Source organism: Agrobacterium sp. 719_389 (genome assembly GCF_900188475.1).
In the GTDB taxonomy this organism is placed as follows: domain Bacteria; phylum Pseudomonadota; class Alphaproteobacteria; order Rhizobiales; family Rhizobiaceae; genus Agrobacterium; species Agrobacterium radiobacter.
Genome location: NZ_FYEM01000008.1, coordinates 212813 through 266509, shown reverse-complemented (window position 1 = coordinate 266509; position 53697 = coordinate 212813). Strand labels below are relative to the sequence as shown.

Sequence of the window (53697 nt, the reverse complement as noted above, 5' to 3'; positions counted from 1 at the left end):
CCGGCCCGCGTGAAAGGCTGAGCGCCATCGTGCATGTCTCCTTCCAGAGCGACCAGTTCACGCCCGAAACGGTGGCGGCATGGCTCGCCTTTTATGTCGAGGCGCAGCGTTCGGAAGAAACCCGCCGCCTGCTGGTGCTTTATTCCCGCCGCCTGCGCTCAAACCTCATGGCGAGCCTCAACCGGCTTTGCCCGCCGGACGATGCCGCGCGTATCGCGGAAGCGGCGGCGGCTCTGATCGACGGGCTTTATATCAGGCACAGCCTGCGTTTCGCCCCGCTTGGCCTCGCCTCCGCGCCGGCGCTGGTCGAGGATTATTTCGACATGCAGCTTAAATCTTTTCCCGATGGACAGCGCCCGAAGCCGTCTATCCGCGTTCTCAAGGAGACTTCGACATGACCATCGCCACGCCGCTCAAGGCGCAGCCGAAAGCCTCGCATTTCATCGACGGGGACTATGTCGAGGATAATACCGGCACACCGTTCGAGAGCATCTTCCCGGCCACCGGCGAAGTGATCGCAAGGCTGCATGCGGCGACACCTGCCATCGTTGAGCGCGCCATCGCCTCGGCCAAACGCGCGCAGAAGGAATGGGCGGCGATGAGCCCCATGGCGCGCGGCCGCATCCTCAAACGCGCTGCCGATATCATGCGCGAGCGCAACGATGCGCTTTCCACGCTGGAGACACTGGATACGGGCAAGCCCATTCAGGAAACCATCGTCGCCGATCCAACCTCCGGTGCCGATGCTTTCGAATTTTTCGGCGGTATCGCGCCGTCCGCATTGAACGGTGATTACATCCCGCTCGGCGGTGATTTCGCCTATACCAAGCGTGTGCCCCTCGGCGTCTGCGTCGGCATCGGCGCCTGGAATTATCCGCAGCAGATCGCCTGCTGGAAGGCTGCGCCCGCGCTGGTCGCCGGCAACGCCATGGTCTTCAAGCCCTCGGAAAACACGCCGCTCGGCGCGTTGAAGATCGCCGAAATCCTCATCGAGGCCGGCCTGCCGAAGGGCCTGTTCAACGTCATTCAGGGCGATCGCGATACCGGGCCGTTGCTGGTCAACCACCCGGATGTCGCCAAGGTCTCGCTCACCGGCTCGGTTCCGACCGGCCGCAAGGTTGCCGCCGCCGCCGCCGGTCATCTGAAACACGTCACGATGGAACTCGGCGGCAAGTCGCCGCTGATCGTCTTCGACGATGCCGATATCGAAAGTGCTGTCGGCGGGGCGATGCTCGGCAATTTTTATTCCTCGGGTCAGGTCTGCTCCAATGGCACCCGCGTCTTCGTACAGAAAAAGGCGAAGGAGCGTTTCCTTGACAACCTGAAAAGCCGTACCGAGGCGATGATCCTCGGTGATCCCCTCGATTACGCCACCCATCTCGGCCCGCTGGTCTCCAAGGCCCAGCAGGAGAAGGTTCTTTCCTATATCGAGAAGGGCAAGGCGGAGGGTGCGACGCTCGTCACCGGCGGCGGCATTCCCAACAATGTCTCGGGGGAGGGCGCTTATGTGCAGCCGACCGTCTTTGCCGATGTGACTGACGGCATGACCATCGCCCGCGAGGAAATCTTCGGGCCGGTCATGTGCGTGCTGGATTTCGACGATGAGGACGAGGTTATCGCCCGCGCCAACGCCACCGAGTTCGGGCTGGCCGGCGGCGTCTTCACCGCCGATCTCGCCCGCGCCCATCGTGTGGTCGACCAACTGGAGGCGGGCACGCTGTGGATCAACACCTACAATCTCTGCCCGGTGGAAATGCCCTTCGGCGGCTCGAAACAATCCGGCTTCGGGCGGGAGAATTCGGCGGCGGCGCTGGAGCATTATAGCGAGCTGAAGACGGTTTATGTGAGCACGGGGAAGGTGGAAGCGCCTTATTGATGGGCGGTGCGTGGGGCTTCACCCCCTCTGTCCTGCCGGACATCTCCCCCTCAAGGGGGGAGATCGAGATGCGGCGAGGTCGCGCCGATCTCAACGTTTGCGAATGAAGCGGTGGTAGCGCCGCTTGCCGATCTCCCCCCTTGAGGGGGAGATGCCCGGCAGGGCAGAGGGGGGTAAACCTCACCCGCCACAGTCAATCGGAACCAACGCTCATTGGAGAGCACAATCATGCAGGCAGATTACATCATCGTCGGTTCCGGTTCCGCAGGTTCCGCCATCGCCTATCGCCTGTCGGAAGACGGCCGTTATTCGGTGATCGTCATCGAGGCGGGCGGTTCGGACTTCGGTCCGTTCATCCAGATGCCGGCGGCGCTCGCCTGGCCGATGAGCATGAAGCGCTACAATTGGGGTTATCTCTCCGAACCGGAACCCAACCTCGACAATCGCCGCATCACCGCGCCACGCGGAAAAGTCATCGGCGGCTCGTCCTCCATCAACGGCCTCGTTTACGTGCGCGGCCATGCGGAGGATTTCAATCGCTGGGAGGAGCTTGGCGCGCATGGCTGGGCCTATGCGGATGTGCTGCCTTATTTCAAGCGCATGGAGCACAGCCATGGCGGCGAGGAAGGCTGGCGCGGCACGGATGGGCCGCTGCATGTGCAGCGCGGCCCGGTCAGCAATCCGCTGTTCCACGCCTTCATTCAGGCGGGTGCGCAGGCTGGCTTTGAACTGACGGACGATTATAACGGCTCCAAGCAGGAAGGTTTCGGCCTGATGGAGCAGACCATCCATGATGGCCGCCGCTGGTCCGCCGCCAATGCCTATCTGAAGCCGGCGCTGAAGCGCGGCAATGTCACGCTGGTCAAGGGTTTCGCCCGCAAGATCGTCATCGAGAACGGCCGGGCCGTGGGTGTCGAGATCGAACGCAAGGGCGCGGTGGAAACCATCACGGCCAATCGCGAGGTCATCCTGTCTGCCTCCTCGTTCAACTCGCCGAAACTGCTGATGCTTTCGGGTATCGGCCCTGCTGCGCATCTGAAAGACATGGGCATTGAGGTGAAGGCGGATCGTCCGGGCGTTGGCGCAAATCTCCAGGACCATATGGAGTTTTATTTCCAGCAGGTCTCCACCAAGCCGGTCTCGCTTTATTCCTGGCTTCCATGGTTCTGGCAGGGGGTGGCGGGTGCGCAGTGGCTGCTGTCGAAAGGCGGGCTTGGCGCCTCCAACCAGTTCGAGGCCTGCGCCTTCCTGCGCTCCGCGCCCGGCCTGAAACAGCCTGATATCCAGTATCATTTCCTGCCCGTGGCCATTTCCTATGACGGCAAGGCCGCGGCAAAAAGCCATGGCTTTCAGGTGCATGTGGGCTACAACCTGTCGAAATCACGCGGCAATGTCACGCTTCGCTCGGCCGATCCGCATGACGACCCGGTTATCCGCTTCAACTATATGAGCCACCCGGAAGACTGGGAGAAGTTCCGCCATTGCGTGCGCCTGACGCGCGAGATTTTCAGCCAGAAAGCCTTCGACGATTTTCGCGGGCCGGAAATCCAGCCCGGCGAAAATGTGGAGACGGATGAAGAGGTCGACGCCTTTTTGCGCGAGCATCTGGAAAGCGCTTACCACCCCTGCGGCACCTGCCGCATGGGCGACAGGGACGACCCAATGGCCGTCGTCGATCCCGAGTGCCGCGTGATCGGGGTGGAGGGCTTGAGAGTGGCGGACAGCTCGATCTTCCCGCATGTGACCTATGGCAACCTCAACGGCCCGTCGATAATGACCGGCGAAAAGGCGGCGGATCACATTCTCGGCAAAACCCCGCTGCCACGCTCCAATCAGGAACCGTGGGTAAACCCGCGCGCGGCCGTCAGCGACCGGTGAGGATCAATGGTAGTCGTCCTCGCGCTGGTGGCGGGCGGCGGCAATGGTGACGGTTTTCGGGCCATCAATGCGGAACAGCACGATACAGCCGGAGGAACCGAAGGGCAGGAGGAGCTCGCGTATGAGGCTGTTTTCGGCAGATGCCTTGCGGCAACTGAAGGGAAAATCGCCGAGAATTTCCAGTCCTGCTCTTATGGCGCGGATTGCTTTCTCAGCCACATCGATGTCGTAGGCGATCAGAAAATCATAGATGCGATCAAAATCGGCCAAGGCTTCTTCGGTATAGCGAAGCTCATACGTCATTTCCGCTTCGCGGATTTCGCAGCATCAAGTTTCTTTTGCATCATCGAAAGAACATCGTCGGTGCTATAATAAATGCCGGTGCGCTCCGCTTCTTCGAGTGACGCCAGCCCGCGCGCAATGAATTCCGCCTGCGATTTACGGATTTGCACCTGCCTGCGCACGGACTCTTCAACGAAGGAAGAAAGCGTCTCGCCTTCCTTCAGCACGCTTTCAGCAGCCTCGCGAAAATCCGCCGTCACCCGCAGCGAAGGGATCGTTGCCGTTTTCATGTCTACGTCTCCGTGCGTTGCAATTGCGACGCAAAGAATGTGCCGATGGGGGCGACCTGTCAAATGCAAAACCTTGCAATCACGTCCGGGGAGGCAGATAAACGGGCATCCCGCCCGAGAAACAATACCGAAATCACAGATCTGGACCGCCATGCCCGTCGACTACAAAAAGCTGAAGATGCTCCGCCGTTCCCGTGTCGTCTGGGGTTCCTGGCGGGTGTGGAGGCCGAGGGCGGTTTTCTGGATTGGCGCGATTGCGGTCGGCCTTATCAGCGTCGGCTTTGCATGGCTTGCGGATCGGGCCCAGCACCTTTTCTTCGCGGCGACATCATCGGGTGAATGGGCGTTTCTGCTGCCGCTCATCATCACGCCGCTCGGCTTCACCCTGTGCGCATGGCTTGCGATCACGGTTTTTCCCAATGCCGGCGGTAGCGGCATTCCCCAGGCCATCGCCGCCCGGCACCTGCGGGATGATGCGGACCGTTCGCGGCTTCTGTCGCTGAAACTCGCTTTCGGTAAGGTGGTACTGACGGTTGCCGGCCTACTCTCCGGCGCTTCCATCGGCCGAGAGGGGCCGACGGCGCAGGTCGGGGCTTCGATCATGCTACAGGCGGCGCGCTGGGGCGGCATGGCGCAGGCAAAGGGTCTCATCCTCGCGGGATCGGCGGCGGGCATCGCGGCGGCGTTCAACACGCCGCTGGCCGGCATCGTCTTTGCCATCGAGGAAATGAGCAAGACCTATGAATCCCGCGCCAACGGCCTTGTGCTGACCGCCGTCATCCTGTCGGGCCTCGCCTCGCTGGCGCTGGTCGGCAGCTACACCTATTTCGGCACCAGCTCCGTCATGGCGAAAACGACGATGGACTGGCTGCTGGTGTTGATCTGCGGTGTCGGCGGCGGCGCATTTGGTGCGCTGTTCAGCGCTGCGGCCCTGCGACTGTCCGCCCGTATCAGGCGTTTTGCCCAGACCATGCCGTTGAAGCGGATGCTGGCAGTGGCGGCAGCCTGCGGCCTTGCCTCTGCGGCAATCGGAATAGCGTCTGGAGGCGCGACATTCGGAACCGGCTACGAACAGGCGCGCGCCACAATCGAGGGTGAGGCGGCACCGGCATTCTTCTTCATCGAAAAACTGGCGGCGACTTTTCTGGCAATGATGTCAGGCATCCCGGGCGGCATCTTTGCGCCCTCGCTGTCGGTGGGCGCGGGTTTCGGCAGCACCATGGCGACCTTGCTCGGCACCAGCATCGGCCTTGGCGCGATCGTCGGCATGGCGGGTTATTTTGCCGGCGTGGTGCAGGCGCCGATGACGGCCTTTGTCATCATCCTTGAAATGACCGGTAATCATGAAGGCGTCATGCCCATCATGGCTGCATCGATGCTGGGATATCTGACATCGCGGCTTTTCTCCCGCGAGCCGCTTTATCATGGCCTGTCGCGGGTCTTCATCGCCCAGAGCATCCGCGCCAGACGCGCCGCTCAGGCCAGCGAAACGTAACCGTTTAGGCGCGGATGCCCGCCACGCCGAAATAACCGAGCCCCGGTATCTTCACGCCGGGGCGGCCAAAATCGATGCCGGCGACAAGACCAAGAAAATTGACCTCAAAACCGCTGCGGGCGCCTGCCGAAATGCCTAACAATCCGCCCAGCGAAACGCTCGCATCCTTCCAGTCGTCGGCTATGTGGTAAAACGCGCCGTCCGGCAGATAATCGCGGCCGACCGCATCCGGCGGCAGCACGACGCCCAGTTCCGGCACGCTGCGCAATACATGGGCGACGAAGGTGTTGGAGTTGGGGCCGGGATAGATGCGATAGCCGCCCGGCCGGCCATAGGGGTAATCGGCAATCGCCTTTTCGATCTTCGGGATCAGCTTTTCCGCCTCCGCGCCGTGAATGGCCACCACCTGGCGCGGCATGTTGGAATACCAGTAGGCGTCCGCCGCATAACCATTGTGGCGGATCGGCGTACCCCAGCCCACCTTGTCGTAACGGTCATAGCTCGCAGCACCGGGCTTTTTCAGAACGACCCAGGCATGGCTGGCGACGGAGCCCTTGAAACCGCCGGTCATGGCGGAAAAGACGTAGACGGCGGCTTCTCTGTCGCTGGATGCCGCCGGCAGCATGCCGGAGGACGACCATCTTGCGGCGTTCCAGCCGCGCGGATGGTCCTTCATGGCCCACAGCCCTGCCGATGCCAGCGCCGGCAGCAGATAGATAGTGGCAATCGCCAGCAGCAGACGTTTTGCAAATTTCACTGATAGCCCCGTGCATCGAAAAATCAATTGCGGTATCAACGACATAAAATCAGAATTTTTTGAGGCTGAGAGAATGAACAATTCCGTTACCGTCGAAGTCACCAGGGGCAATCTCGTCGAAAGCCGCCATCAGGGTCTTGTCGTGGTGGTGGATGGCGATGGCGGCGTGCTGTTTTCGGCTGGTGATATCGAGCGCGGCATCTTCCCGCGTTCCGCCTGCAAGGCCATGCAGGCGCTGCCGCTGGTGGAAAGCGGTGCTGCGGATGCCTATGGTTTCGGTAACCGCGAACTCGCACTTGCCTGTTCGTCCCATTCCGGTGAGGACGCGCATGTGGAACTCGCCGCTTCGATGCTGGAAAAGGCGGGCAGGGATGTGGATACGCTGGAATGCGGCGCGCACTGGTCTTCGGACCAGAAAACCATCATCCATCAGGCTCGTACGCTGGAAAAGCCGACGGCGCTGCATAATAATTGCTCCGGCAAACATTCCGGTTTCATCTGCGCCTGCTGCCACACCGGCACCGATCCCAAGGGCTATGTCGGTTACGACCACCCGCTGCAGCGGGAAATCCGCGCCACGATGGCAAGCCTGACGGGTGCTGCTCTTGGCCATGACAATTGCGGCGTGGATGGCTGCTCCATCCCCACCTATGCCGTGCCGCTCAAGGGGCTGGTGCATGGTTTCGCGAAAATGGCGACGGGCAGGGGGCTGGAAGCGGGGCGTGCGACAGCGTCGCGTCGTCTCATTGAGGCCTGCATGGCGGAACCCTTTTATGTGGCGGGCACCGGCCGAGCCTGCACGAAATTGATGCAGATTGCGCCCGGCAAAATCTTTGCCAAGACCGGCGCTGAAGGCGTTTTCGTTGCCGCCCTGCCGGAAAAGGGTATCGCCATGGCGGTGAAATGCGAAGACGGTACGACACGCGCCGCCGAAGCCATGGTATCGGCATTGCTCGCCCGCTATTTCGATGAAGGCAGCGCCGAGCAGCAGGCGCTGAGCGGCATGGCGAACCGGCAGATGCGCAACTGGAACGGCATCCATGTCGGCGATGTCAGAGTCGTCGGGCTCTAAATAACCTTTGACGCGGCCGGTTGCCGGCACGATGATGACGTGCCCTTTATGTGACGGCCATCCCATGGCCGCCGCGGGTCGGCGTCCGCATGAGGAAGAAACGGGCGCTTCATTGCTTTGGAGGTTGCATATCCATGTTCACATTGTTCTTCTCCCCCGGTTCCTGTTCCCGCGCCAGCCATATCGTGCTTGAGGAATCCGGCCTGCCTTACAAGGCCCATCGCGTCAATTTCGCGGAGGGCGAGCAACGCTCCGAGGCATTTTTAAAGATCAATCCCAAGGGCCGCGTGCCGGCGCTGGCCACCGCAAGCGGCGTGCTCACGGAGACGCCCGCCATTCTCGCCTTCATCGCCCAGATGGCGCCGGAAAAGAAGCTCGCGCCGCTCGACGATCCGTTCGAATTCGCGCTGATGCAGTCCTTCAACGCCTTCATTTCTTCCACCGTGCATGTCGCCCATGCGCATGGCCGGCGCGGCAGCCGCTGGGCGAATGAGGATAGTTCGCTGGCCGATATGAAGGCGAAGGTGCCGCAGACCATGGGCGAGTGCTTCGAACTGATCGAGCACGGCATGCTGCACGGCCCATGGGTTCTTGGCACGGCCTATTCCGTTGCCGATCCCTATCTTTTTGTGATGTCCGGCTGGCTGGAAAGCGATGGCGTGGATATTGCCCGCTTCCCTAGGGTGCATGACCACTTCCGCCGCATGAACGACCGCCCGGCGGTGCAGCGGGCGCTGGCGGGTGAGAGGGGCTGAGAGGCCCCAACTCGCTCTGGTGTTGCTCCGTCATCCCCGTGACAAGCACAGGAGTGAGGGCAGAGAGACGCGCTGGCGGAGTAACCTGCCGCTCAGGCCGCCTCGGCCGCGCGGGTATCCCACATCGTCTTGAACGCCGTGCGGGTCTGGCAGCGGTCCAGCCAGGCTTTCAGCGCCGGATGGGCATCGAACAGCGGCTTGTGGCCCTGCGCGTAACGAACGATTTCCGCCGCGTTGAGATCGGCCACGGTGAAACGGCCGCCCACCAGGTATTCGTGGCTGGAAAGGTGCTGCTCCAGTACCCGGAAGGGGCGCTTCAGCAGGCGGGCGGCGACATCGATCACCGCCTTGCCGCTATCGCTTTCCGACAGGCCTTCGGCGATGGCGGAGGAAATCTTCAGCGAATTGGTCTCGATTTCGGTCGCGGCAAAGAAGGACCATTGCAGCATCGCCGCATCTTCCTTCAAATCGACGGGCGCAAGCGGTCCGCCATATTTGCGGGCGAGGTATAGATTGATGGCCATGGATTCGTAAAGCACCATGCCGTCATCCTCGATGCAGGGAATGGTGCCCATCGGGTTGACCGCCAGGAAATCCGGCGAAAGCGTGTTGAGCGGCGCATCCGCAGCCAGCGGATCGGCAAGACGGCGGGCCTGTATCACAGGCACATGCTTGAATTCTATGCCGAGTTCCCCTGCCAGCCACAATGTGCGCGTGGCGCGGGAACGGTAGACACCGTAAATCGTCAACATCGAAATTACCCCTTTAACCTGTCAGATGGCGGCACGTTACGGTCTAGCCATTTTAAAGTGAAGCTGCGGATCGCAGGGTCAACTATGATTTTTTCTGATCCGTCAGGAGGTCCGTATCCGGCGAGAGCCGGCATTCGAAGCGGTCGATGAACCGTTCGAACAGGCGGGCGAAAGTCTCCACATCCTCCGCCGGCCATCCGTCCATGACGTCCTCGATGACGCTCATCTTGGTCCGGCGCATTTCCTGCAAAAGGCTGGTGCCGAGCGGGGTGATCTCGACAATGCTGCGGCGGCCGTCTTCCTGGGAAACGCCGCGTTTCAGCAGGCCGCGCCCCACCATATCCGCCACGACCCTGCTGCCACGCGAGGGATCGATGCGCATGCCCTCGGCAATCGCGCCCACGGTAACGTCGCCTTCCGCCCGGCGCAGAATGTCAAGCACGTCGATATGCGAAAGTTCCAGACCCGGAGCGAGCTTGGCAAGCGCCATGCGGCCGATGATGCGGCGGCCGATCATGATGCGCATGCGCGTCATCGTATTGCCGATCCGCTTGATGTCCTCAGGCAGATCCTCGCTCCAGTTTTCCTCAGTCTTCACGCTTCATCGTCCCTTTCGATGCAGTTTCCCGATCACATTTAGCGGCATTAGCATAGATGTCAAAAACTTGCCATTGACATATATGTGCTGATAGCACACAAATTGCCGCAGTAAAACCGCCGAAAGCCAACGAGATTTTTCATGGATATGTCCACCGCCCCCGTGGCGCCGCTTGTGTCGGATCATCGGCGCAGGCTCATCGTCTTTCTATTCCTGATGCTGGCCATGTTCATGGCGACCCTCGATAACCAGATCGTATCGACAGCACTGCCCACCATCGTCGGTGAATTCGGCGCGCTGGAGCGTTTCGGCTGGATCGGCTCGGCCTATCTTCTGGCGACCAGCGCGGTCATGCCTGTCTACGGCAAGCTCGGCGATCTCTTCGGCCGCAAATATGTGATGATCGCTGCGGTCGTCATTTTCACGCTCGGCTCGCTTGCCTGCGGGCTGGCCTGGTCGATGGATTCGCTGATTGCGGCCCGCGTGCTGCAGGGGCTTGGCGGCGGCGGCATCATGGTGTCGATCTTTTCCGTCAATGCGGATCTGTTCGAACCGCGCGAGCGCGCCCGCTACCAGAGCTATTCCAGCCTCACCATCATGGCGTCAGGCAGTGTCGGCCCGATCCTCGGCGGCACGATGAGCGACCTGTTCGGCTGGCGGTCGATCTTCCTCATCAACCTGCCGCTCGGCATTATCGTCATTGCAGGTCTGGCGCTGATGCTGCCCTATCGCCGTCCGGCCCGCCAGCCGAAGATCGATTATCTCGGCGCGGTCCTCTTGGCGGCCACCATTGCCAGCGTGGTCTTCTGGGCAGACAGCAGCGAATTGTTCGGCTCGCTGATCGCAGGCCCCAGCCTTGGCATCATCGCTTTCGCCGTCATCGCCGCTTTCCTCTGGGTGCAGGTTGAACGCGGCGCGCCGGAGCCCGTCGTGCCGCTCAGGCTCTTCAAGGACAGCACCTTTCCGCTCTTGATGATCGTTTCGCTGACCAGCGGCGGCATCGGCATCGGCATGGTCAATTATTACGCCCTGTTCCTGCAGACCACGACCGGGCTTTCGCCTTCCCATGCCGGCCTGTTTTTCATCGCCGTCACCGGCGGCATCGTCATGGGTTCGCTTTCGGCCGGGCGGCTGATTTCGATCACCGGCGTCTACAAGCCCTTCTCGGTGGCGGGTCTCACCATCAACCTCATCGCCATGCTGCTCTTCACGCAGATGCACGCCGGAACGCCGCTTTGGGTGATTGCGGTCCTCATGTTGGCACAAGGCTTTGCTGTCGGCCTCGGCCAGCAGGCGCCGATCATCGGTGTGCAGAATTCCGCACCCAAGGCGGATATCGGGGCTGCGAGCGGCGCGGTGACGCTGACCCGCATGGGCGGCGCGGCGATCGCGATCTCGGTCTATGGCGCCATCGTATCATCGAGCCTCAGGGGCGTGGCCGTCGATATTCCCGGTGTCGGCAAGATCGAGGAGCTGACGCCGAAAATCCTCTCCGAACTTCCCGCCGCCTCACAGGCCGCCGTCGCCTCGCTTTATTCGGATGCCTTCACGCCGCTATTCTTCGCCGCAGCCGCAACCGCCGCCATCGGCCTTGCGGCGGCGCTGATGCTGAAGCCGGTGCGGCTGCCGGCAGCGATGCAGGCAAAGCCGGCGGAAGAGGCGGCGGAGTAGCATAGCGAGGTTAACCGACAGGTCGTGAACGCCGCCTCACGCGGCGTTTAATGACTTTTCAACGGCCAGCCGAAAGCCCAGCGCATGCAGGACCTTCTGCACGGTTTCATAGCGGAGCTTCGAACCGGGCCTAAGCGCTTTATAAAGGCTTTCGCGGCCGAGACCCGAAGCATCCGCAACGTGCGACATTCCGCGAGCCTTGGCCACCGCGCCAAGGGCGGCAATGAAGACGTCGGGGTTCTCGTCTTCCATGGCGATTGCCAGAAATTCGATCATGGCTTCGTCGCTATCCAGGTAGTCTGACACATCGAATTTGCTAAATTCCGTCACGGCCATCCCTTCCTATTGTCTGTGCTATCTCGATTGCGCGCTTTATGTCCCGCCTCTGGAAGACTTATCGCCGCCGACCAGAAGGAAATAAACCCTCTTGCCAACGCGAGTGAAATAGACCCGATAACCGGGACCGAAGTGGATGCGCATTTCTGAAACGCCTTCACCCACCGGCGCGCAATCGCCGAAGTTCCCATGCTCGGCTGCCGTGAGACGATGAAGAATCCGCACTTTTCCGGCACGATCTTTCAACACCTTCAGCCATTCGTCGAACTCTGCCGATTTCTGGAAACTGTTCATGACAGCATGTATCCGATTGGATACATTTCTGCAAGTGTAAATCCCATGGCTACCGTGTAAGCCGGTTATGCGCTGGCATTGCGCCTGCGAACTTCGTACCAAAACTCCATACGGCCGCGGCTCAAAGCCGAAATGACGGGGCTAAACAAAAACACCGCCACTGGAAATTTAATGCCCGTTCCGCGTTATTCTCGCAGCACTTTACATTCGCGCGGGCGGCCCTATCTCAATGAATATGAAGCCGGAACAGCTGTTGAATTCCACGCCCAAGGGCCTCTATTGCCCGGCGGGCGATTTTTATATCGATCCCGTCCGCCCGGTGGCGCGGGCGCTCATCACTCATGGCCATTCCGATCACGCCCGCGCCGGCCATGGCGCGGTGCTGGCCACGCGCCAGACGCTCGATATCATGCGCATCCGCTACGGCGAGGATTTCTGCGGCAGCGAGCAGGCGGTCGCTTTCGGTGAGAGGGTGGATGTCAATGGCGTGACGGTGGGTTTCCATCCGGCGGGCCATGTTCTCGGCTCCGCCCAGATCTCCGTGGAAATGAACGGCATGCGCATCGTTGCCTCGGGCGATTACAAGCGCGGCGTCGACCCCACCTGCGCACCCTTCGAGACGGTACCCTGCGACGTCTTCATCACAGAGGCCACCTTCGGCCTGCCGGTGTTCCACCATCCCCTGCCGCGTGTGGAAATCGGCAAGCTGCTCACCTCCATCAAACAATTTCCAGAACGCACCCATCTGGTCGGGGCCTATTCGCTGGGCAAGGCGCAGCGCGTCATCCGGCTTTTGCGGGATAATGGCTATGCCGATCCCATCTATATTCACGGCGCGCTGGCGCGGCTTTGCGATTATTATGTCTCTGAGGGTATCGATCTCGGCGATCTGCGCCCCGCGACGCTCGAAAAAAGCGATCCTTCCGCCTTCAAGGGCGCGATTGTCGTCGGTCCGCCCTCGGCGTTTCAGGAGCGCTGGGCGCGCCGTTTCAACGAGCCGCTGATTGCCTTTGCGTCCGGCTGGATGATGGTGCGGCAAAGGGCAAAGCAGGGCGGTGTGGAGCTGCCGCTGGTCATATCAGACCATTGCGACTGGCCGGAACTTCTGGAGACGATCAAGGAAATTTCTCCGCAGGCCGTCTGGGTCACCCATGGCCGTGAAGAGGCGCTGGTGCGCTGGTGCGAATTGCAGGGCATTGCCGCCAAGCCGCTGCATCTTGTCGGTTACGAGGATGAGGGGGATTGAGATGAAAGCCTTCGCCACCCTTCTCGATCGCCTCGTTCTCACCCCCTCGCGCAACGGCAAGCTGAAGCTGCTGACCGATTATTTCCGCGATACGCCCGATCCCGACCGGGGTTACGGGCTGGCGGCGATTGCCGGCACGCTGGACCTCAAAAGCGTCAAGCCGGCCCTGCTGCGCGAGCTGGTGCTGGAACGGATGGATGAAGTGCTGTTCCGCTATTCCTATGATTATGTCGGCGATCTGGCCGAGACCATATCGCTGGTCTGGGGCAATATCGGCGGCGCGGATGACGCTGAGGCTCAGGACCCGCGTCTCGGCGAAGTCGTCACACTGATGAATTCACTCGGCCGCACGGAGGTGCGCGGCGCGGTGCGCGATCTGCTCGACCGGCTCGATACGTCCTCGCGCTTCGCTTTCCTCAAACTTGCAACCGGCAGCCTGCGCATCGGCGTTTCGGCGCGGCTGGCGCGTCAGGCGCTGGCGGATTTTGCCGGGAAAGACATCACCGAGATCGAGACCCTCTGGCACGGGCTGACGCCGCCCTATACGCCGCTTTTCGCGTGGCTTGAGGGCAGGTCGGACCGGCCGGTGCTGGCGACACCAGCCATCTTCCACTCGGTGATGCTGGCGACGCCGGTGGCCGATGGCGATCTCGATGGGCTAGACCCGTCCGACTATGCCGCCGAATGGAAATGGGACGGCATTCGCGTGCAGCTGTCCCGCGCCGGTGGGACACGAAAACTCTATTCCCGTTCCGGCGACGATATTTCCGGCGCCTTTCCAGACGTTCTGGAGGCGATCGATTTCGAAGGCGTGATGGATGGCGAGTTGCTGATTGGCGGGACAGTGCGGTCCAACAATCTCACCCGCACCTTTTCCGACCTGCAGCAGCGGCTGAACCGCAAGACGGTGACGGCAAAGATGCTGGACGACTATCCCGCCTTCATCCGCGCCTATGACCTGCTGTTCGATGGCGAGAGCGATATCCGCGCGCAGACCTATCTGGAGCGCCGTGGCAGGCTGTCCGATATCATCGAACATGCCCCGCATGACCGTTTCGACCTGTCGCCGCTGATCGGCTTTTCCAGCTGGACGGAGCTCGACACGCTGCGTGCCGCGCCGCCCGATCCTGTCATCGAGGGCGTGATGATCAAGCGCCGCGACAGCACCTATCAGGCCGGCCGCGCCAAGGGGCCATGGTTCAAGTGGAAAAGAGATCCCTATAATATCGACGCTGTCATGATGTATGCCCAGCGCGGCCACGGCAAAAGATCGAGCTATTATTCCGATTTCACCTTCGGCGTCTGGGCGGAAGGCGAGGGTGGCGAACAGCTCGTACCCGTCGGCAAGGCCTATTTCGGCTTCACCGATGCGGAGCTGGAGGTGCTGGACAAGTTCGTTCGCGACAACACCGTCGAGCGCTTCGGCCCGGTGCGGGCGGTGCGCGCCACGCCGGATTTCGGTTTCGTGCTTGAAGTGGCCTTCGAAGGCATCAACCGCTCTACCCGCCACAAATCCGGCGTCGCCATGCGCTTCCCCCGCATTGCCCGGCTGCGCGCCGACAAGCTGCCGGCGGAAGCAGACAGGCTTTCGACGCTGGTCGCGATGATCGATGGCGCGGAGGGGTAGGGGGCTGCGCCGCTTCCCTCATTACCGTGACTAGTGCAGGAGCAAGGAAAGTGTTTTGTCCAGAAATTGCCATGATGGCTGCGAATACATTGTTGTCATTCGCGAATCCGTGATTGGACAGCCTCCCGCCGCAGTGTTGAACTGCTGATACAACCATCCTCGTCAGGTGAACATATGGCAGACAAACGCTTTCTTTCCTCACCCTTCGGACAGGAAGAGAGCTGCTTGATCTCGCCGGGCATGACGCGGCGCAGAGTGCTGGCAGGCGCCATGGGACTGTCAGCGGCAGTTATCCTGCCGCCCGCCGTGAAAGCGGGCATTCCCACACCCGAAGTTTTGCCGCTGGAAAGGCAGGATTATGCGGAGGCCCGCCGACGTTTCCATACCCATCTGCTGCGCAAGATGGCCGCGCCAGAAAAATCCTCGGCGCTTGGCACGCCGCCAGGGGCGGAGCGTGTCACCTATTCCGGCGGGCCGGATGGCTCGATCGAACTTGTCGCCTGGCTCTCCCACTATCAGCCGTCAAAAACGCTGAAACCCGCCGTACTTTTTCTCCACGGCGGCAACGCCACCGGTGACGGCCACTGGGCGCTGATGAAGCCCTATTGGGAGGCGGGCTTCGTCGTGATGCTTCCATCCTTTCGCGGCGAAAACGGCCAGAATGGCAATTATTCCGGCTTTTACGACGAAACGGCGGATGCGCTGGCGGCGGCGACCTATCTGGAAAACCTTCCCGGCATCGACAGGAAGCGGTTCTTCATCGCCGGCCATTCCAATGGCGGCACGCTGACGCTTCTGGCCGCCATGAGCCGCAAATTCCGCGCCGCCGCGCCCATATCGGCAGGGGTCAATTCCTGGCGTTATTTCAACCGCTATAGTGACGAGATCTGTTTCGACGAAACCGACGAGCGCGAGTTCATCATGCGCTCTTCCGTCTGTTTCGGCCCCAGCCTCAAATGCCCGGCGCTGCTTTTACGCGGCACGGAGGAGCGGCCCTTCGATGCCGATCACCAGCTTTTTGTGGACCGCGCCCTGACATCCGGCTTCAAGGTCGATAAAAAACTGCTGCCCGGCAGCCATAATGGCGTGGTTCCGGGCGCGGTGGAAGAAAGCATCCGCTTTTTCAATGGTTTCGTCTAAACGCGATATTGCGCGGCTGCTTGCCGGCGCATGGCGTCCTAGTTTTTGACGATGGACGTCTTGGCCTGCTCGGCCCACCATGCGCCGTCTTTTTTGTCGGCATATTGCGCGCGTTTGTTGGTGAATTGCCCCTGCGTGCACATTTCGCGGTAATTGCGAACCGGCAGCCCGAGTTCCTTGACGACGGCATGCACCACCGTCGGACCCGTCATGTCATAGACGCTGACGAGCGTTCCCTCTTCGATATTCTGGGCAATACGATCGGCCATCAGCCTCAGCGCCGGGTGACCGGGTTTCGATGCCATGAAGTAATTTGTGATTTCGCCATTTTTCATGGCGATGAAAACGGCGTCTTCATCCGCGCCGATCACATCTTCCGGGCGGGCCGCAAAGTTGGAATCGATATCCAGATAGATGCCGCCTTCCTGCAGAAGAACCAGAATACGCCAGAAATCCGCCTTGGCGGCGCCGACCTGCAATCGACGGAAGGCATCGGCATAACGTCCGGGAAAATGCCGGTCGATATAGGCCTGGCACGCCTCGTCATCATGGTAGCGATATTCGAATTCCGGCGTCAGCCAGCGGTTGAACAGGAAATTCGCATAGATCGGCGTCGTTACCCGGTTGGAGTAATTCGTCTGCCAGATGATGCGCGGAATGGCTTTTTCCGATTTCGGGCTGCGTCTGGCAGGCTGATACTCCGGAAGCGTCTTTCTTCTGCCGGGGCGGATGAAGAGATCGATGGAGAAAACAACCTTGACGATGTTGCCGCCGATCTTGATCGCGCGGTACGCAATGCGGTTATAGCCAGTTTTAACCAAGTTCAGCGCTCCTGCGCGTGGAATCGTTTGTCACGCGCGTGGAAAACGGCGGCACGCGGTATTTATTGGACGCAATTAGTTTGTCAATACGCTGAAAATGAGACCGGCCGAGCCCGGATTAACGAGGCTCGGCCGGTTTGGGAGGGGCTGCAATCAGGCTTTGTTGCGGTTGAAATATCCAAGCAGCCGCATGGCGTTTGCGGTGACCAGAACCGTAGCGCCCGTATCGGCGAAAACGGCGAGCCACAGGCCGGAAAGGCCGGTGACGGTCGTCACCAGAAACACTGCCTTCAGGCCGAGCGCGATCGTCACGTTCTGGCGGATATTGCTCATGGTGGCGCGTGACAGGCCGATGAGGCGGGCGGCATCGCCGACATTGTTGCGCATCAGCGCCGCATCCGCCGCTTCCATCGCCACGTCAGTGCCCGAGCCGATGGCGACGCCGACGCTGGCCGCCGCAAGGGCCGGCGCATCATTGATGCCGTCACCCACCATCACCACGGTCTTCTTTTCGGCAAGCTTGCGGATTTCCTCGACCTTGTTCTGCGGCAGGAGTTCGCCGCGCGCCTCAAGGCCCAGCTTGTTGCCGATGGCCTTTGCCGTGCGGGCATTGTCACCCGACAGCATCAGCGAGGAAATGCCCATCTCCTTCAGCGCTTTCACACCTTCGGCGGCATCCTTGCGCGGCTCGTCACGCATGGCGAAGAGGCCGCTTGCCGCCCCGCCGACTATCACGACGGCCACCGTCTTGCCTTCGCTCTCCAGCGTGGAGATGCGGTCGGCCAGTTCCTTGGAGACGGTGCCGACTTCGGTTGCAAAGCGCGGCGCGCCGATGAACAGGTCTTTTCCGCCGACATTGCCCTGCATGCCGCGACCGGAAATCGCCTTGATGTTGGAGCCGGGCAGGGGCTTCACGCCGAGCTTTTCGGCATGATTGACGATGGCGCGGGCGAGCGGATGGCTCGATTCATGCTCGATGGTCGCGGCCGCCGCGATCAGGCCGGCCTCGTTGCCGTCAAGCGCCACAACGTCAGTCACGACGGGTTCGCCAAGCGTCAGCGTGCCGGTCTTGTCGAAAGCGACGGTTTCGGTGCGCGCCAGCATTTCGATGACCGCGCCGCCCTTCACCAGCATGCCGTGGCGTGCCGCAGCCGAAAGGCTGGAGGCTATGGCCGCGGGAACCGAAATGACCAGCGCGCAGGGGCAACCGATCAGCAGCAGGGCGAGACCGCGATAAATCCACGTATCCCAGTCACCGAGGCCGGCGAGCGGCGGCACGATGATGGTGAGCACGGAGATCGCCACGATCAGCGGCATGTAATAACGCGAGAAGCTCTGGATGAAGCGCTCGGTCGGGGCACGCGCATCCTGCGCTTCTTCGACAAGCGTGATGATGCGGGCAATGGTGTTGTCTTCCGGCGCGCGGTCGACGCGGATGCGCAGCGAGCCGTCATGGTTGATCGAGCCGGCAAAGACGCGTGCGCCCTTTTCCTTGGCGACGGGAATGCTCTCTCCGGTCATCGGCGATTCGTCGACGCTGGACTGGCCTTCCATGACAACGCCATCGGCGGCGATACGGTCGCCAGGACGCGCCACGACCACCTGACCGATGCGCACCTGATCGGCGGCAACCTGCCGAAGCGCACCGTTTTCTTCCACCAGCGCCGTCTTCGGCAAGAGCGAACCGAGCGCCTTGATGCCGGAACGTGCGCGGGCGGCGGCAAAGCCTTCCAGCAATTCACCGACGGAGAAGAGCAGCACGACAATAGCCGCCTCTTCCGCCTCGCCGATGATGATCGCGCCAATGGCGGCAATGGTCATCAGCATCTCGATGGTGAAGACCGCGCCGAAACGGGCGGCATTGAAGGCATTCTTCGCGATCGGGAAAAGCGTAACCAGCGTGGCGATGATGAAGGCATAACCGCCCCATGCGGGGAAGGTCAGTTCCGCCGCATAGGCAATGGCGACCAGAATGGTGCCGGTGAAGGTGTTGCGCGCCTTTGCGGTGCGCCACCAGACGCCTTTTTCATCCGCGCCATGGGCATGCCCCACTTCCGCGGCCTGCGCTGCAGACACCGGAGCGGAACCATGCGAATGGCCTGCATGGTCGTGGCCGGAATGATCGTGACCAGAATGGTCATGTTTGGAGTGGTCATGATCATGCCCGCTGCAGGACGCGTGATCGTGCCCGGAATGGTCCTGATCTGAATGGTCATGATCCGAATGGTCGTGGTCGTGGTGATGCCCGCCGCACGACCCATGGTCATGGTCGTGATCCGCCACTTTTTCGCGCGCGGTCTTTTCCTGCGGCAGCAGGGCCGGTTTAAATCCGAGCTTGCGCAGCGTGTCTTCGATTTTTTCGACCGGGGTTTTGTTCTCGGCCAGCGAGAGGTTCAGCCGTTCGCGGGCAACCGAGACCTTGACGTCGCCAACGCCGGGCAGGCGGGAAAGCGCGGTTTCGATCTTCGCGGCGCAGCTGCCGCAATCCATGCCGCCGACCGAAAAGGTCAGCGCATTGTTCTTGTCAGCGGCCGTTTCTGCCTCGTCATGGTGGTGACCGCCGCAGGAGGAATGGTCGTGATGATCGGCCTCGACCTTTGCCTGGGGAGCCTTTTCGCGCGGCAGCAAAGCGGGTTTGAAGCCAAGCTTGCGCAGCGTGTCCTCGATTTTTTCGACCGAGGTTTTCTGTTCGGCCACCGAGAGGTTCAGCCTTTCACGGGCAACCGACACCTTGACGTCGGCAACGCCGGGCAGGCGTGAGAGCGCGGTTTCGATCTTCGCCGCACAGCTGCCGCAATCCATGCCGCCGACCGTAAAGGTCAGTTCCTCCGATTCCCTGTTCAAACTGCCGCGTGTCGAAATATTCATGGTTTCGCTCCTGAATTCCAGTCGACAGTCAATCTGGCACCTCTAGCAACTAGAGCTTCAAGAGGAAAAATGCGGGGTTTCGATTTTTTTTGAAAAACCGACGCCAGCTTCGCGCCAGCCGCACGGTTCATCATGTCGGTAGATTGGATTCCATGAAGCGGTTCAGATGATAGCACTCCTTTTGAAAAATGGTCGCCGGGCGGCCTCTCTGGTCGGGCTTGCGCTGCTGCCTCTCATGAGCGGCTGCCTTTTCGTGACGGATACGACCCGGATGGACCCTGACGTCTTCGTCAGGGAAACGGCGCCGGTGTTCAATTTCAACTCCGTCAGTTCCAATCGCCAGCCGGAACTGCCGCCGCAGCCGGGCCAGCTTTCGACGCGCCCGCCGGATCTGTTCAGAACCCGCTTCCATCAGGAATACGGCCCGCCGGTGCGCGGGCAGGGGCTCAATGCGCCGCAGGTGCAGGGTTTTAACGCGCAGCAGCCGCAGGGCCAGACGATGGCCTATGGCCTGCCCGTCTCCAACCCGCTGCATCGGGTCATGTATGGCCCTATCCGCGACGAGGACCGCTCGCTGCCCGCCATTCCCTATGGGCGCATCGATCCGCGTTATCTCCGGCAGGAAGTCAGTTACCAGACGGCGGAAGCGCCGGGCACCATCGTCGTCGATACAAGGCAGCATTTCCTTTATCTCGTGCAGTCCGGCGGCAAGGCGATCCGTTACGGCGTTGGGCTGGGGCGTGACGGTTATGCCTGGTCGGGCCGCGGCAAGATCCAGTGGAAGGCGAAATGGCCGCGCTGGACGCCGCCCGATGAAATGGTCAAGCGCCAGCCGGAACTCGCCTCCATCTCCGCCGCCAATGGCGGCATGACGCCCGGCCTCAACAACCCGCTCGGCGCACGCGCGCTTTATATTTTCAAGGACGGCAAGGACACGCTTTACCGCGTGCATGGCACACCGGACTGGCAGTCCGTCGGCAAGGCAACGTCCTCCGGCTGCGTACGCATGCTCAATCAGGATGTGATCGATCTTTACGAACGCGTGCCGCAAGGGGCGCAGATTGTGGTTATCTGAACACGTTCTAAAAGAAAGAGATATGGGACCCATTCCGCCAGCACCTTGTGACTGGCTTTTAGCGGTCGGTTAACTATTTTCGCAATACGCATGACACGGAACAAATGACGTACAACAGCGATATAGCCGTTCGAAATGTGGGACAAACCGGCCTTATGACAAGCACCGACACAGATCTTTCCAGACGCACCTTCCTTTCCCTTCTTGGCCTCTCCTCCGCTTCGCTTCTCGCAGGCTGCGCCTCATCGGGCACGGGAGACGCCATCCGCCAGCAGGCGAGCGCCATCGGCACCGATTTCCGGCAGATGTTTTCGCCGGGCGTCAGCGATGCGGAACTGGCCGTCATGTACGGCTCGGTTGAGGATGGCGGTTACGTCATTCCCGCCGTACCCTATCAGAAAATCGACCGGCGTTATTACCGCCAGCGGGTTGTCGATCCGACTGGCGAGCGCCCGGGCACCGTTGTCGTCGATACACGCTCGCGCTTCCTTTATGTCGTGGAGCAGGGCGGCAGCGCCATGCGTTACGGCGTCGGCATCGGCCGCGATGGTTTCGCCTGGTCGGGCGAGGGCGTCATCCAGTGGCGTCAGAAATGGCCGAAATGGACCCCGCCGGATGAGATGGTCGCCCGCCAGCCGGAACTGGTCAAATATTCCTCCAAGAATGGCGGCATGCCGCCGGGCCTGAAGAACCCGCTTGGCGCGCGCGCCCTTTATATCTTCCAGAACGGCAAGGACACGCTTTACCGTCTCCACGGCTCGCCGGAATGGAATTCCATCGGCAAGGCAGTCTCTTCCGGCTGCGTGCGCCTGATGAACCAGGACGTCATCGACCTCTATGACCGCGTGCCGCAGAAGGCCCGTGTGGTGGTCTGGCAATAAGCCGAAAACGTTTCGAATAAAAAGGCGGCCCTGGGCCGCCTTTAATTTAAGGAAAACCTGTCCCATACTCGACGTCATCCTCGGGCTCGTCCCGAGGATCCAATTACGTCGCACTAAATCAATACGTTGCAGATGCTCGGGACAGGCCCGAGCATGACGGCAGAGAGATTATCAGCCCTTGCGACTTGCCGGAGGGTTACGGACGGCTGAGACTGTCCTTAAGCGCATTCACCCGGTCGCGAATCTGCACCAGTTCCTCCAGCCCGCAGCCGGTGGCGCTGCCGATCGCCGCCATGATCTTCACGCCCTCTTTTTTGAGGTTCGCGCCCTTGGGCGTCAGGGCCACCAGCACCTGCCGCTCATCCACGGTGCCGCGCTTGCGGGTGATCAGCCCCGCATGTTCCAGCCTTTTCAGCAATGGCGACAGCGTGCCGGAATCAAGGCCCAGCATTTCGCCAAGCGCCTTGACGGTGGACGTCTCCTTTTCCCACAGCGCCATCATGACCAGATATTGCGGATAGGTCAGCCCGATCGGGTCGAGCAGCGGTTTATAGGCGCGTGTGAAGGCGTGTGCCGCGCCATAAAGGGCAAAACATATCTGCTGGTCCAGCCTCAACAGGCTTTCCATCTTCTTCTCGTCGCCCTCTGCGTCCATTTTCGTGCTCCAAAATCAACCGGGGAGGGAACAATCAGCCCCCGCTTTCGGTTCCTGCCGCATGGATGCGCGGCGAAATTTCGTGAAAATTATCGCAAAAAACGATTTCGTATTCAACGTGCAAAATTATATTGCGCACAATTAAATTGTTCGCTATAAGAACTCAACACCAACCCGAAGGAGTAAATGTCATGCCCATTCTTTACACGACCAAAGCATCCGCCACCGGTGGCCGCGCCGGCAACGCCAAGTCGGAAGACGGCGTTCTCGACGTTACGCTGACCGTTCCGAAGGAACTGGGCGGCGATGGCGCCCGTGGCACCAATCCGGAACAGCTTTTCGCAGCCGGTTATTCCGCCTGCTTCCTGGGCGCGCTGAAATTTGTCGCCGGCAAGGAAAAGGTAAAGATTCCTGAAGACACCACTGTGACGGCAACCGTCGGTATCGGCCCGCGCGAAGATGGCGGCGGTTTCGGCATCGAAGTGTCGCTGAAGGCAAATATTCCGGGCGTCGAGCGCGAAGTCGCCGAAAAGCTGGTTGCTGCCGCTCACATCGTTTGCCCTTACAGCCACGCCATGCGCACCTCCACGGAAGTGCCGGTCTCGGTGGCCTGATCCAATCCGCGTGAGCAATTCCATGTGAGCAATGAGGCCGGGTTTATCCCGGCCTTCTTGTTTGTGGAAAGAAATATGCTATATTCTTTCCAAGGAAAGGATGTGCGCCATGAATATTCACGCCAAGACCGCCATGGATCCTGCTTCGCAGGGCAGGGTCGTCACCAAGGCCGTTATGACCGCTGCCGAGCGGCTGGGCCTTAATGCCGCCCGTACGGCGGATATTCTCGGTGTTTCCGCCCCTACGGTGTCGCGCATGAAGCGGCTCGATTTCCTGCTGGAGCCGGGCGCCAAGTCTTTCGAGCTTGCGGTGCTGCTGATCCGGGTTTTCCGTTCGCTGGATGCAATCGCCGGCGGCGACGAGGCGGTAGCCAAAAACTGGCTGCGCAATCACAATACGGCGCTTGATGCCGTGCCTGCCGAGAGGCTCACCACCATTACCGGATTGATCGATGTCCTCTCCTATCTGGACGCCCGACGCGCTCCTGTCTGAAAAACGCGCCGCATCGGGAAAATACTGGCGGCTGGTGGAAGCGCAGCATCAGGTATCCACCATGAAGCTGGTGGATACGGTGGAGGAGCAATCGCTGCTGGAAGATATTCTGGAGGCGAGCAAGAGGCCGTTTCCGCCGGAATGCGCCGGTTTCGACTATCTTCTCGCCACGCCCTTCCGTTATGGCGCTGCCTATCCGCATGGCTCGCGGTTCCGCCGGGCCGGGTTCACCGAGGGCGTTTATTACGCCGCCGCGAAGGTGGAAACGGCGCTTGCCGAAATGGCCTTCTACCGGCTGCTGTTTTATGCGGAATCCCCCGGCACGCCGCTACCCGCCAATCCCGCCGATTATTCCGCCTTCGCCGCCCGTATCGCCACCGATGCGGCGCTGGATTTGACGGAACCGGAACTGAACCGCGACGAGGAGCTGTGGACCGATCTGCAAAATTACGAGCCATGCCAGGCGCTGGCCGAGCAGGCACGTCTGGCGAAGATCGAGACGATCCTTTACCGCTCGGTGCGCGATCCCGCTGGCGGCCTCAATATTGCGGTCCTGTCGCCAAAGGCCTTTGCCGAAAAAATGCCGGTGGAGCGGATGAGCTGGCGCATCCGCCTGTCGAAAACCGGGGTGCAGGCGCTGTGCGAATTTCCGATGCGCAGGACGGGGTTTGCGGTCTCGGATTTCGCCGGTGATCCACGCCTCGCCAGCCTGTTGGGCTGACGGGCGTTTTGCTTGTTTTACCTCGGCCCTTTGAGGACAATCAAGCCGAGGCGAAAAACGCTTCGGGATCGTCGACTTCCACCAGCCTGCGCTTGTTGATCAGCCAGAAACGGGTTCCGACCGCCCGCACGAAACTTCTATCGTGCGAGACGAACACGCAGCTGGCCTCACGGCTGATGATTTCCGCCTCCAGTGTTTCCTGCCCGTCTATATCAAGATGGTTGGTGGGCTCGTCCAGCAGGTAGAAATTCGGCTCCGCCAGCCGCAGCGCCAGCATGGCAAGCCGCGCCTTCTGGCCGCCGGAAAGCGTGGCGATGCGGCGTTTCTGCATCTCCATGTCGATCCCGGCACCCGCGAGCAGGCCATGAATGCGCTGATCGCCAATATCGAAGCGACGGGTCATGAACGCCGCCGGCGTGCTGTCGTCGTCGATTTCGGCAAGCGACTGATCGACATATCCGGCCACCAGCGAGGGCGTGGCCTTGACGCCCTCCTGTATCTGGCCCGCGCCCGAGACCGCCGCCTGCAGAAGCGACATCAGCCGCGTCTTGCCGACGCCGTTGCGGCCGAGAATGACAATGCGGTCACCCTGGCGGACAAATTGCCGGCCGGTGCGAAACAGCAATGTTCCGTCCGGCGTCGAAACGGGGACATCTTCCAGCGTCACCAGAACCTTGGCATGGGTGCCGCGATTGGCGAGCTGGATCTTGCCGACGGAGCGCTCGGCATGGGCGGGCCGCGCCTTCTCCTCCAGCTTTTCGGCGCGCTGGCGCAATTGTTTGGTCTTGACGGTCAGAAGATCGCTGCCGGAGTTGATGCCGATATTGTTAAGCTTGGCGGCCTGCCGGCGCAATTGCTGCGCGGTTTTCATGTCGCGCTGGAAACGCCGCTCATCGGCGGCATCCTCCTCTTCCAGTGCTAACCGCGCATGGCCGTAGGGCAACCGGAACAGCGCCGAATTTTCCGGCCGCAGGAACAGCGTGGTCTTCGTGACATTGTCGAGAAAGGCGCGATCATGGCTGACGATGATAACTGCGGTATCGCGCGGCAATTCAGCGAGCCAGTTTTCCAGCACGTTGATTTTTTCGAGATCGAGATGGTTGGTCGGCTCATCGAGCAGCAGGACGTCAGGCTCGGTGATCCATGCCCGCGCCAGCATGGCCAGCCTCTGCCAGCCGCCGCTCAGCTCTTTCAGGCGGCGCTCGCGGAACGGCTCCGGCACCAGCATCGCGTCGAAAATAATGTCGGCGCGCCAGCTTTCACTGTCGATCGTGTCCGCTGGGAGTGCGGAAAGCACGGCGTCCCGCATCGTCTTTTCCATCAGCGGGGAGGGCAGATGCTGGTGGACGATGGACTGCGTCAGCCCGCGCAGCCGGGTGATATCGCCGCTGGTGGCGTCCAGCTCACCGGCAAGGCAATTGAGCAGGGTGGATTTGCCGCAGCCATTGGCGGCGACGATGCCGATGCGATCCCCTGCATTCACGGTGAGGCTGAGATTGGAAAAAAGCGGCTTGCCCAGAATGATTCCGAGGTTTCGAAGCGTGATGATGGTCATAATTTGTCTCTGGCGAAACGGACCCGCGACGAACCGTGGTCTGCGGCAATGCAGTACGGGGTTTCGGTTCGGGATGATCCGTCGTGAAAACATGCGCAACGGCAGACAAGCTGCATTCTGCGCGGCCTTTTGGGCAAACCAGAGTTTTGGTGTTCCGGTCAGCCCTGCAAACGCGTCTGCAGGGCAAAAAGGTGGCAGAGCTGACGATTGCGCCAGAAGCAGGAAATATCCATGCGAAGCCTCCTTTCTTGAAACGGATTGAACCGCTCCACCATTAACAGCGGTGGTTGTTCGAGGCAATGGCTTTTGAAGCGGGGTGCCGTGCGGGAGAATGCGGCAGGCCCGCACTCTCATGTTTCAATCAGCTCTCGACCTTGAGCGGCTTTATTGCTTCGCGACACGCGCGCGCAGCTCTTCAACATGGGCGGCGATTTCAGGCGTTACGACATCGCCGAAATCCTCCATTTCGAACATCGGGCGGATTTCGATCTCGCTGCGCTCCAGCATCGGGTTCGGGCAGCGTTTCACCCATTCCACGGCCTCGTCCATGTCCTTCACCGTCCAGATCCAGAAACCGGCAACCAGCTCGTTGGTATGCGGGAAGGGGCCGTCAACGACAGTGCGGCTGTCGCCGTCGAAAATGACCCTCTTGCCCTTGGAGGAGGGGTGCAGGCCGTCACCGGATTGCATGATGCCGGCATTGACCAGTTCCTCGTTGAATTTCCCCATTGCCTCCATCAGCTCGGTCGTGGGCATGACGCCATCTTCGCTGCTCTTGGTGGCTTTTACAAAAACGATTGCACGCATGATCTTTCCTCCTTGATCGCGTTGTCCTTGTAGTTTCGCTCCCCGGCACGACGGCCGGATGACATTCTTGCGCACAAAAATGGCGTTATGCCGTCATCCCGTCAGCCGAGATCGATAAGGTCGCGGCGCAGCCGGTCAGGATCGCCGCTGCCGATGCGGGCCTCGATTTCGGCATGGGTCTGTTCCCAGATGGGGAAGGCGGCGGCGAGCACGGCCATGCCATCAGCCGTCAGCCGCAGCCGCTTGCCGCGCTTGTCTTTCGGGTCCTGCTCGATGCTGACCAGCCCGCGCCGTTCCAAAGGCTTCAGCGCCGCCGTCAGCGTCGTGCGGTCCATGGCCAGAAGATTGGCGACCGGTCCCATCGGCGGCGGCTCCGGCCGGTTGAGCGACATCAGCAGCGAAAATTGCCCATTGGTGATCCCGACCGGCTTCAGCGCATTGTCGAACAGCCGCGCCAAGGCCCGCGCCGCACGCTGCGCATGCAGGCACAGACAGGCGTCCCGCACGAAAAGAGTTGTCGAAAAAGGAATCACGCTGGCGTTTGACATGGGATAAATATGTTGATATCAACCTAATTAGTCAAGCGGAACTTGATGTCTCGCGGACTGTTAATTGCCTTTCAACACAGAAATAGGCGGCGCCCTGCGTTAAAGCGGAGCGGCGCCGTGGTGAAAGACGGATCCAAGGAGGAAAGATCATGTCTCATCCCGTCGTTTCGAAAGAGGAGTGGCTTGCGGCCCGCCGCGATCTGCTGGTGAAGGAAAAGGAACTGACCCGCGCCCGTGACAAGCTGAACGAGGCCCGGCGCGCGTTGCCCTGGGAGGAGGTGACGAAGGAGTATATTTTCGACGCGCCTTCCGGCCCCAAATCGCTACAGGAACTGTTCGGCAACTGCAGCCAGCTGATCGTCTACCACTTCATGCTGGCGCCGGACTGGGAGGAGGGCTGTGTCGGCTGCTCCTTCTTTGCCGATCATGTCGATGGCGCGCTGATCCACCTCAAGCATGGCGATGCGGGTTTCGTCGCGGTGTCGCGCGCGCCGCTTGAAAAGATCGAAAGCTACAAAAACCGCATGGGCTGGAAATTCCCGTGGGTTTCCGCCGAAGGCAGCGATTTCAACTATGATTATCAGGCCTCGTTCCGCGACGAGGATATGACCAAAGGCGAAATCACCTATAATTACCGTGACATGGCGCCCTATGGCGACCTGAAGGACCTGCACGGCATCAGCGTTTTCGCCAAGGGCGATGACGGCAAGATCTACCACACCTATTCCACTTACGCCCGCGGCGCGGAGCAGACGCTCGGCACGCTGATGCTTCTCGATCTGGTGCCAAAAGGCCGTAATGAAGAGGAGGTAATGGATTGGGTGCGCCGTCACGACCAGTATGAGGACGCACCGAAGGCCGCTTCCTGCTGCCACTGAAAACTGACGGACGAGGAGGAAACGAAAATGGAAATGGAAATCGCCAAGCCGCAGAAGGAACATGAATTCCTGAAGAGGATCGTCGGAGACTGGGTCATGACCTCCAGTTCCGGTCATGAGGACTACAATGCCGACGACCCGTCGCAGCAATTCACCGAGACCGTCCGCTCCATCGGCGGTTTGTGGATCATCGGCAACGGCACCGGCAAGATGCCTGACGGCACGGATATGACAGCCGTGATCACGGTCGGTTTTGATCCGGCCAAGGGCAATTTCGTCGGCACCTGGGTAGGGTCGATGATGACCAATCTCTGGGTCTACAAGGGCTGGCTGGAAGAGGACGGCAAGACCCTGACGCTGGAAGCGGAAGGTCCCGCCTTCGATGGTTCCGGCGGCACCGCTACCTATCACGACGTGCTGGTGCTGCATGATGATAATCACCGCAGCTTTTCCGGCAGCGTCAAGCAGCCGGACGGCACATTCAAGACCTTCATGACATCGGAGTTCCGGCGCAAGGCCTGAAGCCCGCCGGAATTTCACCTGAGCACCAGCGCCGCCGCGTCCCGCGGCGGGCAATGGCCGAAACACACCCGCCAAACCCTCCATAGGAGACGACAATGTCCGATACACATGGAAAATTCATCTGGGTCGAATTGATGACGCCCGACATGGAAGCGGCAGCCCGCTTTTATGGTCACGTCGTCGGCTGGCAGACCAAGGATTTCGGCTCGCCGGAAATGCCCTATCTGGTGCTGGAGGCCGATGGCAAAGGCATGGGCGGCGTCATGGAACTGACCGACGAGCACAAGGGCCAGGGCATTCCCCCGAACTGGACCGCCTATGTCGATGTCGACGATGTGGACGCTACGGCGAAACAATTCGCCGAAAAGGGCGGCGCGATCAGACGTCCCCCGCAGGATATTCCCGAAATCGGCCGCTTTGCCGTGGTTGCCGATCCCTTTGGTGCGGTGCTCTGTATCATGACGCCGCTGCCGATGGAAACCGGCGGTTTCCCCGAGGATATGCAGGAAAAGCAGGGCCATGTCGGCTGGCATGAACTCTTCACCGATAATGTTGATGAGGCCATGGCCTTTTACGGCGACGTGTTCGGCTGGACCAAGGATCATGATTTCGACATGGGCGACATGGGCCCGTACCGCATCTTCGCCTACAAGGGCAAAGCCGTCGGCGGCATAATGAAACGCATGCCGCAGGTCCCCGTCTGCCATTGGGGTTATTACTTCAATGTGGATGGTATCGATGAAGCCATTACCCGCGTCAGCACCGGCGGCGGCAAGGTCGTCAACGGCCCGATGGAGGTTCCCGGCGGAAGCTGGATCGTCAATTGCGTCGATCCGCAGGGCGCCTATTTCTCGCTGGTTTCGCAGAAGAAATAATCCTGTTTTCTGACGATCTGCCGGAGCCCGCTCCGGCAGATCACCGCTCTCTCGACAGGCGGACGTGATCGATAAAGGCTCGCAGTTTCGGCGCAAGGTTACGACGGCTGGGGTAATAGAGATAAAATCCTGCAAAGGTCGGGGAATGGTCCTCCAGCATGGAAACGAGCTGCCCGCTCTCCAGATAGGGGCGGAACGTTTCTTCCATGCCGAATGTGATACCCGCACCGGCGCAGGCCAGCTTGATCATCAGCTGCATGTCGTTGGTGGTGAAATCAGGCTCCACCGCTACCGCGAATTCGCGGTCGTTTTCGGCAAATTCCCACCTGTATGGCGCGACACCCGGACGGGCTCGCCAGCCGATACACCTGTGCTCTATCAACTCGCGGGGCTGCGTTGGCAGACCGAAGCGGTCCCGATAGCCAGGGGAGCAGACGGCGAGCTGCCGCTGCGGAGCGGAAACCGGAACGGCGATCATGTCCTGCGCGATCAGTTCTCCAAGGCGCACGCCAGCATCGTAATGTTCGGCGACGATGTCGAACTCCTCATCCGTCACGACGATATCAAGCTGCACCTCGGGATGCATGTCCGCAAAGCTTGCAAGCAATGGGCCGGATAAAAATCGCTCGGCTATCGAGGAAACCGCAAGGCGCAGCTGCCCGCGCACGGCGCCGCTCAGGGAAGATGCAGCATTGGCTGCCTGGACGAGATTGCCGATGGATGGCGAGACGTCCGCATAAAGCTGCTGCCCCGCTTCCGTCAGGCTGACGCTGCGCGTCGTTCGCTGCACAAGCGCTATTCCCATTGTCTCTTCAAGCTTGCGGATGGTCTGGCTGACGGCGGACCGGGTTATGCCGAGCCTGTCCGCGACGGCCCGGAAGTTGCGCTCCTCGGCAACCATGCAGAATGTCGAAAGGGCGTTGAGATCAATGTTCATTGTTTAGAAAAACTATCCATTGAGGTAATTATTGAGGCGGTTATCACGACAATGCCCAAGCTTTATCTTGTCCGCAACGGTCGCTTCCAGAAAAAGCGGGCCGTAACACCAAGGAGAAAGCCATGACATTGAACAAAGTCGTTCTCATCACAGGTGCATCGAGCGGGATCGGTGAGGGTATTGCAAGGGAACTGGCCGCTGCGGGAGCAAAGCTGGTGCTCGGTGCGCGCCGCATGGACCGCTTGCAGTCGCTTGCCGGAGAATTGCGCGGGAAGGGCGTCGAGGTCACCATCCATCCGCTTGATGTTACTGACAGACAGAGTGTCGAGGCCTTTGCGGAGGCAGGGCGCAAGGCTTTCGGGCAGGTCGACGTCATCGTCAACAATGCCGGCATCATGCCGCTATCGCTGATGTCGTCGCTCAAGGTCGATGAATGGGACCGCATGATCGACGTCAACATCAAGGGTGTGCTTTATGGCGTCGCCGCCGTTCTACCCGAGATGACCGCCCGTTCTTCCGGCCATATCATCAACATCGCCTCCATCGGTGCGCTCGCCGTTTCGCCCACGGCTGCCGTTTATTGCGCGACGAAATTTGCGGTGCGGGCGATTTCGGACGGGCTGCGGCAGGAAAACCACGACCTGCGGGTTACCTGCATTCACCCCGGCGTGGTGGAAAGCGAACTTGCCCACACCATCACCGATCCGGCCGCTGCGGAGCTGATGCAGACCTATCGGGCCATCGCCTTGAAACCCGACGCCATCGGCCGCGCGGTGCGTTACGCCATCGAGCAGCCCGATGATGTCGACGTCAATGAAATCGTCATCCGACCCACCGCTGCCTGAGGAGGCCGACATGAAAGCGATTTTTCCAACCGTGCTTGCGATTGCCACGCTTGCGGGAAGTGCCGCCGCCATCGCCAATCCGCAGCAACTGGATGACAGGCTGAGGCGTGGCGATGACGTCGTCCGCAACCTCAACAATGGCCGGCCCCAGGCCAATCTGGAACGTTTGCGCCAGGAGTTTCCTTTCCTCGCCGAAGCGACCGAAGGTTACGCGCTGGGGGAGGTGTGGTCGCGGCCGGGATTGGACAACCGGACCCGCCAGCTGGCCGCCGTTGCGGTCATGGCGGCCCTTGGCGAGCGTGATCTGATGAAGGTCCATGCCGGTTATGCACTCAATGTCGGCGCAACCGACGAGGAACTGAAGGAAATGATCTATCTGATCACGGTTCCCGCAGGTTTTCCCAAAGCCATCGCCGCATCCCGGACGCTGGCTGAGCTGTTCGAGGAACGCCGCGACAACGCTGCATCGGGAGGGCAAAGGCAATGAATATTGTTTCGACATCGGTTGCGCTTCTGCTCGCAACGGCTTCCGCCGATACGGGCTCCCGCAAAGCGAATAACGCCATGGACATGAACATGACCGAAACGGCTCAAATCCAGAACCACCCTTACATCGGCATGTGGGTCACCGGCGATGGCCATGTTCGTCAGGAGCTTTTGCCCAATGGTCGTTATGACGAGGCGCGGGGCAACCGCAAAAGCGCTTATCAGGGGCGATATGAGGTGAAGGGAAACCATATCGACTACTGGGACGATACCGGTTTTACGGCCGACGGCGAATTCGTCGACGACATCCTCTATCACGGCGGCATGATCTTCTATCGCCAGAAGTAGTAGCTGTGCCAATCAAGCGCCGCCCGCCCCATCGGGAGCGGGCGGCGTGCCTGTTTCTATCGCTTCAAACTACCCAAAATCCCGCGCACGATGGCGCGGCCGACGGATGTGGCGACCGAACGGGCCGCACTTTTCATCGCCGCCTCGATCACCGTTTCGCGCTGGTAACCCGTGCGGCGGGCGCCGCCATTGCGGGAACCGGTGGTGGAAGCCTGCGTGGGTTCGTCGCCGAAGCCCGGCAGACGCCAGCGGCCGGAAGCAGTTTCGGACTGGTTTGCGGCATTTTCCTCTTCCGCACGTTTGGCGGCTTCCGCGTCCGCCGCCTTCTGGGCGCGGGCGGCGAGGATTTCGAAGGCCGATTCCCGGTCGATATCCTTGTCGTATTGGCCCGCGACAGGGCTCACATCGATCAGCGACCTGCGCTCCGCATCCGTCAGCGGTCCGACACGGCCGGAAGGCGGGCGCACGAGGGTGCGCTCGACGATGGAGGGTGCGCCCTTGTCATGCAGGGTCGAGATCAGCGCCTCACCGGTGCCGAGCGTGGTGATGGTGTCGGCAGTGTTGAAGGCCGGGTTCTGGCGGAAGGTGTCGGCCGCCGTGCGCACCGCTTTCTGCTCGCGCGGCGTATAGGCGCGAAGCGCATGCTGTACGCGGTTGCCGAGCTGGGCAAGAACGGTTTCCGGCACGTCGAGCGGGTTCTGCGTCACGAAATAGACGCCCACGCCCTTGGAGCGGATAAGGCGCACGACCTGTTCCACGCGTTCCACCAGCACCCGTGGCGCATCGTTGAAGAGCAGATGCGCCTCATCGAAGAAGAACACGAGACGCGGCTTTTCCGGGTCGCCCACCTCAGGCAGTTCTTCGAAGAGTTCCGAGAGCATCCAGAGGAGGAAGGTGGCGTAAAGGCGCGGGTTCATCATCAGCCGGTCGGCGGCAAGAACCGAAATGGTGCCGTGCCCGTCCGTGCCGACGCGCATGATGTCGGCGATCTTCAGCGCCGGTTCGCCAAAGAAATTGGCCGCGCCCTGCTGTTCGAGAACCAGCAGCCCGCGCTGCAGCGATCCGACCGAGGACTTGGAAATCAGGCCGAACTGGTTGGAAAGCTCCGTTGCGTTTTCGCCCATATAATTCAGGAGCGATTGCAGGTCTTTGAGATCGAGCAGCGGCAGCCCGCCCTGATCGGCGATCTTGAAGGCGATGTTGAGCACGCCTTCCTGCGCTTCCGAGGCATCCATCAGCCGGGCGAGCAGCAGGGGGCCCATTTCGGCGATGGTGGCGCGCACGCGATGGCCTTTTTCGCCGTAGAGATCCCAGAAGATGACGGAGGATTTACCGTAGGAAAAATCGGTGAAGCCGATCTGCTCGACGCGTTTCTGCACCCAGTCCTTGGCTTCGCCTTCCGCCGCGATGCCGGAAAGGTCGCCCTTGATATCGGCGCAGAAAACCGGCACGCCGGCCTTGGAGAAACCTTCAGCAAGAACCTGCAACGTCACGGTCTTGCCCGTTCCCGTCGCGCCGGTGATCAGGCCGTGGCGGTTGCCGAATTTCAGTTCCAGATATTCGCCCTTGTTCAGGCTGTCGTCCGGATTGCGGCTGGTCCCGATATAGAGCTGTCCGTCCTGCAACATCGACCATTTTCTCCTGCGGCTGATGCATGACCCTTAAAATCGCGCCGGATTTTGCAAAAGTCATGTCCGAATTAAAAGCGTAGCTGGCATGCGATGACCGTTCCTCGCGAAAGCGGCCTTTTCATAGTTTGGTTGTGATGATCTTATAAGGACAGTTTCAAGGCGCAACAACTGCTTGATGCCGATGAGGAAAAACCGCTTGATGAAAGTTGCCGCACCTGTTCGTGGCCGCTTGAATGCAGCATGAGATTGTTTTACGTTGACGTTAACGTCAGTTATTCGATGTTGGCGTCGTTTTTCAACAGGAGGCAAGAATGAACGAAGTCGTGGATCAGATCGCCGTAAAGGCGGGGATCGACCCTGAACTGGCTGAAAAGGCCATTGGCATGATTCTCGGTTTTCTCCAGCGCGAGGCCGCAGACGGCCCGATCGCGCGGATGATCGAAGCCATTCCCGGCGCCAGCGATCTGGTGGCGCAGTATAATGGCGAGGGTGCCGGCGGCGGCGGCGGTCTGCTCGGCGGCCTGATGAGCGCCATCGGCGGCGGCGGCATCATGGGTCTCGGCCAGCAGCTGATGAGCCAGGGCCTCGGCATGAGCGAGATTTCCACGCTCGCCAAGGAAACCATCTCCGTTGCTCGCCAGCATGCGGGCGATGAGGTTGTCGACCAGGTGATCGCGTCGGTTCCGGGCCTCAGCCAGTTCGCCTGAGGCGAAACTACTCCATAGCGGGGCGCGGCGGCTGTTCATTGAACAGGCGGCGCGCCTCTTCTATTTCGGCATGGTGCGTTTCCGCCCATATCCAAACGCCGCAAAAGGCGCTGCCCAGCGTGCGGCCGAGGTTCGTCAGAGCATAATCCACATGCGGCGGAATGACGGGGTGCACGGTGCGGCGCACCAGCCCGTCGCTTTCCATCTGCCGCAGCGTTTTCGTCAGCATCTTCTGGCTGATGTTGCCCACCAGCCTGCCGATCTGCGTGAAGCGCAGCGTGCCGTGCTCTTCCAGCACTTCCAGAATGAGCATCGTCCATTTGTCGGCCACTTTGGCAATGATGTCCTGAACCAGCGCCTCTATCACCGGATCGGTATCCGTGGGCGGGGGAACCTTGCGCCGGTTCTCGATGGCCGGGTCGGCCGCGTGCCGTTTCACCTTACACTCTCCATTGGGTAAGTATAAATCTTTTAGGTGCCTACTTTCGATTGGAGAGTATCATAGCTAACTTCCTTTCAGCCAACAAGCAAAGGATGTTCCAATGAAAATCACTGATAACACCATTCTCATCACCGGCGGTGGTTCGGGCATCGGCCGGGCGCTGGCGGAAGCGTTTCATCAGGCAGGCAACAGGGTCATCATTTCCGGCCGCCGCCAGGCCGTGCTCGACGAGGTGACGGGCGCCAACCCGGGCATGGCCTCGATGGTGATGGATGCGACGGACGCCGCAGGTATTCGCGCATTTGCCGAGGCGCTGGTGAAGGCCCATCCCACCCTCAACGCCGTCATCAACAATGCCGGCATCATGCGGCCGGAAGACATCGTCGCGGCACCGGATTATCTTGATACGGCCGAAGAAACCGTCGCCACCAATCTTCTCGCGCCCATCCGCCTGACGGCGGCGCTTTTGCCGCATTTCCTAAAGCAGCCCGCCGCCACAGTGCTGACTGTCTCCTCCGGCCTCGCCTTCGTGCCCATGGTGCTGACCCCCACCTACAGCGCCACCAAATCGGCCATCCATGCCTATTCGGTTGCGCTGCGCGAGCAGTTGAGGGAGACGCCGGTGGAAGTCATCGAAATCGTGCCGCCCTATGTGCAGACGACGCTGATGGGTGAGGGGCAGGCGAGCGACGAAAGGGCGATGCCGCTCGAGGCCTTCATTTCCGAGGTGATGGATATTCTTGAAAATCGCCCGGACGACAAGGAAGTGGTGGTGGAGCGCTGCAAACCGCTGCGTTTTGCCGCGCAGAACGGCAATTTCGATCAGGTCTTCGCCATGATCAACCATATGCATCCGTAAACCGCAAAGTCTGTTGCGACCGGACGTCCTGTGATAGCCTCGCGCTCTTATCCGCGGAGCGCGTGCTTTCATGGGCCAAGCCCAGTTCCTGATGTCGAAAACCGTTCTGCCCGGTGTCTCCGCCGTGGTGGCGGATAGCGATCGTTCTTTTCCGCGCCACATGCATGATCAGTTCGGCATCGGCCTCATCGAACGCGGCGCGCAGAAATCGCTCTCCGGCCGCGGTATGGTGGAGGCCGGCGCCGGCCATGTCATCACCGTCAATCCGGGCGAGGTGCATGACGGCATTCCGCTTGGGGAGGGCGGCCGCGCCTGGCGGATGCTTTATCTCGACATCGATATCGTCCGCGACGCCATCGCCGATGTCTGCGAGAAGGATCGAGGTTCTTTCGAATTTGCCTATCCCGTCGATGCAAGGCCGCTAGCAGCTCGGTTCTGCACAGTCTTTTCTGCGATGACCGCAAGGCAGCGGCCGGGCGAGACCCTGCATGGCGACGAGGCCCTGCTGATGCTTTTGGCGGATGCCATGGAGGTGGCTGCCAAATCGCGCGAAACTACTGCGCTCAACAGCATAAGACGGGCGAAAAGCAGCATCGATGACGATCCCGTCCGGCCGTTCCGCCTCGCCGATCTGGCGAGCGAGGCCGGCATGAGCCAGTTCCGTTTCCTGCGGGCTTTCGCCAAGGCGACAGGCCTGACGCCGCACAGCTATCTTCTCCAGCGGCGCGTGCATCTGGCCCGGCATGCGCTGGCCAGCGGTACGCCGCCTGCCGAGGCGGCCTTTGCCGCCGGTTTTACCGACCAGAGCCATTTGAACCGGTTTTTTGTGCGGCAATTCGGCGTGACGCCGGCGGTTTATCGGGCGGCGTTTTCGTAGATGCTTTCTCCGCCCTCATTCCTGTGACAAGCACAGGAATGAGGGAGAGTGGGTTGGCCCAGCCCCTCAGCCTGCTATTACCGCGCGAGCCTTCGAGCATCAGTTCTGCAATTTCATCCAAGACGCCCACCCCACGCACCATCATGCTCCTGTCCTCCACCCACAGGACATACCCGCACCATGACACCCGAATTCCTCATCACATCCTTCATCGTCGCCGCTTCTCCGGGAACCGGCGTGGTCTACACGCTGGCCGCCGGGCTCTCGCAGGGGGCGAGGGCGAGCGTGATTGCGGCCTTTGGCTGCACCCTCGGCATCGTGCCGCATCTGCTCGCCGCCATCACCGGTCTTGCCGCCATTCTGCACACCAGTGCGCTGGCCTTCGGCGTCGTCAAATATCTGGGGGTCGCCTACCTCATCTACATGGCGTGGAACACGCTGCGGGAAGACGGTGCGCTGAAGATCGACGATACCAGGGAACCCCAGAGGACCGCCCGTGTCATCGGCGAGGCGATCCTCATCAATCTGCTGAACCCGAAACTGTCGATCTTCTTTTTCGCCTTCCTGCCGCAGTTCATCGCACCGGATGAGGCTTTGCCGACATGGCGCATGATCGACCTCGGGCTGGTCTTCATGGCCATGACGTTTCTGGTCTTTGCGCTTTATGGCTGTTTTGCCGCCTCGGTCCGGCGGCAAGTGATGTCACGCCCGGCGGTTCTCGCCTGGCTGAGGCGCAGCTTCGCCGCCGCCTTTGTGGCGCTGGGGGCGAAGCTGGCCCTGACCGAGCGGTGAAACCCGAACCGGACTGCCCCGCCGGCTTAGTCGTCCCAATCGGGCGCGAGGTGGCCGGGGCTGACGATGCGGCCGTTCGGTTTGGCCAGCGCGTGGATCGCCTGCATTTCCTCTTCCGTCAGCGCGAAATCGAAAATGTCGAAATTCTCGTTGAGGCGGCTTTCGGTCGCCGTCTTGGAAAGCGCCACAATGTCCGGCTGCTGCACGGCCCAGCGCAGGGTCACCTGTGCGGCGGTCTTGCCGTGTTTTGCGCCGATGTCCTTCAGCACGGGATCGTTCGGCACCTTGCCATCGGCCATCAGATAATAGGCCGTCACCGACATCCCGTGTTTGCGCGCGGCCGAAATCACCTTCGTCTGGTCGAGATAGGGGTGATATTCAATCTGGTTGGTGGCAAGCGGCGTGTCAGACAGTTTCACCGCCTCTTCGGTCAGCGCCACGTTGAAGTTGGAAATGCCGATATTGCGCGCCTTTCCGGCCTTGCGCACCGCATTCAGCGCGCCCATGCGCTCGGCAAGCGGCACATCGCTTTTTGGCCAGTGCAGCAGCAGCAGATCAACATAGTCAGTCTTCAGTTTTGCAAGGCTTTCATCGACGGAAGCGAGAAAATCGTCGTGGCGAAAGCGATCCACCCAGACCTTGGTGGTGAGAAATATATCGTGCCGGGAAATGCCTGACTGAGCGATGACCTCGCCCACGGCCCCCTCGTTCTTGTATATCTGCGCGGTATCGACGTGGCGGAAACCGAGTTTCAGCGCCTCCGGCAGAATGCGCCTGACATCGTCTTCTGGAATGCGGAAGGTGCCGAAACCGAGGGCGGGAATATTCGCGCCATTGGCGTTGACGTGATACATGGGATGTCTCTCCTGTTTGCTGAAAACATGGTCGGCGGCAGATGCCGGGCGGGGAAGCCGTCCTTCATTAACTGGTGTCCGCGCAATCGGTTTCAACCCGGCGGCGGCGATATCACATCAGCACGTAATCCACCGGGCGCGGATCGGCCGGCAGATCGGTCTCGCCCATCGCCTCGCGCAGATTGATCTCGATGGTGGTGGCGAGCGAATTGATCGGCAGCGCATTGAGGCCGGCGCCGAATGGGTCTTCCAGCTCGTCGGACAGCGCATCGAGACCGAAGAACGTATAGGCGATGAGCGTGGCGGTAAACGGCGTGGCCCAGCCGAGCAGATCGGTGAAACCGAACGGCAGCAGCAGGCAGAACAGATGCGCGGTGCGGTGAAGCAGCAGCGAATAACCGAAGGGAACCGGTGTCTGGCGGATGCGCTCGCACGAAGCCTGCGCCGCCCCCATCTGCTGCACGGTGGCATCCAGCATCTGTAGCTGGATATCGCTGATCTGCCCCTTGCCATGGGCGGAGATAACGGCGGCGGATATTTCCCGCAGCAGCTTATCCGGTTTGTTGCGGCTGCGCGCATAGGCCTCTGAAATGTCATCCGGAATGAGGCGGGATGCGGTGGCGGTCGCATCCCCGGGGCGAAGGTGCGAGACCAGCGCGTGGCAGAAGGCGATGACAAGATCGGTGATCCGCCTGCGGGTCACGGGATCGGCTACATCCTGCCGGCTTTCCAGCATTACGGTCTGGCGCGAAAGCGTGCGGGCGACGGTGATCAGCGCGCCCCATTGTTTGCGGGCTTCCCACCAGCGGTCGTAACAGGCATTGGCGCGAAAACCGAGGAAGACCGAAAGCGCGATGCCGAGCAGCGAGAATGGCGCGCCGTTCAACGCCGGCACCAGATCCGGCCGGTCCTTGTGCGCCCAGACGACCAGCGTCGACAGCAGGAACACCGCAAGCACCTGCGGGAAAATGCGGACGATGATGGAACCGCGCACGATGAGGAAAAGCTGCAGCAGGTTCGGTTTTGGACGAACGATCATGGCGGAAACTCGAAATGCCTGTGGCGGGTGAGGGGGCGTGAAAATCCCTGGCCTTATCTACATGATGGCGGCGCGGCCTTGTCCACCCTTTTTTGCATGGTTGCACCGGGCGGCTGGCCGCGTTACGCGTCTATCGCCGGGATCGTCAACGGTATGATCCGACTATGCGGGTGGAAGGAAATGTCGCGTGTCACGCTCACAACGGCTTCTTGATCTGTTGCAGATCCTGCGCGCCCACCGCATGCCGGTCAGCGGTACGGCCCTTGCCGCGCAGACCGGCGTCAGCCTGCGCACGCTTTACCGCGATATAGCAACGCTTCAGGCGCAGGGTGCGGATATCGAAGGCGAAGCGGGGGTGGGTTATGTGCTGCGTCCCGGTTTTCTGTTGCCGCCGCTGATGTTTTCGCAGCAGGAGATCGAAGCGCTGGTGCTCGGCTCGCGCTGGGTGGCGGGCCGCGCCGATGCCGGGCTGGCCGAGGCCGCCCGCGCCGCCCTCGTCAAGATCGGCGCCGTGCTTCCCGATGCGCTGCGCGAGGAACTCGATCATTCCACCCTGCTTGTCGGGCCGGGGCAGGGTCTTGCCGCCATCCATATCGATCTGGCGGCTATTCGCGATACGATCCGCAAGGAAAGCAAGGTCGTCATCACCTATCGCGATGAAAAGGGAGAGGTGACGGAGCGGGTGATCTGGCCCTTCGCACTCGCTTTTTTCGATCTGGTGCGGGTGGTGCTGGGCTGGTGCGAGACGCGGCAGGACTACCGCAGTTTCCGGGCCGACCGCATTGAAAATTTCCGTCCCCTCGACAGCCGTTATCCGCGCCGCCGCCAGGCCCTGCTGAAAGAATGGCGCGAACGGGAAAAACAGCGGCGGCGGCACCATGCTGACAAAAACTGACAGTAGCGGGGTCTAGAAACCGTTCATCCGCAACACAGGAGAACAGCCATGAACCACCCCGATTTCACCATCCTCTACGTCGATAACCCGCCGGCCAGCACGGAATTTTACAAGGCCCTGCTGGGTGCGGAGCCGGTGGAATCCTCACCGACATTTTCGCTGTTCGTGCTTCAAAACGGCATGAAGCTCGGCCTGTGGTCGCAGCATACCGTGGAGCCGAAGGCATCGGTCGCGGGCGGCGGCGGAGAGCTCGCTTTCCGTGTCGAAAACGACGCAGAGGTGGATGAGACTTTCGCCAGCTGGAAGGCAAGGGGCGTCGCCATGCTGCAGCAGCCCGCCAAAATGGAGTTCGGCTACACCTTCACCGCTGCCGATCCCGATAACCACCGTCTCCGGGTCTATGCCTTTGCAGGTTAAATATTGGCGTTTAGGCCGGTTGGCTAGATAAGCCTGCGGCCGTCCACGGGCGACAATCTCACGTCCTTACTTCTTCACCGCCACCACAAAAAGCCGGGGAAAACGCAGCAGCAACCGGCCGTCCGCCATCGGCGGATAGGCCTCCTTGATGCGCCGCGTGTAGTCGGCGAGGAAGGCTTCGCGGTTTTCCTCGCCGGCGGCGGCGAGATAGGGGCGCAGGCCCGTGCCCTTGACCCATTCGACGATGCTTTCCGCATCCTTCATCGGATGATTATAGACGGTGTGCCACACATCCACCCGCGCGGATTTCGGCGTCAGCGCATCGAAATAGTCCGAAGGGGCAGGCAGGGGTTTGCGGCGCAGCCTGCCGTCCGCAAAGCTGTCCTTCCAGGCGCCGTTCGCTCCGGTCTCCTCCATGGCGCGATGCGTCGGCTCCTGCAGATTGTCAGGCATCTGCACGGCCAGAACGCCGCCGCTTTCCAGCTGGTCCATCAGTTGCGAAAGAACGGCGAGATGATCCGGCACCCACTGAAAAACGGCATTGGCGTAAAGCAGGTCCGCCTTCTGCGCCGGCTTCCATTTTGCAAGGTCGGCCTTGCCGAAGCGGGTGGTCGGTAGCCGGTCCGCCGCCTTTTCCAGCATGTCGTCGTCACTGTCGATGCCGGTAATGACGTTGACGCCGTAACGGTCGGTCAGAAGCTCGGTGGAATTGCCGGGGCCACAGCCGAGGTCATAGCCATTCAGCACCCGTTCCAGCGGAACCTGGGCCAGGAGATCCCGGGCGGGGCGTGTCCGTTCGTCTTCGAATTTCAGATATTGGTGGGCGGACCATGCCATGGTTTTCCTCCTGCGGACTGCCGTCAGATCGTCAGCATCGCATGGGCGAAATCGCCCCGCCATCATCGGATCGATGAATTATTGTGATGAATCTATTCATCAACCTTTTGTTTCACCTCATAAAACATCTTTGTCGGACCGTCGCTTTGTTATTTTCCATCAAAATCAGAAATCGCGGCAATTAAAACTTGACCTCGTCAGGGGAGAGGCATTCACTCCGGCCGATTTCCAGCACATCCCAGGTTGAGCGCGCGTAGCGTTCCTCATCCGGAAATGCATCAGAACAAAAAGACGGAGCGTTTTCGTTTAAAGGAAACGCTTGAGACAGGAGACCATCATGAGCGTCGATACCGCACCCCGATCAACCACCTGGACCTATGTTGACGGTCAATGGCTGCCCGGCAATCCGCCGCTCATCGGCCCGACCTCGCATGCCATGTGGCTGGCGTCGACGGTGTTTGACGGCGCGCGCTGGTTTGATGGCGTCGCGCCCGATCTTGACCTGCACTGCCAGCGCGTCAACCGCTCTGCCGTCAATATGGGCATGAAGCCGACGATGACGGCGGAAGAGATCGAGGCGCTGGCGCTGGAAGGCGTCAACAGGTTCGACGGCAAGATGGCGATCTATATCAAACCGATGTACTGGGCCGAACACGGCATGCCCGGCAGCGTTGTCGCGCCGGATGCCGGTTCCACCCGTTTTGCGCTTTGCCTTTTCGAAGCGCCGATGGATGCCGGCAAGCCGCTGACGCTCACCGTCTCGCCGCTGCGCCGTCCTTCGCCGGAAACCGCAATGACGGACGCCAAGGCCGGCAGCCTTTATCCCAATAGCGGCCGCGCCATTCTGGAAGCCCGCTCGCGCGGCTTCGATAATGCCCTGATGCGCGACATGAACGGCAATGTCGCCGAATCCGCTTCGGCCAACATCTTCATGGTCAAGGACGGCGTCGTTTTCACCCCGGTTCCGAACCGTACCTTCCTCGCCGGCATCACCCGTTCGCGGGTGATCGGCCTTCTGCGTCAGGCCGGTTTCGACGTCCGTGAGGCGACGCTTTCGGTCGAGGATTTCCGCGAGGCCGATGAAATCTTCTGCTCGGGCAATTATTCCAAGGTTTCGCCTGTCGTGAAGCTGGATGACCGCGAGTTACAGGCAGGCCCGGTCGCCCGCAAGGCGCTCGATCTTTACATGGACTGGGCGCGTCTCGGCGCAGACGTTTAAGGTCGGATAAAACCGATATTTTCAAAAGGCCGAGGCAGGCTCCTCCCTGCTGCGGCCTTTTGTTTTGTACCTTGTTCTTTCCCATAAAAATTCGGGGGGAATTTAATCCAATTTTAGAGGACCACACGCTAGCTTGCGGCATTACCGATCCGGGCTAGTGGGGGCCGTCAAATGTCTTTCAGCATACGCAATATACTTGTGGGATTTTTTCTGCTCGTCGGCATCGCGCTGGCAGGCTTCGTGGGCAACGGCATGTTACAGTCCGTGCAGCGTGCCCGCAGCTTTTCGGAGGTGGCGCAGCTCGTTTCGCTGGACAGGCTGCTTTTCAACGCCTTGCTGAACTTTCGCAGTGAACGCGGCAACAGCGCCTCGGCGCTGACGGTCGACCCCGCGAAGACGGCCAATACGATCGCCAGCGTGCAGGCGTCGCGCCAGAAGGTGGATGCCGCCATGAGCGCCTTTCTCGAACAGTCCGCCGCGCTCGATCAGGCTGGCCTCAAGGCTCCGCTTGCCCGCGTGAAGGATATCTACACGCAATTCCTGGAACTGCGCAAAAAGGTTGACGCCAACGTCACCCTGCCGCTCGACCGTCGTGAAAACGGGCTGGACAAGACCGTGCTGGCGCTCGGTCAGGATTTCCTGACGGCGCTCGAAGCGGGATCGACGGCGGTGGAAGGCGAGGTTCGTTCGCTGGACCAGAGCCTCACCGGCCTCATCCAGTTGCGGTCCTATGGCTGGTCGGCGCGTGCGCTGGGCGGCAGCGCCACTGTTGTCATCAATGCGGTCGTGGCCCAGCAGCGGCCGCTGACCCCGCAGGAAACCCAACAGCTTGGCAATTTCGATGCGGGCGCGGCCTTTGCCTGGAAAGCCACCGGCGAACTCGTCGTGCATGAATCGACGCCGCAGGCGCTGAAGGATATCTATGCCGCTGCCGACAAGACCTATTTCAAGGGTGATTTCGTCACGCAGCGCGCGAAGCTGATCGACGACCTGAACAATGGCCGCACGCCGGCCTTCACCATCGATACATGGCGCAATACCGTCACCGGAAACCTCGATACGGTCGCGAAAATCGCCTCGGAAGCGATGGATGTTCTCAACGCCAATGCCGAAAAGGCAAGGCAGGACGCCTTTGTCGGCGCGATGGTCTATCTCTCGGCTTTCATCCTCACGCTTGGCGTCTGCATTCTCTGCCTTGCCGTCATCGTCGGTCGTGTTACCCGCCCCATCAGCCGGTTGACCAAGGCAATGATGGAATTGTCCAGCGGCAACCTGACCATCGATGTCGCCGGTGCAAAACGCTCCGACGAGATCGGCGAGATGGCCCGCGCCGTGGAAATCTTTCGCGAGGCGGCTATCCGAAACAAGCAGCTGGAGGCGGAAGCCGTCGCCAACCGCGAGCGGGCCGAGCGGGACCGTATCGAGCTGCAGCAGCGCGCCGAGGCCGAGGCCGAAGAACGGCTCAATCAGGCCACGGGTTCGCTGGCTGGCGGTCTGCGCCGCCTTGCCTCCGGCGACATGGCCTGCGAGATCGCAACGCCGTTCGCACCGCAATTCGAGGCGCTGCGCCACGATTTCAACAGCTCCGTGCATCAGCTGCGCGAAGCGCTGACGAGCGTCGGCCAGTCCGTGCAGACGGTGAATGGCGGCGCTCACGAAGTGTCGTCGGCATCCGACGATCTTTCCCGCCGCACCGAGCAGCAGGCCGCTTCTCTGGAAGAGACCGCCGCTGCGCTGGAAGAGATCACCGCCAATGTTTCCGCCACCTCCAAGCGGGCTGGCGAGGCGCGCGACACGGTGCGTGAAGCAAGGACAAAGGCCGATCTTTCCGGCAAGGTGGTGCGCGATGCCGTCTCCGCCATGGAACGCATCGAGCACTCCTCGCGCCAGATCGGCCAGATCATCGGCGTCATCGACGAAATCGCCTTCCAGACCAACCTTCTGGCGCTGAATGCCGGCGTGGAAGCAGCGCGGGCGGGCGATGCAGGCAAGGGTTTTGCCGTCGTCGCACAGGAAGTGCGCGAACTCGCCCAGCGTTCCGCCAATGCGGCGAAGGAAATCAAGCAGCTCATCAACACCTCCGCCGTTGCGGTGGGTGAGGGGGTGAAGCTGGTCGCCGATACCGGCGTCGGGCTTTCCGAGATCGAGCAGCTGGTGCTTTCCGTTAACGCCCATATGGACGCCATCGCCACTGCGGCGCAGGAACAGTCGGCGGGTCTCTCCGAGGTCAATACCGCCGTCAACCACATGGATCAGGCCACGCAGCAGAACGCCGCGATGGTCGAGGAAATGAATGCGGCGGGCGCCGGTCTTGCGCAGGAATGCGCCAATCTCCACGCCCTTCTTGCGCAATTCCAGCTCGGTCAGCAGACCTCCGCATTGCGGGAGACGGCTCGGCATATGCAGCGCGCTGCAAGCCCGGTTCACGCGCCTGCCGCACCCGTCGCTGCACCTACCAGGGCCCGCCCGGTCGCTGCCGCGCGCGGCAATGCGGCGCTGGCCCTGAAGGGTGACGACTGGACGGAGTTCTGAGGTTCGCAAGCGTTGCTCGCGTCATCGGCTGGCGCGAGCAATGCCGTGACGAAGCATCCGACACACTCAACGTCGTGCTCTGGCCTGCCGCCCCGAACCGGACACCAAAAGAAAAGTAGCGTCATCAGATGGGAAGGCAAGTCAGGCCAACCACGCCGACGTCATCCTCGGGCTTGTCCCGAGGATCTGCAACGTATTGATTTTATTCGACGTGTTTAGATCCTCGGGACAGGCCCGAGGATGACGTCGAGAGAATGTTGACCCTCCACGACTGACTTCAAAAGGGGGGCTGCGGGTCGTCCGGAATTTAAACCGGACAGCAGTGGGACAAGCCAAGGATGGCGCTGAGGCGGGCGCACTATTCGCCATCAGAGGCGATGGCTGGCCTGCCCTCGCAACCCGGCGCAGGCCTCACCGTTTCCGCACATCCGGCAGCGCAGCGGCAAGCGCCCGCAGCGGCGCGGTCATATGTTTGTCGCGCCGCATCGCAAGCGCGATCCGCCGTTCAAGCGGCGGTTCGAGAGCGCGCCATTCAAGCTCTGACACCGCCCCCTCATGCTCCATCGACATGCGCGGGACGATGGCGAGGCCAAGGCCCGCACCCGCCAGTTTCTTGATGGCCTCGACGCTGCCCAGTTCCATGGCGGGTTGCACGGTACGTCCGCTTGCCGAAAACCATTGATCTACGAGCTTGCGCGTATTGCCGCCCTCGTAAAGCAGCAGGGGCCGCGTCGAAAGCGTCTCGGCATTCAGGACTGTAGTGTCACTGACGGCACCGTGCGGGAAAACTGCAACCAGTTCATCGAGATGGATATCGCTGATATCGAGGCTGCGGCCGCTGGCGGGCAGGGCCACCACCGCCGCATCGATCGTATTGGCCTCCAGAAGCCGCAAGATATCGTGGGTATTGCCGGTCTGCACGACGATTTCGATACCCGGCATGGCCTGGCGGATTTTGGCCAGCACCGGCGGCAGCAGATAGATGCAGGCGGTGGCGCCCGTGCCGATGCGCAGGCGTCCCGTTACCCCGCTGCGATGCGGTGCGACGGTATCGATCGCATGCGCCACTTCTTCCGCAATCCGCCTTGCATGGATGAGAAAATCCCGCCCCGCCGCCGTCGGCTGCGCGCGCCTGCCGACCCTCTCGATCAGTCGCACGCCGAGTTGTTTTTCGAGAAGCCGGATATGCAGGCTGATGGCCGGCTGCGTCATCCCCGCCTTGTCGGCGGCGGCGGAAAAACTGCCGAGATCGGCCACATCCATGAAGCTGCGCACCTGCCGCAGATCGAGGTCCATCATCAAAGAAAACCTTATCGTTTGTATAAGACAGATAATCTTTATTTTGACTGAGCCGCAATGCACAATGGGGCCGTGAATGACCACAGGACGAGATAATGACCCTTCTCACAGTATCCAGTTGCACCATCCGCCCTTGCGAGGAAGCGGATATTCCAGCCATTACCGAAATTTACCGGGATGCCGTGCTGAACGGCCGCGCCAGCTTCGAGATCGATCCGCCTGGCGTGGATATGATGCTTGAGCGCCGCCGCCTGTTGGTGGAGGGCAATTATTCCTATCTCGTCGCCGAAATCGATGGAAAGATAGCCGGATATGCCTATGCCGGGGCCTATCGTCCGCGCCCGGCCTATGGCGCGGCGGTTGAGAATTCCGTTTATGTCGATCCGACCATGAAGGGCATGGGGATTGGCCGCAAACTCCTCGATGCGCTGATTGAGGACGCGACCTCGCGCGGCTTCCGGCAGATGCTCGCCGTCATCGGCGATAGCGGCAACGCCGCCTCGATCGGCCTGCACCGTGCGGCCGGTTTCCAGCATGTCGGCACGTTCAAATCCATTGGCTGGAAACACGGCCAGTGGCTGGATACCGTCCTGATGCAGCGCGCGCTGGGCGAGGGCGACACCACGCCGCGCTTTTGATCCGCTGGAGCATTTCCTGAAAATCTGGAGCCCGGTTTTCCGTCTGGAAATGCGACAAAACAAAAAGTTTGAGCGGGATGGCGAAAACTGTGAGCGGTTTTCGCCATCCCGCTGTTTTATATGATTTAGGGCTTGGTGGAGCCGGGAATTTCCACCTTCAGCGTATCGCCGGCAAGCTCGCTGCCCAGTTCGACGGCCTTGGTCTTCTTGTCGTAGACGCAGATATGGCTGATGGTCGCATCCGCGCCCCCACTTTTCCCGGTGAGTTTGGCCTTGCCGGTGAGGATGGCGAGGCCGTAATTCTCGCTGCCGACTGGATCGACCACCACCTTGGCGTCCTCGATCATGTCCTTAGCTGCGCCAAGGCAGGCCGTCTGCACATCCGCCACGAATTCCTTCCACGCATCGTCCGACGACGCGGCGGCGGGCATGGTGAGTGAAGAGAGTGCGAGCGAGGAGAAGGCGGCGAGCAGCAGCGCGCGTTGGATCATGGGGCGGGTCATGGAAATTCCTTCCTGCAATGTCATCAAAAGCGAACCGATAGGGTGGAAAACGGTACGCCAGGGTTGTGAAACAAATGTGGTGGTGGCCGGCGTGAGAGGAATTTTCTCTTTTGGCGGAACATTTTGATATTTCACAGGTTGCCCAAACAGAGCTTCGCTCCTATGGTCCGCTCACACGGTTTCTAGGAGCGGTAACCCGCTGCAAAAAGGAGTAAAAACCATGGCCTTTGAACTTCCTGAACTCCCCTACGACTACGACGCGCTTGCACCCTACATGTCGCGCGAGACGCTCGAGTTCCATCACGACAAGCACCACAAGGCATATGTCGACAACGGCAACAAGCTGGCGGCGGAAGCAGGTCTTTCCGACCTGTCGCTCGAAGAAGTCGTGAAGAAGTCCTTTGGCACCAATGCCGGTCTCTTCAACAATGCCGCCCAGCATTACAACCACGTCCATTTCTGGAAGTGGCTGAAGAAGGACGGCGGCGGCAACAAGCTGCCGGGCAAGCTGGAACAGGCGTTCGCCTCCGATCTCGGCGGTTACGACAAGTTCAAGGCTGATTTCATCGCCGCCGGCACCACGCAGTTCGGCTCCGGCTGGGCGTGGGTTTCCGTCAAGAACGGCAAGCTCGAAATCTCCAAGACCCCGAACGGCGAAAACCCGCTGGTTCATGGCGCAGAGCCGATCCTCGGCGTCGACGTCTGGGAACATTCCTACTACATCGACTACCGCAACCTGCGTCCGAAGTACCTCGAAGCCTTCGTCGATAACCTCATCAACTGGGACTACGTCCTCGAGCGTTACGAAGCGGCTTCCAAGTAAGTAGCGAAAAAGCGTGGCTGCTGTCAGTCAAGACGGCCTCTCCACGCGTGACGTCATCCTCGGCCTTGTGCCGAGGATCTGCTGATGTCTCCCAAAACGCGACGTCAGCAGATGCTCGGGACAGGCCCGAGCATGACGATGACAGGTTTACGCTACCCTCCATTTAACACCCGGCCGTAATGCCGGGTGTTTTGCTTTTGTGGCCTTGGTTTTCAGCTTGTCACAAGCCTGTCACCCACCCGGTTTATCGCGGCGCATCATGACTGAAAAAACCAGCCCTCTCTTCTCCTTCGGCATCGTTGCCGATCCCCAATATGCCGACGCCGATCCCCGCCCGGATATGGGCCGGTATTATGCCGAAAGCCCAAAAAAGCTTGGCGAAGCGATCGATGCCTTCAATCGCGAGGACCTGGCCTTCGTGGTGACGCTCGGCGACATCATCGACCGCGGCTTTGAGAATTTCGATGCGATCCTTGGCGTCTACGAACAGCTTCGCCATCCTTCGGTGATGCTGCCGGGCAACCACGATTTTGCCGTCGCGCCTGAACATCTGGCCACCATCCATGCCCGTCTCGGCATGTCGGCGCCCTGGCATGATTTCGCCATCGGCGGGATACGCTTCGTGGTGCTTGATGGTAACGAGGTCAGCCTGTTCGCCCCGCCGCCCGGCGACCCGCGCCGTGCGATTGCGCAGGAGCGGTTGCAGCGCCTGCAGGAAATGGGCGCGATCAATGCGCAGGACTGGAACGCTTCGCTCAGCGACGAACAGTTCGAATGGTTGCAGACGGTTCTGCAAAAGGCGGATGCGGCGGGCGAAAAAGTGGTCGTTCTCTGCCATTATCCGGTCTATCCGGAAAACGCCCATAATATGTGGGATGCACCGCGCATCCTCGATCTTCTGGATGTGCATCCTTCGGTCGTCGCATGGTTCAGCGGCCATAATCACGAAGGCAATTACGGCGTGCAGGGCAACACCCACTTCGTCAATTTCAAGGGCATGGTGGATACCCCCGACCAGAACACCTTTGCCATCGCCGACGTCTTCGCCGACCGAATCGTCGTTCGCGGTTTCGGGCGTGAAGAGGATCGCCTGTTAAACCTGTGAGGCGAGGCTGGCCGGCTGGTTGCTCTGCCAGCCGCTCATCCACAATTGCCGCAGCTTCTCGCCTTCCAGCTTGAAGAAACTGCCGGTCGTTTCGCAACTCAGCACCCGGTCCGAGCGAAAATTGCGGATCGCCTGCCGTAGCTCACACCAGGCGACGATATTCACCGTCTCCGAATAATAGATCACCGCAATCGGCCGAACCCGCCGCTGCGTTTGCGCGCCGGCTTCATCGCGATAGGTGATCTCCAGCTTCTCCTCGTCGCGCACCGCCCGCCGCACAGTCGCAAGATCAATGCCGACGGGGGCGGGCGCGATGCTGCCCCAGGCATGCAGGGCATTGGCGGAGAGCGTCTTCGACAGGGGCTCGGGCAGGGAGGCGGCGATCTTGTCGCTGACCTGTCTGGCCGCCTGCCGCAATTCGGTATCGCCGGTGCGGGCGACCATGGCGAGCGCCAGCACGATCGCTTCCGTCTCTTCGATGGAAAACATCAGCGGCGGCAGGTTGAAGCCGGGACGCAGGATGTAACCGACGCCGCGTTCCCCTTCGATCGGCACACGCATGGTCTGAAGCGCTGCTATGTCGCGATAGACCGAGCGCACCGTCACCTCCAGCGCCTCGGCAATCGTCTGCGCGGTGACCGGCCTGCGCGCCACCCGCAGGATCTGGATGATCTCGAACAGTCTCGACGCCTTGCGCATTGCCGTTTTTCCCGGTTGCTTCGCCACGCAACTGACACAACGCTGTCAGTTGGTCTTTCCTATAAACGGAGAAACACATTGAGAAACATGGGCTTTCCCGAATGTGCCATGAACCGTTTTGGGAGATACTGACATGAGTTACGCCGAAAATCTCTGGCTTTTCTTTCTGGTCCTGTTCGGCATCATCATCCTGCCGGGCATGGACATGCTGTTTGTGCTGGCAAGTGCGTTGACGGGCGGCAAGAGAACCGGGCTGTCCGCCGCAAGCGGCATGAGCGCGGGCGGCATCGTGCATTCGCTTTACGGCGCGTTGGGCGTCGGCATGCTCGCCGCCTGGATGCCGTCGCTGTTCCTGCCGCTTCTGGTCTTTGGCGCCGCCTATATGATCTGGATCGGCATCGGCCTGATGCGCAGCGCGATTGTCGTGAACGGCGACGAGGCGCAGGCGAGCGCTTCGGTCAGAAAAGCCTTCTGGCGGGCGGTGCTGACCTGCCTTTCCAATCCGAAGGCCTATCTGTTCATGATGGCGATCTATCCGCAATTCTTGAAACCCGCCTATGGTCCGATCTGGATGCAGGGGCTGGTGATGGGCGCGATGGTGGCGGTGACGCAGTTCACCGTCTATGGCGCGCTGGCGCTGACGGCGGATAAGAGCCGGGCATGGCTTGTTTCCTCACCCGCCGCCACGATCTTCATCGGTCGCGCCGCCGGTTTCATGCTGATTGCCGCAGCGCTTCTCACGATCTGGGAGGCCTTGTCTTAGGCTTCTGTTTTCACGATGGAATTCACCGCAATGTGACTTCTTTTCGCCATCCGGAAAGGGCATCCTCGCGCCGTTCCATCTAGCGCCCGGTGTCCCAGCCGGAATCAAGGAGAGTGTGCATGAAACTGAAAACCATCACGGCGGCCATGCTTTTCGGCTGTCTTTGCGCCGGAGCGGTCTACGCTGCCGGCGAAGTCGAAAAACGTGAAGGCATGATGAAGCAGATCGGCGGCGCCATGGGTTCGCTCGCTGCCATCTCCAAGGGCGAGAAGCCCTTTGATGCTGATGTCGTCAAGGCCGCGGTGACGACCATCGGCACCAATGCCAAGGCTTTCCCGGACCAGTTCCCCGTCGGCACCGAAACCGGCAGCGCGGCTGCTCCCGCCATCTGGGAAAATTTCGAGGACTTCAAGGCCAAGGCCGCCAAGCTCGGCACGGATGCGGACACCGTTCTTGCCAATCTCCCCAGTGATCAGGCGGGTGTCGCCACCGCCATGAAGACGCTCGGCGCCGATTGCGGCGCCTGCCACCAGACCTATCGTCTGAAGAAGTAATCAACTGATTCTGGAAACGCCGCTTGCCGGCGGCGTTTTTTCACGCGCGAAAGGCATCTGACCGGGTCAGGTGAGAATGGGGAGAGGGGTATGGCCTCCATCTGGACGAAACTCGTGGGTGGGGCCGTGGTCGCGGCGATTGCGGGCTACGGCATATTCGCCTGGGTCACCGCGCCGGAACGGCAGGCGCCAAGCCATTGGGTCAGTCTTGGCGAACCGGATCTGGCCAATGGCGAAACGCTGTTCTGGGCGGGCGGCTGTGCAAGCTGTCATGCCGCACCCGATGCGAAGGGTGAGGCGCTGTTGACGCTTTCGGGCGGCCAGGCGCTGAAAAGCCCCTTCGGCACCTTTCATGTGCCCAATATTTCATCTGATCCGCAGCATGGCATCGGTGGCTGGACGCTGGCGGAATTCGGCGATGCGATGACGCGCGGTGTGGGCAGGAACGGTGAACATCTTTACCCGTCCTTTCCTTATGCCTCCTATGCCCGCATGACGCAGAAGGACATCAACGATCTCTTCGGTTATCTGAAAGCCCTGCCGGCCAGCCAGAACGACGCGCCGGATCACGAGTTGCCGTTCCCCTTCAATCTGCGCATGGCGCTGGGCGGCTGGAAATTCCTTTATTTCGACCCATCGGCGCGACCCCGCGTGGAGCTTGCCAATGCCAATGCCGAATTGCTGCGCGGCCAATATCTGGTGGAAGGGCCGGGCCATTGCGGCGAGTGCCATACGCCGCGCAATGCGCTTGGCGGCTTCCTTGCCGATAAGTGGCTGGCCGGCGGCCCCAATCCGGAAGGCGAAGGCCGCATTCCTGATATCACTCCCGGCTCGCAAAGCATCGGAAGCTGGGCCAAGGCCGATATCGCCAGCTATCTGGAGACCGGCTTCACCCCGGAATTCGACAGCGTCGGCGGTTCCATGGTCAAGGTGCAGCAGAACATGGCGCATCTGAGCGCGGATGATCGCGATGCGATCGCCGCCTATCTGAAGGCCATTCCGGCGCGGTAAGGTGCCCGGAGGCCCATTGACTCGCGCCGCCACCCATCGGATAACAATCCTGTGATGGTTCCTTCCGGGCGTTCCGGAAGGTGAAAAGGGAACACGATAGGGAGAAATCCTCATTCGTGGCTGCCCCCGCAACTGTGAGCGGAGAGCCTGAAACGAAGTGCCACTGGCAAGCCATTTCCCGGGAACCGAGGTTTCCACAAAGGGCGATGCCGGGAAGGTGTTTCAGGTTTTGACCCGTAAGCCAGGAGACCTGCCATCACGGAAATGTCCATGCCGGCGGGGTGTCCGGAAGAGCGGAATTTCAGGGTGGCGAGATCAATGCCTCCCTGTGTCAGTCTCGTATCCCCGTGGTGAAGTGTATCGCATGCGGTCTTGCGGCTCCCGCCGTTCGGCCGTGTCTAAAGGCGCGGGGTCGCGCCGGGAGAGGGGTCACCATGTCCATCCAGCAGAATACGGCCAATTCAGCCGTTTCCGCAAAAACGGGCAGCTTCGCGCAATCGCTGACGGCGATCGTGCTTGGCCTGTTCGTTGTCGGTTTTGTCGGCTTTTCGCATGTGGAAGCCGTTCACAATGCCGCGCATGACACGCGTCATGCCAATGCCTTCCCCTGCCATTGAGGGGAAACGGCATGTCATCTTTTCGCAATATCGTCTTTACCGCCGTTCTCGTCGGTATTCTCGGCGGCTTTGCCGTCTCTGCCATGCAGGCTTTCGGCACCACGCCGCTCATCCTTCAGGCGGAAACCTATGAGAGCGCCGGTGGCGAGGCGCCCCATAGCCATGATGCGACGGCGCCCGGTGCTGCGGTTCCCGCCCATGAACACAATGACGAGGCCTGGGCTCCGGCCGACGGCTTCGAGCGCACCGCCTATACCGTCGCCGCCAATGTCCTGACCGCCATCGGTTATGCGCTTGTCCTGACCGGCCTTATTTCCCTGCGTGGCACGAATGGCGGCTGGCGCGAAGGCCTTCTCTGGGGCGTTGCCGGTTTTGCCGCCGTCATGCTGGCCCCGATGATCGGCCTGCCGCCGGAATTGCCGGGCAGCCCGGCCGCAGCGCTTGAGGCGCGGCAGATCTGGTGGCTTGCGACGGTTGCCGCAACCGCGGGCGGCATTGCGCTGATCGCATTCCGCCGCGAACCCTGGGCCATCGTTCTGGCGCTGGTGTTGATCGTCGCACCGCATGTGGTGGGCGCACCCCTGCC

Annotated in this window: 59 protein-coding genes and 1 riboswitch (2 of these 60 only partly in view); of the genes, 37 read left to right on the top strand and 22 right to left on the bottom strand. The window is 60.9% G+C overall.

Going from position 1 to position 53697, the window contains the following annotated elements; translation table 11 throughout:
- From betI to betA, 3 genes are all read left to right on the top strand, one after another.
- Positions 1 to 398, top strand: the 3' portion of a protein-coding gene (gene betI, locus CFB10_RS16645) for a transcriptional regulator BetI (protein WP_020009577.1). 238 nt of this gene lie to the left of the window's left edge; 398 of the gene's 636 nt are visible here — the last part of the coding sequence; its start codon lies off the left edge, out of view; it ends in the stop codon at positions 396 to 398.
- A complete protein-coding gene (gene betB / locus CFB10_RS16640; RefSeq protein ID WP_020009578.1) occupies positions 395 to 1876 on the top strand; it encodes a betaine-aldehyde dehydrogenase in 1482 nt (493 codons plus the stop codon). Before betI ends, betB begins: the two co-directional genes overlap by 4 nt.
- 228 nt (positions 1877 to 2104) lie before the next feature.
- The gene (gene betA / locus CFB10_RS16635) at positions 2105 to 3754 is read left to right on the top strand and encodes a choline dehydrogenase (protein WP_020009579.1); all 1650 of its coding nucleotides are present in this window, start codon (positions 2105 to 2107) and stop codon (positions 3752 to 3754) included.
- Positions 3755 to 3757: 3 nt separating this feature from the next.
- Here betA and CFB10_RS16630 read toward each other — a convergent pair whose 3' ends face one another.
- Positions 3758 to 4057, bottom strand: a complete 300-nt coding sequence (locus CFB10_RS16630) for a type II toxin-antitoxin system RelE/ParE family toxin (protein WP_020009580.1) — start codon at positions 4055 to 4057, stop codon at positions 3758 to 3760.
- Positions 4054 to 4326, bottom strand: coding sequence for a YlcI/YnfO family protein (locus CFB10_RS16625; protein WP_020009581.1), 273 nt, complete (start codon positions 4324 to 4326; stop codon positions 4054 to 4056). The genes CFB10_RS16630 and CFB10_RS16625 overlap by 4 nt, the downstream gene beginning before the upstream one ends.
- A 151-nt stretch (positions 4327 to 4477) precedes the next feature.
- Here CFB10_RS16625 and CFB10_RS16620 point away from each other — a divergent pair, with 151 nt between their 5' ends.
- Complete coding sequence (locus tag CFB10_RS16620; RefSeq protein WP_020009582.1) at positions 4478 to 5821, top strand: chloride channel protein; 1344 nt, start codon at positions 4478 to 4480, stop codon at positions 5819 to 5821.
- Between the two features lie 4 nt (positions 5822 to 5825).
- Here CFB10_RS16620 and CFB10_RS16615 read toward each other — a convergent pair whose 3' ends face one another.
- Complete coding sequence (locus CFB10_RS16615; protein WP_020009583.1) at positions 5826 to 6578, bottom strand: DUF3750 domain-containing protein; 753 nt, start codon at positions 6576 to 6578, stop codon at positions 5826 to 5828.
- A 73-nt stretch (positions 6579 to 6651) separates the two neighbouring features.
- On the opposite strand from CFB10_RS16615, the gene CFB10_RS16610 reads away from it, so the two are divergent.
- On the top strand, positions 6652 to 7650 hold the full coding sequence (locus CFB10_RS16610; RefSeq protein ID WP_020009584.1) for an asparaginase: 999 nt from the start codon (positions 6652 to 6654) through the stop codon (positions 7648 to 7650).
- A 134-nt stretch (positions 7651 to 7784) separates the two neighbouring features.
- Positions 7785 to 8405 carry a glutathione S-transferase family protein gene (locus CFB10_RS16605; protein WP_020009585.1) on the top strand — a complete coding sequence of 207 codons (621 nt, stop codon included), beginning with the start codon at positions 7785 to 7787 and terminating at the stop codon, positions 8403 to 8405.
- A gap of 92 nt (positions 8406 to 8497) precedes the next feature.
- Here the strand turns inward: CFB10_RS16605 and CFB10_RS16600 are convergent, their stop codons facing one another.
- Positions 8498 to 9157: a glutathione S-transferase family protein gene (locus CFB10_RS16600; protein ID WP_020009586.1), complete on the bottom strand. Its 660-nt coding sequence runs from the start codon at positions 9155 to 9157 to the stop codon at positions 8498 to 8500.
- A gap of 82 nt (positions 9158 to 9239) precedes the next feature.
- Complete coding sequence (locus CFB10_RS16595) at positions 9240 to 9755, bottom strand: MarR family winged helix-turn-helix transcriptional regulator (RefSeq protein WP_020009587.1); 516 nt, start codon at positions 9753 to 9755, stop codon at positions 9240 to 9242.
- Between the two features lie 141 nt (positions 9756 to 9896).
- On the opposite strand from CFB10_RS16595, the gene CFB10_RS16590 reads away from it, so the two are divergent.
- Positions 9897 to 11426 (top strand): MDR family MFS transporter, encoded by a 1530-nt coding sequence (locus tag CFB10_RS16590; protein WP_020009588.1) that lies wholly within the window; start codon positions 9897 to 9899, stop codon positions 11424 to 11426.
- A 36-nt stretch (positions 11427 to 11462) separates the two neighbouring features.
- Here the strand turns inward: CFB10_RS16590 and CFB10_RS16585 are convergent, their stop codons facing one another.
- Entirely contained in the window at positions 11463 to 11762 is a 300-nt protein-coding gene (locus tag CFB10_RS16585; RefSeq protein WP_020009589.1) for an addiction module antidote protein, read from the bottom strand.
- Between the two features lie 36 nt (positions 11763 to 11798).
- Complete coding sequence (locus CFB10_RS16580; RefSeq protein ID WP_020009590.1) at positions 11799 to 12056, bottom strand: type II toxin-antitoxin system RelE/ParE family toxin; 258 nt, start codon at positions 12054 to 12056, stop codon at positions 11799 to 11801.
- A 235-nt stretch (positions 12057 to 12291) separates the two neighbouring features.
- On the opposite strand from CFB10_RS16580, the gene CFB10_RS16575 reads away from it, so the two are divergent.
- From CFB10_RS16575 to CFB10_RS16565, 3 genes are all read left to right on the top strand, one after another.
- Complete coding sequence (locus CFB10_RS16575) at positions 12292 to 13302, top strand: ligase-associated DNA damage response exonuclease (protein WP_026363485.1); 1011 nt, start codon at positions 12292 to 12294, stop codon at positions 13300 to 13302.
- Between the two features lies 1 nt (position 13303).
- Positions 13304 to 14929, top strand: coding sequence for a cisplatin damage response ATP-dependent DNA ligase (locus tag CFB10_RS16570; protein WP_020009592.1), 1626 nt, complete (start codon positions 13304 to 13306; stop codon positions 14927 to 14929).
- A 174-nt stretch (positions 14930 to 15103) separates the two neighbouring features.
- The gene (locus tag CFB10_RS16565; protein WP_020009593.1) at positions 15104 to 16069 is read left to right on the top strand and encodes a S9 family peptidase; all 966 of its coding nucleotides are present in this window, start codon (positions 15104 to 15106) and stop codon (positions 16067 to 16069) included.
- 38 nt (positions 16070 to 16107) lie between these two features.
- On the opposite strand, the gene CFB10_RS16560 is transcribed toward CFB10_RS16565, so the two are convergent.
- Together CFB10_RS16560 and CFB10_RS16555 are read right to left on the bottom strand one after the other, a co-directional pair.
- Entirely contained in the window at positions 16108 to 16890 is a 783-nt protein-coding gene (locus CFB10_RS16560; protein WP_020009594.1) for a glycosyltransferase family 32 protein, read from the bottom strand.
- A 153-nt stretch (positions 16891 to 17043) separates the two neighbouring features.
- A complete protein-coding gene (locus CFB10_RS16555; RefSeq protein ID WP_020009595.1) occupies positions 17044 to 19758 on the bottom strand; it encodes a heavy metal translocating P-type ATPase in 2715 nt (904 codons plus the stop codon).
- A gap of 166 nt (positions 19759 to 19924) precedes the next feature.
- On the opposite strand from CFB10_RS16555, the gene CFB10_RS16550 reads away from it, so the two are divergent.
- On the top strand, positions 19925 to 20833 hold the full coding sequence (locus CFB10_RS16550; RefSeq protein ID WP_020009596.1) for a L,D-transpeptidase: 909 nt from the start codon (positions 19925 to 19927) through the stop codon (positions 20831 to 20833).
- A gap of 155 nt (positions 20834 to 20988) precedes the next feature.
- Positions 20989 to 21714 carry a L,D-transpeptidase gene (locus tag CFB10_RS16545; RefSeq protein ID WP_020009597.1) on the top strand — a complete coding sequence of 242 codons (726 nt, stop codon included), beginning with the start codon at positions 20989 to 20991 and terminating at the stop codon, positions 21712 to 21714.
- Between the two features lie 196 nt (positions 21715 to 21910).
- Here the strand turns inward: CFB10_RS16545 and CFB10_RS16540 are convergent, their stop codons facing one another.
- Positions 21911 to 22369 carry a MarR family winged helix-turn-helix transcriptional regulator gene (locus tag CFB10_RS16540; RefSeq protein ID WP_020009598.1) on the bottom strand — a complete coding sequence of 153 codons (459 nt, stop codon included), beginning with the start codon at positions 22367 to 22369 and terminating at the stop codon, positions 21911 to 21913.
- Between the two features lie 191 nt (positions 22370 to 22560).
- On the opposite strand from CFB10_RS16540, the gene CFB10_RS16535 reads away from it, so the two are divergent.
- The 3 genes from CFB10_RS16535 (at position 22561) to CFB10_RS16525 (ending at position 24197) form a co-directional block, all read left to right on the top strand.
- Positions 22561 to 22983: an organic hydroperoxide resistance protein gene (locus CFB10_RS16535; RefSeq protein WP_003509379.1), complete on the top strand. Its 423-nt coding sequence runs from the start codon at positions 22561 to 22563 to the stop codon at positions 22981 to 22983.
- Positions 22984 to 23092: 109 nt separating this feature from the next.
- Entirely contained in the window at positions 23093 to 23476 is a 384-nt protein-coding gene (locus tag CFB10_RS16530) for an MbcA/ParS/Xre antitoxin family protein (protein WP_026363486.1), read from the top strand.
- Positions 23436 to 24197, top strand: coding sequence for an RES family NAD+ phosphorylase (locus CFB10_RS16525; RefSeq protein WP_026363487.1), 762 nt, complete (start codon positions 23436 to 23438; stop codon positions 24195 to 24197). The genes CFB10_RS16530 and CFB10_RS16525 overlap by 41 nt, the downstream gene beginning before the upstream one ends.
- A 40-nt stretch (positions 24198 to 24237) precedes the next feature.
- On the opposite strand, the gene CFB10_RS16520 is transcribed toward CFB10_RS16525, so the two are convergent.
- The 3 genes from CFB10_RS16520 to CFB10_RS16510 form a co-directional block, all read right to left on the bottom strand.
- Positions 24238 to 25752: an ABC-F family ATP-binding cassette domain-containing protein gene (locus CFB10_RS16520; protein WP_020009601.1), complete on the bottom strand. Its 1515-nt coding sequence runs from the start codon at positions 25750 to 25752 to the stop codon at positions 24238 to 24240.
- A 384-nt stretch (positions 25753 to 26136) separates the two neighbouring features.
- Entirely contained in the window at positions 26137 to 26559 is a 423-nt protein-coding gene (locus CFB10_RS16515) for a YciI family protein (protein ID WP_020009603.1), read from the bottom strand.
- Between the two features lie 101 nt (positions 26560 to 26660).
- Entirely contained in the window at positions 26661 to 27107 is a 447-nt protein-coding gene (locus CFB10_RS16510; RefSeq protein ID WP_003522235.1) for a MarR family winged helix-turn-helix transcriptional regulator, read from the bottom strand.
- Positions 27108 to 27256: 149 nt separating this feature from the next.
- On the opposite strand from CFB10_RS16510, the gene CFB10_RS16505 reads away from it, so the two are divergent.
- The 3 genes from CFB10_RS16505 (at position 27257) to CFB10_RS16495 (ending at position 29382) form a co-directional block, all read left to right on the top strand.
- Positions 27257 to 27985: a thioredoxin family protein gene (locus CFB10_RS16505; protein ID WP_020009604.1), complete on the top strand. Its 729-nt coding sequence runs from the start codon at positions 27257 to 27259 to the stop codon at positions 27983 to 27985.
- Positions 27986 to 28012: 27 nt separating this feature from the next.
- Positions 28013 to 28507, top strand: a complete 495-nt coding sequence (locus CFB10_RS16500) for a DUF1579 domain-containing protein (RefSeq protein WP_026363488.1) — start codon at positions 28013 to 28015, stop codon at positions 28505 to 28507.
- A 95-nt stretch (positions 28508 to 28602) separates the two neighbouring features.
- Positions 28603 to 29382: a VOC family protein gene (locus CFB10_RS16495; RefSeq protein ID WP_003509361.1), complete on the top strand. Its 780-nt coding sequence runs from the start codon at positions 28603 to 28605 to the stop codon at positions 29380 to 29382.
- A gap of 40 nt (positions 29383 to 29422) precedes the next feature.
- Here the strand turns inward: CFB10_RS16495 and CFB10_RS16490 are convergent, their stop codons facing one another.
- The gene (locus CFB10_RS16490; RefSeq protein ID WP_020009607.1) at positions 29423 to 30319 is read right to left on the bottom strand and encodes a LysR family transcriptional regulator; all 897 of its coding nucleotides are present in this window, start codon (positions 30317 to 30319) and stop codon (positions 29423 to 29425) included.
- 122 nt (positions 30320 to 30441) lie between these two features.
- Here CFB10_RS16490 and CFB10_RS16485 point away from each other — a divergent pair, with 122 nt between their 5' ends.
- The 3 genes from CFB10_RS16485 to CFB10_RS16475 are packed head-to-tail and all read left to right on the top strand — an operon-like array spanning position 30442 to position 31998.
- Positions 30442 to 31164, top strand: a complete 723-nt coding sequence (locus tag CFB10_RS16485; RefSeq protein WP_026363489.1) for an SDR family oxidoreductase — start codon at positions 30442 to 30444, stop codon at positions 31162 to 31164.
- A 10-nt stretch (positions 31165 to 31174) separates the two neighbouring features.
- Positions 31175 to 31651 (top strand): carboxymuconolactone decarboxylase family protein, encoded by a 477-nt coding sequence (locus CFB10_RS16480; protein WP_020009609.1) that lies wholly within the window; start codon positions 31175 to 31177, stop codon positions 31649 to 31651.
- Positions 31648 to 31998 carry an Atu4866 domain-containing protein gene (locus CFB10_RS16475; protein ID WP_020009610.1) on the top strand — a complete coding sequence of 117 codons (351 nt, stop codon included), beginning with the start codon at positions 31648 to 31650 and terminating at the stop codon, positions 31996 to 31998. Before CFB10_RS16480 ends, CFB10_RS16475 begins: the two co-directional genes overlap by 4 nt.
- A gap of 56 nt (positions 31999 to 32054) precedes the next feature.
- On the opposite strand, the gene CFB10_RS16470 is transcribed toward CFB10_RS16475, so the two are convergent.
- The gene (locus tag CFB10_RS16470) at positions 32055 to 33626 is read right to left on the bottom strand and encodes a helicase HerA-like C-terminal domain-containing protein (RefSeq protein WP_020009611.1); all 1572 of its coding nucleotides are present in this window, start codon (positions 33624 to 33626) and stop codon (positions 32055 to 32057) included.
- A gap of 314 nt (positions 33627 to 33940) precedes the next feature.
- Here CFB10_RS16470 and CFB10_RS16460 point away from each other — a divergent pair, with 314 nt between their 5' ends.
- Entirely contained in the window at positions 33941 to 34336 is a 396-nt protein-coding gene (locus CFB10_RS16460) for a hypothetical protein (protein ID WP_020009612.1), read from the top strand.
- A 7-nt stretch (positions 34337 to 34343) separates the two neighbouring features.
- On the opposite strand, the gene CFB10_RS16455 is transcribed toward CFB10_RS16460, so the two are convergent.
- Complete coding sequence (locus CFB10_RS16455; RefSeq protein ID WP_020009613.1) at positions 34344 to 34775, bottom strand: helix-turn-helix domain-containing protein; 432 nt, start codon at positions 34773 to 34775, stop codon at positions 34344 to 34346.
- Between the two features lie 103 nt (positions 34776 to 34878).
- Here CFB10_RS16455 and CFB10_RS16450 point away from each other — a divergent pair, with 103 nt between their 5' ends.
- The 3 genes from CFB10_RS16450 (at position 34879) to CFB10_RS16440 (ending at position 37306) form a co-directional block, all read left to right on the top strand.
- Complete coding sequence (locus CFB10_RS16450) at positions 34879 to 35637, top strand: SDR family oxidoreductase (RefSeq protein WP_020009614.1); 759 nt, start codon at positions 34879 to 34881, stop codon at positions 35635 to 35637.
- A gap of 70 nt (positions 35638 to 35707) precedes the next feature.
- Positions 35708 to 36514, top strand: a complete 807-nt coding sequence (locus CFB10_RS16445; RefSeq protein ID WP_020009615.1) for an AraC family transcriptional regulator — start codon at positions 35708 to 35710, stop codon at positions 36512 to 36514.
- A gap of 180 nt (positions 36515 to 36694) precedes the next feature.
- Positions 36695 to 37306: a LysE family translocator gene (locus tag CFB10_RS16440; protein WP_020009616.1), complete on the top strand. Its 612-nt coding sequence runs from the start codon at positions 36695 to 36697 to the stop codon at positions 37304 to 37306.
- Positions 37307 to 37332: 26 nt separating this feature from the next.
- Here the strand turns inward: CFB10_RS16440 and CFB10_RS16435 are convergent, their stop codons facing one another.
- Together CFB10_RS16435 and CFB10_RS16430 are read right to left on the bottom strand one after the other, a co-directional pair.
- Complete coding sequence (locus tag CFB10_RS16435) at positions 37333 to 38160, bottom strand: aldo/keto reductase (RefSeq protein ID WP_020009617.1); 828 nt, start codon at positions 38158 to 38160, stop codon at positions 37333 to 37335.
- A gap of 112 nt (positions 38161 to 38272) precedes the next feature.
- Positions 38273 to 39199, bottom strand: coding sequence for a bestrophin family protein (locus CFB10_RS16430; RefSeq protein ID WP_020009618.1), 927 nt, complete (start codon positions 39197 to 39199; stop codon positions 38273 to 38275).
- Between the two features lie 187 nt (positions 39200 to 39386).
- On the opposite strand from CFB10_RS16430, the gene CFB10_RS16425 reads away from it, so the two are divergent.
- Both CFB10_RS16425 and CFB10_RS16420 read left to right on the top strand, forming a co-directional pair.
- Positions 39387 to 40094 carry a YafY family protein gene (locus tag CFB10_RS16425; protein WP_026363490.1) on the top strand — a complete coding sequence of 236 codons (708 nt, stop codon included), beginning with the start codon at positions 39387 to 39389 and terminating at the stop codon, positions 40092 to 40094.
- A 48-nt stretch (positions 40095 to 40142) separates the two neighbouring features.
- Positions 40143 to 40511: a VOC family protein gene (locus CFB10_RS16420; protein WP_020009620.1), complete on the top strand. Its 369-nt coding sequence runs from the start codon at positions 40143 to 40145 to the stop codon at positions 40509 to 40511.
- 66 nt (positions 40512 to 40577) lie between these two features.
- Here the strand turns inward: CFB10_RS16420 and tam are convergent, their stop codons facing one another.
- Positions 40578 to 41348: a trans-aconitate 2-methyltransferase gene (gene tam / locus CFB10_RS16415; RefSeq protein WP_020009621.1), complete on the bottom strand. Its 771-nt coding sequence runs from the start codon at positions 41346 to 41348 to the stop codon at positions 40578 to 40580.
- A gap of 337 nt (positions 41349 to 41685) precedes the next feature.
- Here tam and CFB10_RS16410 point away from each other — a divergent pair, with 337 nt between their 5' ends.
- Together CFB10_RS16410 and CFB10_RS16405 are read left to right on the top strand one after the other, a co-directional pair.
- The gene (locus CFB10_RS16410) at positions 41686 to 42567 is read left to right on the top strand and encodes a branched-chain amino acid aminotransferase (RefSeq protein ID WP_020009622.1); all 882 of its coding nucleotides are present in this window, start codon (positions 41686 to 41688) and stop codon (positions 42565 to 42567) included.
- A gap of 171 nt (positions 42568 to 42738) precedes the next feature.
- Positions 42739 to 45099, top strand: a complete 2361-nt coding sequence (locus CFB10_RS16405) for a methyl-accepting chemotaxis protein (RefSeq protein WP_020009623.1) — start codon at positions 42739 to 42741, stop codon at positions 45097 to 45099.
- Positions 45100 to 45510: 411 nt separating this feature from the next.
- On the opposite strand, the gene CFB10_RS16395 is transcribed toward CFB10_RS16405, so the two are convergent.
- Positions 45511 to 46398 carry a LysR family transcriptional regulator gene (locus tag CFB10_RS16395; RefSeq protein ID WP_020009624.1) on the bottom strand — a complete coding sequence of 296 codons (888 nt, stop codon included), beginning with the start codon at positions 46396 to 46398 and terminating at the stop codon, positions 45511 to 45513.
- 95 nt (positions 46399 to 46493) lie between these two features.
- Here CFB10_RS16395 and CFB10_RS16390 point away from each other — a divergent pair, with 95 nt between their 5' ends.
- Positions 46494 to 47036 carry a GNAT family N-acetyltransferase gene (locus tag CFB10_RS16390; protein WP_020009625.1) on the top strand — a complete coding sequence of 181 codons (543 nt, stop codon included), beginning with the start codon at positions 46494 to 46496 and terminating at the stop codon, positions 47034 to 47036.
- 125 nt (positions 47037 to 47161) lie between these two features.
- On the opposite strand, the gene CFB10_RS16385 is transcribed toward CFB10_RS16390, so the two are convergent.
- On the bottom strand, positions 47162 to 47539 hold the full coding sequence (locus CFB10_RS16385; RefSeq protein WP_026372544.1) for a hypothetical protein: 378 nt from the start codon (positions 47537 to 47539) through the stop codon (positions 47162 to 47164).
- A gap of 220 nt (positions 47540 to 47759) precedes the next feature.
- Between CFB10_RS16385 and CFB10_RS16380 the strand changes: the two genes are divergently transcribed.
- Both CFB10_RS16380 and CFB10_RS16375 read left to right on the top strand, forming a co-directional pair.
- The gene (locus tag CFB10_RS16380; protein ID WP_003511955.1) at positions 47760 to 48362 is read left to right on the top strand and encodes a superoxide dismutase; all 603 of its coding nucleotides are present in this window, start codon (positions 47760 to 47762) and stop codon (positions 48360 to 48362) included.
- A 259-nt stretch (positions 48363 to 48621) separates the two neighbouring features.
- Positions 48622 to 49467 (top strand): metallophosphoesterase, encoded by an 846-nt coding sequence (locus tag CFB10_RS16375; RefSeq protein ID WP_020009627.1) that lies wholly within the window; start codon positions 48622 to 48624, stop codon positions 49465 to 49467.
- On the opposite strand, the gene CFB10_RS16370 is transcribed toward CFB10_RS16375, so the two are convergent.
- Positions 49456 to 50166 (bottom strand): YafY family protein, encoded by a 711-nt coding sequence (locus CFB10_RS16370; protein ID WP_020009628.1) that lies wholly within the window; start codon positions 50164 to 50166, stop codon positions 49456 to 49458. The two genes, CFB10_RS16375 and CFB10_RS16370, sit on opposite strands and share 12 nt — an antisense overlap.
- Before the next feature lie 133 nt (positions 50167 to 50299).
- Here CFB10_RS16370 and CFB10_RS16365 point away from each other — a divergent pair, with 133 nt between their 5' ends.
- The 5 genes from CFB10_RS16365 to CFB10_RS16345 form a co-directional block, all read left to right on the top strand.
- Positions 50300 to 50929, top strand: a complete 630-nt coding sequence (locus tag CFB10_RS16365) for a LysE family translocator (protein WP_020009629.1) — start codon at positions 50300 to 50302, stop codon at positions 50927 to 50929.
- A 119-nt stretch (positions 50930 to 51048) separates the two neighbouring features.
- On the top strand, positions 51049 to 51483 hold the full coding sequence (locus CFB10_RS16360; RefSeq protein WP_020009630.1) for a cytochrome c: 435 nt from the start codon (positions 51049 to 51051) through the stop codon (positions 51481 to 51483).
- 90 nt (positions 51484 to 51573) lie between these two features.
- Positions 51574 to 52494, top strand: coding sequence for a c-type cytochrome (locus CFB10_RS16355; RefSeq protein ID WP_020009631.1), 921 nt, complete (start codon positions 51574 to 51576; stop codon positions 52492 to 52494).
- A 38-nt stretch (positions 52495 to 52532) separates the two neighbouring features.
- Positions 52533 to 52767, top strand: a riboswitch (cobalamin riboswitch).
- A gap of 161 nt (positions 52768 to 52928) precedes the next feature.
- A complete protein-coding gene (locus CFB10_RS16350) occupies positions 52929 to 53111 on the top strand; it encodes a CbtB domain-containing protein (RefSeq protein WP_003509308.1) in 183 nt (60 codons plus the stop codon).
- 11 nt (positions 53112 to 53122) lie between these two features.
- On the top strand, positions 53123 to 53697 hold the 5' portion of the coding sequence (locus CFB10_RS16345) for a CbtA family protein (RefSeq protein WP_020009632.1). The gene runs 139 nt beyond the window's last position; only the first 575 of its 714 coding nucleotides appear in the window; it begins with the start codon at positions 53123 to 53125; its stop codon lies beyond the right edge, outside the window.

What these genes read in the sequence shown, in the direction of transcription:
- CFB10_RS16515 (WP_020009603.1), bottom strand. Translation starts at nt 26,559, where the DNA reads ATGCGTGCAATCGTTTTTGTAAAAGCCACCAAGAGCAGCGAAGATGGC.
- CFB10_RS16470 (WP_020009611.1), bottom strand. Translation starts at nt 33,626, where the DNA reads ATGTTGCAGGACGGACAGCTCTATATCGGGACCAGCCGCAATCCGGAC.
- CFB10_RS16525 (WP_026363487.1), top strand. Translation starts at nt 23,436, where the DNA reads ATGTCCTCTCCTATCTGGACGCCCGACGCGCTCCTGTCTGAAAAACGC.
- CFB10_RS16380 (WP_003511955.1), top strand. Translation starts at nt 47,760, where the DNA reads ATGGCCTTTGAACTTCCTGAACTCCCCTACGACTACGACGCGCTTGCA.
- CFB10_RS16630 (WP_020009580.1), bottom strand. Translation starts at nt 4,057, where the DNA reads ATGACGTATGAGCTTCGCTATACCGAAGAAGCCTTGGCCGATTTTGAT.
- CFB10_RS16530 (WP_026363486.1), top strand. Translation starts at nt 23,093, where the DNA reads ATGAATATTCACGCCAAGACCGCCATGGATCCTGCTTCGCAGGGCAGG.
- CFB10_RS16370 (WP_020009628.1), bottom strand. Translation starts at nt 50,166, where the DNA reads ATGCGCAAGGCGTCGAGACTGTTCGAGATCATCCAGATCCTGCGGGTG.
- CFB10_RS16570 (WP_020009592.1), top strand. Translation starts at nt 13,304, where the DNA reads ATGAAAGCCTTCGCCACCCTTCTCGATCGCCTCGTTCTCACCCCCTCG.
- CFB10_RS16395 (WP_020009624.1), bottom strand. Translation starts at nt 46,398, where the DNA reads ATGATGGACCTCGATCTGCGGCAGGTGCGCAGCTTCATGGATGTGGCC.
- CFB10_RS16520 (WP_020009601.1), bottom strand. Translation starts at nt 25,752, where the DNA reads ATGACCATCATCACGCTTCGAAACCTCGGAATCATTCTGGGCAAGCCG.
- CFB10_RS16610 (WP_020009584.1), top strand. Translation starts at nt 6,652, where the DNA reads ATGAACAATTCCGTTACCGTCGAAGTCACCAGGGGCAATCTCGTCGAA.
- CFB10_RS16490 (WP_020009607.1), bottom strand. Translation starts at nt 30,319, where the DNA reads ATGAACATTGATCTCAACGCCCTTTCGACATTCTGCATGGTTGCCGAG.
- CFB10_RS16580 (WP_020009590.1), bottom strand. Translation starts at nt 12,056, where the DNA reads ATGAACAGTTTCCAGAAATCGGCAGAGTTCGACGAATGGCTGAAGGTG.
- CFB10_RS16435 (WP_020009617.1), bottom strand. Translation starts at nt 38,160, where the DNA reads ATGTATCACGTCAACGCCAATGGCGCGAATATTCCCGCCCTCGGTTTC.
- CFB10_RS16410 (WP_020009622.1), top strand. Translation starts at nt 41,686, where the DNA reads ATGAGCGTCGATACCGCACCCCGATCAACCACCTGGACCTATGTTGAC.
- CFB10_RS16485 (WP_026363489.1), top strand. Translation starts at nt 30,442, where the DNA reads ATGACATTGAACAAAGTCGTTCTCATCACAGGTGCATCGAGCGGGATC.
- CFB10_RS16360 (WP_020009630.1), top strand. Translation starts at nt 51,049, where the DNA reads ATGAAACTGAAAACCATCACGGCGGCCATGCTTTTCGGCTGTCTTTGC.
- CFB10_RS16385 (WP_026372544.1), bottom strand. Translation starts at nt 47,539, where the DNA reads ATGACCCGCCCCATGATCCAACGCGCGCTGCTGCTCGCCGCCTTCTCC.
- CFB10_RS16480 (WP_020009609.1), top strand. Translation starts at nt 31,175, where the DNA reads ATGAAAGCGATTTTTCCAACCGTGCTTGCGATTGCCACGCTTGCGGGA.
- CFB10_RS16605 (WP_020009585.1), top strand. Translation starts at nt 7,785, where the DNA reads ATGTTCACATTGTTCTTCTCCCCCGGTTCCTGTTCCCGCGCCAGCCAT.
- CFB10_RS16475 (WP_020009610.1), top strand. Translation starts at nt 31,648, where the DNA reads ATGAATATTGTTTCGACATCGGTTGCGCTTCTGCTCGCAACGGCTTCC.
- CFB10_RS16430 (WP_020009618.1), bottom strand. Translation starts at nt 39,199, where the DNA reads ATGATCGTTCGTCCAAAACCGAACCTGCTGCAGCTTTTCCTCATCGTG.
- CFB10_RS16565 (WP_020009593.1), top strand. Translation starts at nt 15,104, where the DNA reads ATGGCAGACAAACGCTTTCTTTCCTCACCCTTCGGACAGGAAGAGAGC.
- CFB10_RS16535 (WP_003509379.1), top strand. Translation starts at nt 22,561, where the DNA reads ATGCCCATTCTTTACACGACCAAAGCATCCGCCACCGGTGGCCGCGCC.
- betB (WP_020009578.1), top strand. Translation starts at nt 395, where the DNA reads ATGACCATCGCCACGCCGCTCAAGGCGCAGCCGAAAGCCTCGCATTTC.
- tam (WP_020009621.1), bottom strand. Translation starts at nt 41,348, where the DNA reads ATGGCATGGTCCGCCCACCAATATCTGAAATTCGAAGACGAACGGACA.
- CFB10_RS16510 (WP_003522235.1), bottom strand. Translation starts at nt 27,107, where the DNA reads ATGTCAAACGCCAGCGTGATTCCTTTTTCGACAACTCTTTTCGTGCGG.
- CFB10_RS16625 (WP_020009581.1), bottom strand. Translation starts at nt 4,326, where the DNA reads ATGAAAACGGCAACGATCCCTTCGCTGCGGGTGACGGCGGATTTTCGC.
- CFB10_RS16460 (WP_020009612.1), top strand. Translation starts at nt 33,941, where the DNA reads ATGAACGAAGTCGTGGATCAGATCGCCGTAAAGGCGGGGATCGACCCT.
- CFB10_RS16505 (WP_020009604.1), top strand. Translation starts at nt 27,257, where the DNA reads ATGTCTCATCCCGTCGTTTCGAAAGAGGAGTGGCTTGCGGCCCGCCGC.
- CFB10_RS16390 (WP_020009625.1), top strand. Translation starts at nt 46,494, where the DNA reads ATGACCCTTCTCACAGTATCCAGTTGCACCATCCGCCCTTGCGAGGAA.
- CFB10_RS16355 (WP_020009631.1), top strand. Translation starts at nt 51,574, where the DNA reads ATGGCCTCCATCTGGACGAAACTCGTGGGTGGGGCCGTGGTCGCGGCG.
- CFB10_RS16495 (WP_003509361.1), top strand. Translation starts at nt 28,603, where the DNA reads ATGTCCGATACACATGGAAAATTCATCTGGGTCGAATTGATGACGCCC.
- CFB10_RS16420 (WP_020009620.1), top strand. Translation starts at nt 40,143, where the DNA reads ATGAACCACCCCGATTTCACCATCCTCTACGTCGATAACCCGCCGGCC.
- CFB10_RS16445 (WP_020009615.1), top strand. Translation starts at nt 35,708, where the DNA reads ATGGGCCAAGCCCAGTTCCTGATGTCGAAAACCGTTCTGCCCGGTGTC.
- CFB10_RS16620 (WP_020009582.1), top strand. Translation starts at nt 4,478, where the DNA reads ATGCCCGTCGACTACAAAAAGCTGAAGATGCTCCGCCGTTCCCGTGTC.
- CFB10_RS16585 (WP_020009589.1), bottom strand. Translation starts at nt 11,762, where the DNA reads ATGGCCGTGACGGAATTTAGCAAATTCGATGTGTCAGACTACCTGGAT.
- CFB10_RS16550 (WP_020009596.1), top strand. Translation starts at nt 19,925, where the DNA reads ATGATAGCACTCCTTTTGAAAAATGGTCGCCGGGCGGCCTCTCTGGTC.
- CFB10_RS16440 (WP_020009616.1), top strand. Translation starts at nt 36,695, where the DNA reads ATGACACCCGAATTCCTCATCACATCCTTCATCGTCGCCGCTTCTCCG.
- CFB10_RS16600 (WP_020009586.1), bottom strand. Translation starts at nt 9,157, where the DNA reads ATGTTGACGATTTACGGTGTCTACCGTTCCCGCGCCACGCGCACATTG.
- CFB10_RS16590 (WP_020009588.1), top strand. Translation starts at nt 9,897, where the DNA reads ATGGATATGTCCACCGCCCCCGTGGCGCCGCTTGTGTCGGATCATCGG.
- CFB10_RS16350 (WP_003509308.1), top strand. Translation starts at nt 52,929, where the DNA reads ATGTCCATCCAGCAGAATACGGCCAATTCAGCCGTTTCCGCAAAAACG.
- CFB10_RS16500 (WP_026363488.1), top strand. Translation starts at nt 28,013, where the DNA reads ATGGAAATGGAAATCGCCAAGCCGCAGAAGGAACATGAATTCCTGAAG.
- CFB10_RS16540 (WP_020009598.1), bottom strand. Translation starts at nt 22,369, where the DNA reads ATGGACGCAGAGGGCGACGAGAAGAAGATGGAAAGCCTGTTGAGGCTG.
- CFB10_RS16575 (WP_026363485.1), top strand. Translation starts at nt 12,292, where the DNA reads ATGAAGCCGGAACAGCTGTTGAATTCCACGCCCAAGGGCCTCTATTGC.
- CFB10_RS16365 (WP_020009629.1), top strand. Translation starts at nt 50,300, where the DNA reads ATGAGTTACGCCGAAAATCTCTGGCTTTTCTTTCTGGTCCTGTTCGGC.
- betA (WP_020009579.1), top strand. Translation starts at nt 2,105, where the DNA reads ATGCAGGCAGATTACATCATCGTCGGTTCCGGTTCCGCAGGTTCCGCC.
- CFB10_RS16545 (WP_020009597.1), top strand. Translation starts at nt 20,989, where the DNA reads ATGACAAGCACCGACACAGATCTTTCCAGACGCACCTTCCTTTCCCTT.
- CFB10_RS16405 (WP_020009623.1), top strand. Translation starts at nt 42,739, where the DNA reads ATGTCTTTCAGCATACGCAATATACTTGTGGGATTTTTTCTGCTCGTC.
- CFB10_RS16450 (WP_020009614.1), top strand. Translation starts at nt 34,879, where the DNA reads ATGAAAATCACTGATAACACCATTCTCATCACCGGCGGTGGTTCGGGC.
- CFB10_RS16375 (WP_020009627.1), top strand. Translation starts at nt 48,622, where the DNA reads ATGACTGAAAAAACCAGCCCTCTCTTCTCCTTCGGCATCGTTGCCGAT.
- CFB10_RS16555 (WP_020009595.1), bottom strand. Translation starts at nt 19,758, where the DNA reads ATGAATATTTCGACACGCGGCAGTTTGAACAGGGAATCGGAGGAACTG.